This is a genomic window from Acrocarpospora catenulata (assembly GCF_018476525.1).
In the GTDB taxonomy this organism is placed as follows: Bacteria; Actinomycetota; Actinomycetes; order Streptosporangiales; family Streptosporangiaceae; genus Acrocarpospora; species Acrocarpospora catenulata.
Map to the genome: position 1 here is coordinate 173,015 of NZ_JAHCST010000004.1, position 56,204 is coordinate 229,218.

Consider the following 56,204-nt stretch of genomic DNA (forward strand, 5'->3'; position numbering starts at 1 on the left):
AGTACGTCCAGGACGGCCACCACGTGCTGGACGGGCAGACGGCCGAGATCGGCGGGCTCACCTTCGGGTTCGTGGGGGGCGGGCTGCACACGCCGTACCGGACGCCGTACGAGATCGACGAGGAGGAGTTCGCGGCGAAGGTCGAGGCGGTCGGCGCGGTGGACGTGCTCTGCGCGCACATCCCGCCCGCCGTGCCCGAGCTGCTGTACGACACCGTGGCCCGGCGCTTCGAGCGCGGCAGCGAGGCCATCCTGGCGGCCATCCGGCGCACCCAGCCCCGGTACGCGCTCTTCGGCCACGTGCACCAGCCGCTGGTGCCGCGTACCAGGATCGGGCGCACCGAATGCGTGAACGTTGGGCATTTCCGGCGCCGTGGCACACCGTACGTTCTTGAATGGTGAAGTACGGTTAGGCCATGGCTGACCGCACCACGTCGAGCATCACGATCGGCGCCGCCCCCGAGAAGATCATGGCCGTGATCGCCGACTTCGAGGCGTACCCGGAATGGGCCGGTCAGATGAAGTCGGCCCGGATCCTCACCACCGACGCGGCCGGCCGCCCGGAGACCGTGCGCTTCGTCCTGGACGCGGGTGTGATCAGCGACGAGTACACCCTCCGCTACGACTGGGACGGCGAGACCGGGGTCTCCTGGCACATCGCCGACGGCGGGCGCATGGTGTCCGGCCTGACCGGCAGCTACCGGTTGAATCCCCGCAACAGCGACACCGAGGTCGTCTACGAGCTCGCGGTCGACCTGAAAGTGCCGATGATCGGCATGATCAAGCGCAAGGCCGAGAAGGTCATCGTCGACACGGCTCTGAAAGGGCTGAAGAAACGCGTCGAACGCGCATGAGGGTCCTGCTCTTCACGGGGAAGGGCGGCGTCGGCAAGACCACGGCCGCCGCGGCGACCGCCACGCTGGCCGCCAGGCGCGGGCTGAAGACCCTGGTGGTCTCCACCGACACCGCCCACTCGCTGGCCGACGCCCTCGACGCGCCGCCCGCCGTCGAGCCGGTGGAGGCCGCCCCCGGCCTCTACCTCCAGCAGGTCGACACCCAGCGCGCGATGGAACGCCACTGGGGTGACCTCCAGGAGTACGCGCGCACGGCCTTCCACGAGCTCGGCCTGGACGAGATCACCTCCGAGGAGGTGACCGTGCTGCCCGGCGCCGAGGAGATCATCGCCCTGCTTGAGCTGCGCGAGCAGGCCCGCGCCGGCCGCTGGGACGTGATCGTCGTGGACTGCGCGCCCACCGCGGAGACGCTGCGCCTGCTCGCCCTGCCCGAGGTGCTGGACTGGCACGTCAACCGGTTGCTCCCGGTCGGCCGCCGCCTGGTGAAGGCGCTCGGGCCGATCTTCCGCCATGTCGCCAAGGTGAGCGCCCCCGAGGAGAAGGTGATCTCCGCGGGGGAGCGGCTGCACCGCGGCCTGATGGCCGTGCGCGAACTGCTCACCGGCGACAACGCCTCGGTGCGCCTGGTGCTCACCCCCGAGGCGGTGGTGGTCGCCGAGGCCCGCCGCACCCTGACCTCCCTGAGCCTGTACGGCTACCGCGTGGACGCCGTGATCGCCAACCGGGTCTTCCCCGCCGATGGGGCCGACGAGTGGCGCTCCCGCTGGGTGGCGGCCCAGGCCCGGCAGCTGGCCGAGGTGCACGAGTCGTTCGCCCCGCTGCCCGTGCTGCGGGCGCCGTACCTGGCGGCCGAACCCGTCGGCGTGGCCGCGCTGGCCGAGGTCGGCGTCGAGCTGTACGGCACGCACGACCCGTTCGGCCCACCCGTCGCCGAGCCCCCGATGCGGATCACCGCCGACGAGCTGGTGCTCCGGCTGCCGCTGGCCGACCGCTCGGAGGTCGACCTGGCCCGCAAGCGCGACGAGCTGATCGTCACCGCCGGGTCGTACCGCCGCATCATCGCGCTGCCCGCCGCGCTGGCCCGGCGAACGGTGGCTTCGGCGGCGCTCCAGGACGGCTGCCTCCGGGTAACGTTCGAGATATGACGGAAAGCAATGATCGGCCGGATCCGCTCGGGGCGGCGGCCGATGAGGCGAAACGCCTGTTCGACTCACTGCAGCAGCGGGTCGGCCGGGAGATCGGGAAGGGCTTCGTCCGCGGGGCCGGCAGCGGGTTCGGCGGCATGTTCGCCCCGCCACCCCCTACCACGCGTCAAGAAGATGTGTGGGCGGAGGCGGTTTCCGGGCATGATCACGAGGAGTACATCTGCCGGGCCTGCCCGGTCTGCCGGGTGATCGCCGCGCGCAAGGAGAAGGATGCGCGGGGTGACGTCACCGACCACCTGATCGCGGCGGGGGGCGAACTGCTCGCCGCCTTCCGGCAGGCGGTCGACGCCCTGCAGGGCCCGCCCGCACCCCGGCGGCCGGATGACCCGAAAGTAGAGCACATCGACTTGGGCTGATCTCCGGAAGAGGGACCTATGGCGCTGACCATCGGCATTGACATCGGCGGAACGAAGGTCGCGGCCGGGGTGGTGGACGAGGACGGCAAGATCCTGGAGAGCCTGCAACGCCCCACTCCCGCCGACAATCCCGAGCTGGTCGCCGGAACCGTCGCCGAGGTGGTCAAGGACCTGGCCTCCCGGCACGAGGTGGAGGCGGTCGGCGTCGGCGCCGCGGGGTTCGTGGACGAGACCCGGTCCATCGTCAGGTTCGCCCCCAACCTGGCCTGGCGCGAGGAGCCCTTGCAGCGCAAGGTGGCCGAACTGGTCGGGCTGCCGGTGGTGGTGGAGAACGACGCCAACGCCACCGTCTGGGGGGAGTACCGGTTCGGCGCCGGGCGCGGCGAGACGCACGTGGTGTGCGTGACCGTCGGCACCGGCATCGGCGGCGGGGTCGTGCTGGACGGCGCGCTCTACCGGGGCCGGTGGGGCATGGGCGGCGAGCTCGGCCACATGCAGACCGTGCCGGAGGGCAAGCTCTGCGGCTGCGGCAACCTCGGCTGCTGGGAGCAGTACGCCAGCGGCAACGCCCTGGTCGCCGAGGCCCGGCGGCTGGCCACCGCCGACCCCGGCCGGGCGGCCACCCTGCTGGCCATCGCCGGAGGGACCCCCGAGCAGATCGACGGCGCCGAGATCACCGACGCCGCCCGGGACGGGGACCCGGTCGCCCTGGAGGCCTTCGACTGGCTGGCCGGCTGGCTCGCCCAGGGCCTGGCCGACCTGGCCGCCGTGCTCGACCCCGGCTGCTTCATCATGGGCGGAGGCGTGTCCCGCGCCGCCGACCTCTGGCTGGACCGGGTCCGGGAGCGGTACGCGGAAAAGCTCACCGGCCGGGGCCACCGGCCACTGGCCGCGATCCGGACCGCCGAACTGGGCCCGGCCGCGGGGCTGGTCGGGGCCGCCGATCTGGCGCGCATGCCCTGATGGTCGGGGTCTGATGATCAGGGTCGCGTCCTACAACGTGCGCGGCCTGCGAGACGATCGCGCGGCGCTGGCCAGGGTCATCGCCGCCCTCCGGGCTGACGTGCTCTGCCTCCAGGAGGTGCCGCTGCGGCGGGGGCCGCTCGAGGCCGTCACCGGCATGCGGCTGGTGATCGGGCGGAAGGTGGCCGTGCTGGTCGCCGACGGCGTGACAGTGCTGTACGCCGGGTGGCACCGGCTGCGCTGGTTCCCCGGTCTGGAGCGGCGGGCGGTGGCCGTCGCGGTGGTGGAGGCCGCGGGGCTGCGGCTGGCGGTCGGTTCGGTCCATCTCGACCTGCACCAGGGGGCCAGGGTCGCGCACGCCCCCGAGGTGCTCGCCCGGGTCGAGGCGGCGGCCGCGCGGTTCGGGGCGCTGCCGGTGCTGGCGGGGGACGTCAACGAGCAGCCGGGGCAGCCCTGCTGGCGGTATCTGGCCGGGCGGCTGACCGACGCGTACGCGGTGGCGCCGCGCGGCGACGGGTGCACGTTCCCTTCTCGACGACCGGACAAGCGCATCGACGCGATCTTCGTTGGGCCGGGACTGGCGGTACGGGCCTGTGGCACCACCGACCCGGCCCCCACCCCCGATGACCTGCGCAGAGCCACCGACCACCTGCCGGTGGTGGCGGAAATAGACCAACTGCGGGAATAAATCAGACCGAGGCTTCTGATCCGAATTACGGTCTCTCGCCCCCTGGCCGCCCGCCGACCCGTACGATTTGCTCATGCCCCGCTGCCTGACCCGGCGCGTGGTGCCGTTGAGCGCGCTTCTCGTCGGTCTGTCGGCCGGTAACCTCCCCCATGCGATTCCGACCGCGCACGCGCAACCGCACCCCGCCGCCCCCGCGAGCACCGCCGACGAGACCGTACGGCGGGCCGGCGACGCGCGCCTGGGCAGCAGCGGCTCCCTCGCCGACGTCACCGCCGTGTCCGAAACCAACATTTGGGCCGTCGGACAGGAGGGCCTCTGGGACGTCTGGCGGAACCGCGGAGTGGTCACCCACTGGGACGGCCGGTCCTGGACCGAGGTGAGCGCCCGGGGGGACGTGACCGGGGTCGGGGCGCTGCGCTCGATCAGCGCGGTCTCGGCCGGTGAGCTCTGGGTGGTCGGGGACGGGCACGACGGCATGCCGTACGTCGGGAAGGGGGGCCCGGGCGGGTTCGACCGGGTGGCGGTGCCGGCGGTGCGCGGCGGGGACTGGCTGCGGGGCGTCGCCGCGCAGCCGGGCAAGGTGGTCGCGGTCGGCAGCCGGGCCGGGAAGAGCCTGATCGCCACCGGCGCCGGGGCGTGGACCGCCGTGCTCGGGCCGCCGGGCGCGCTGCACGGGGTGGCCCTGAAGGGCAAGGACGGCTGGGCGGTCGGCGACACCGGCACCCGGCCGCTGGTGATGCGGCTGACCGGCTCCGGCTGGAAGCAGGTGTCGGCGCCGAACGTGCCCGGCGGCTACCTGCGGGACGTCTACCTGCAGAGCGGCAGGCGGGCGGTCGCGGTGGGCGCGGTCTTCCAGGGCGACGAGAACGTCGAGCCGCTGATCATGCGCTGGGACGGCAAACGCTGGACCCGCGACAAGCTACCCATCCCCGAGGCCGAGCTGTACGGGGTGAGCGGGGACGGCAAGGGCCGCTACTGGGCCTCCGGCTACGACCCGGCCAATCCGGGGGAGGCGTTCCTGCTCAAGTACACCGGCGGCCGGTGGGAGCCGCTGCGCGGCGAGCCCGCCGAGGAGGGGCGGCTGGTGCGCATGCGGGCGGTGACCCGGACCGGCGAGCTGACCATGGCGGTCGGGCACGCCTTCGGCGCCGACGGCCGCTACGACGACCTGGTGGAATCCTTCGGACCCGCCACCCAGCGGTGACCCGGTCCTAGACGACGGCTCCGTCGTCCCAGCCGGAATCCCCGGGAGGACCGTCCCCCATCCGGACCACCAATGCGACGAACCCGCCGATGAACGCGGCCACCGCAGTGAAGACGATCCACGGGTCCATCGGCCAGCGGAGCAGGGCCGCGAGCAGTAAATAGGCCGGTCCGCCGAACAGCGCCAGCCAGGACACCTTGGTGATGGCGTCCGCCTTGGGCAGCGGCGGCGGCGGGGGCGGCACGTAGTGGTCGCCGTCGTCCGCGACCTCCGGCTGGTCGGTGCTCTCCGGCTCGTCGGGTTCCCCGGGCTCAGGCTCGGCCCCGGCGGCCACGTTCTCCCGGTCCGGCCATGGCTGATCCGCCGAGCTGTCCTCGGGGGTCTCGTTGTAGGAGGCGACGATCTGACGCCAGACCTCGTCCTCATCACTCTGTGGCGTCACATCGATCCCAGGTCACAAGTCCTTCGTCAAGGGTACAGACGCATGGACGCGGATGAAGTCGAGGCTCCCCGAGAAGATCGCGGGGGCATCGTTGTCCAGGGTGGCGACGTGGTAGCTGTCCGCGCATTCCCTGACCTCCAGGTTGTCTCCCATTCTGGCCCGCAGGAACGCCACGCTGGCCGGTTTCACCACATGATCTTCCGGACTGTGAAAGACCAGCACCGGCTGGGTGATCTTCTCGACTTCGGACTGCACGAGCTTCCAGAGCCGGGGCAGCGTGGCCGCGGCGCGGACCGGGGTGCGATCGTAGCCCAGCTCGTGCTCGCCGGGCTTCTTGATATCGCTGGCGATGCCCGGCACCGACGGCAGCACCCACTTGAGCACCGGGGCGAGCAGCAGCAGCGGGTTGTCGTTGACCACCGAGGGGTTCACCACGACGACGCCGCGGATGGCGTCCCCGTGCACCTCGGCCAGGCGCAACGCCATCGCGCCGCCCATCGACAGGCCCATCACGAACACCTCGGCGCAGGTGGCCTTCAGCTCGGCGTAGGCGCGGTCGAGTTCGGCGTACCAGTCCTCCCAGCGGGTGCGGTTCATCTCCTGCCAGGTGGTCCCGTGGCCGGGCAGGCGGGGGAGCGCGACGGTCAGCCCGGCCTCGGCCAGGTGCTCGGCCCACGGGCGGAGCGACTGCGGCGACCCGGTGAAGCCATGGCAGAGCAGCACTCCGATCGGTCCGCCCTCATGGTGGTACGGCTCGGCGCCGGGCAGCAATGGCATGTGTCCTCCAGAATTGGCAAGGATTGCCCGATAGTCGCACGTTAGGCCTCGGTCGTGCGAGGGGGCCAGCCGTGCGAAGATGACTGCACCGTGAAAACCAGGTAAGGGGTGCGCCGAGTGTTCTACTGGGTGGTGAAGGCCATCCTGTGGCCGTTCCTTCACTTCGTGTTCCGTCCGTGGGCGGAGGGTGTGGAGAACGTGCCGAAGGAGGGTCCGGTCATCCTGGCGGGGAACCACCTGTCCTTCGCCGACCACTTCTTCGGGGCGCTCTTCCTGCCGCGCAAGGTCATCTCGCTCGGCAAGTCGGACTACTTCACCGGCAGCGGGATCAAGGGGCTGATCAGCCGGGCCTTCTTCTCCGGGGTCGGGACCGTGCCCATCGACCGTTCGGGTGGCAAGGCCAGCGAGGCGGCGCTCCGCACCGGCCTGCGCGTCCTCGGCGAGGGCAATGTCCTGGGCATCTACCCCGAGGGTACCCGTTCCCCCGACGGCCGCCTCTACAAGGGCAAGACCGGTGTCGCCCGACTGGCCCTTGAGTCCCGGGCGCCCGTCATCCCCTGGGCCATGGTCAACACATTCGAGATGATGCCGCCCGGCCGCGTCATCCCCAAGTTCGGCATCCGCCCCGGCGTCAGGTACGGCAAGCCCCTCGACTTCTCCCGCTACTACGGCATGGAGAACGACTTCCTGGTGCTCCGCGCGGTCACCGACGAGATCATGTACGCGCTGATGGAGCTCTCCGGCCAGGAGTACGTGGACAAGTACGCGGCCAGCGCCAAGATCGAACTGATCCGCGCCGCCCGCGAGAGCCAGGGCTAGGGGCGCCAATCGCCCTGTCGTCCGCCAGGTCGGCCGGAGATGGCGGGAGCAGGGGATCAAGCGAGTCGGGAGATTGCCGAGAGCGGGCTGGGCAGATCACCCGCCGCTCTCGGCGCGCTAATCCCGTCGAGTCACTACTTGGTCATCAGCCTGGGGGGCATTGGCAGGAGCGGGCTGAACGGCCCACAGCCAACACCCGCACCGAGCACGTTCGGGTCGAACGCGGTCGCAGGGACGACGCACGTCGTGGTCTGCACCGCCTGGGTGCCCGTGACAGGGTCCCTGGTCAGGATCGTCACCCGCAGAGTGTCGACACCCAGCACGGGGCCGGTGACGTCGACCGTGGCGCACACCACGTTCGCGGGGATGGCGACCCCGGCGGTGGCCGTCGCATTGTTGGTTTGAGTGAGCTGAATCCATGGTGTGACACGCACCGAGTCGCCGATATGGAGCTGGCCGAGGCGCGGGACATAGGCGGTGATCACCCGGCCGGCCTCGTCGACGGCCGTGTCGAGACACGCGGTCGGGCCGGGCTGTCCCGGGATGCCCGGCTCGCCCTTCTCGCCGGGCCAGCCACGCGGGCCCCGCTTACCGGGGTAGCCCCGCGGGCCGCGAGGACCGGGCGTGGACTGGTAGCTCTTCTTCTTTTTGACCCACGGCAGATCCAGCATCCAGTCCGGCGGGCCGTCAGTGGAGGCCACCTCTGGGGTGGACGGAGTAGTCCGCACTTCGGCCGCCTGAGCCGCCACCTGCCCCGTCAGCGCGACTCCCATGACGGTCGCCACGACGGCGCACCGCAGGAATCGACGATTTATGAGCAGGTTCCCCAGGAGCCTGCTTTCGCGAGGAATCAATTGATGTCCCCTCATATTGGAGTCCGACTCTCATGCATCATCTATTGATGCATGCCAGGGGATACCCCACCCCTTGTCGGTAAATCTCAACTCCACTCGCGGGACAGGCAAACAATCATCACTCGCCCACATTGTCCCGAAATTTCCCACTATGCAGAAATATGCTGGGAAATGTGGGGGGCGATAAATAGACGTCGATAAATGGTCAGGGACCCCGAAACTCGGGGTCCCTGAATAGTGGGAATCAGCGTTTCCAGAAGGGGCGGCGGGTCCGGGAAGGCGGGGCCACCGGGGTTGGAGTGGTGTCCTCGGTCAGCCGGGTCAGGACATCCAGCGTGTGCTGCCAGAGGCGGGGAAGGTCGAAGTCCGGCCGTTCCGCCCACTGGAGCTCGGAGGCCAGGGTCAGCAGGTCGGGGTGGTTGCTCGCCATCTGGGCGAGGACCTTGAGGCGGCTGGCCAGATCGGACAGGTAGCGGCGGCGTTCGGGGTCGGGCCGGGTGCCCGCGGCGCGCAGCCGGGCGAGCTCCTCGACGAGGAGGGCGCGCGCGCCGTTCAGGGGCGGACGCACGGCCTGCTCACGCCCGGGGTGGGGGAGGAGGACGTCGCCGGACCGCTTGCGGGAGCCTGGGCCGGCCGATTCGGCGGCCGGCTGGGCCACCGGCGGGGGCGGCGGAGACATCGGGGCCGGGAACGCCTGGCCCGGGAACGCCTGGGCCGCGAACGGGGCGCCCGGGCGCCCCGCGGGCCGGGGCTTGGGCGCCGCCGCAGGCGCCGGGGGCGGGGCGCTCGGGGGCAGGGCGGCTTCGCCGAACCCCTCGTCGGCGGCGGCGAAGGCGGCACGCATCATCATGGGCGCGGCGGCCGGGGCGGCTCCCGCAGCGACCGGCGACATCGGCTCCCAGCCGGACGGCTGCTCGACCGGCTGGATCACGTGGTGTTCCGGCCTGCCGTCGGCGACCACCCGGGAGTCCACGGCCACGAACGAGGTGAACCGGCAGAGCACGCCGTAGCGGAGCGAGACGCGGACGATCTCCGGCTCCAGTTGCCGGGCGCCGATCGTGTACCGATCCTCCAGCCGCCGGAGCTCACCCCGCGCCCAGACCGCGCGGATCGAGGGCGCCTGGACGGTCCGCCCCGCGATGGTCTGCTCCCACGGCTTGCCCTCCGCCGAGGTCCCCCGTACGGCGATCGCCGGTTCGGCCCCGGTGCCCCGGTACCGGCCCCACACCTGGAGCGGAACCCCGGGGTAGAAGGACCCGACATGGCTGACGGTCTCCTCGGCGAGGTCGAGGTCGAGACCGGCCAGGGTCAGGTCGGTGACCAGCGGGGAGCCGATCCGGCGGTGGATGTGCTCCATCGCCTCGTCCAGCCGGTCCTCCGACTCGACCAGCTCGCACCGCCCGGAACCGAGCAGCGCCAGCCGCCCGAGGAAGCCCGCGTTCACCGCCCGGTCGATGCCCACCGCGTGGACGCGGATGCCGTCGACCCGGGCCCCCACCCGTTCCACGATCTCGTCCTCGTTGCCTACCTGCCCGTCGGTGACCAGGACCATGACCCGGTCCCGTTCCCGGTCGGCGAGCAGGTCCAGCGCCATCTCCATCGGGGCGAGGATCTCGGTACCGCCCCGGTCGTTCAGCCGGGCCAGGTGCTCGACCGCCCGGAAGCGGTTGCGGTCGGTGGCCGCCACCAGCCCCTCGCCGGGGAAGGCGAGCTCCACCACGTGGTCGAAGGAGAGCACCGCGAAACGGTCCCGCGAGGTCAGCGTGTCCACGATCCGCGCGGCGGCCCGGCGGGCGGCGACCATCTTCCAGCCGCCCATGCTCCCGGAGCGGTCCAGCAGCAGTACCACGTCGCGGGGCGCCGGCAGCGCCGTCACGTCGGCGGGCGGCATGACCGTCAGCGCGAAGGTGCCCTCGGTCCCCTCCTCGTCCGGGGCGAGCGCGAGCGAGGTGGAGGCGTCGAACCCGAAGCGCAGGATGAAGTCCCGGTCCAGCCGCTCACCCGGCCGGAGGCTGACGGTGACCGTCTCCCCCTCGGCCGTGTCCACCGTGTGCAGGCTGGACTGGATCTCGCGCAGGGCCAGGCCGGCCGGGTCGATGACGGTGGTCAGCGCGAGCCGTACCGGACTGGGGAAGCCGGGCAGCAGGACCGGCGGGGTGATCCGGGAGGCGTCGGGGACGGCGTCGGTGTCCGGTGCGACGCCGGATCCGGACGGGGCGCCGTCCAGGGGTGCGCCGGGGATGTACCGCGGGGCGACCACCAGCGGGAAGCGGAATTCGGCCGAGCCGTCCTCGTACGGCAGGGGCTGGCTGAGCGCCAGGCGCACGGTCACCCGCTCGCCGGGCACGATGTTGCCGACCCGGATGGCGAACACGTCCGGCCGGTCCTCCTCGGCGATGGCCGCGCGGCGGCCCTCCGCCAGGGCGCGGTCGTAGTCGGCCCTGGCCTCCCCGCGCTCCTTGAGCAGGCCCTCCACCACGTGGCCGTCGGCCTCCATGGTGAACTCGGTGACGGCGGCCCGCGGCGGCAGCGGGAACACGTACGTCGCCTCCAGCGCGACCTCGTAGGGGTTGCGGAACCCCTGCGCGACCAGCACCCCGGCGGTCAGGCCGCTGATCGTCGCGGTCACCTCGACGCTCTCCAGCGGCAGGTTGCCCTTCTCGGTCTCCAGCGCGCCGAGCCCCGCGCCGGTGACCGGCACGCAGGCCTCCGGCCGGAGCGGAGTGATCGGAACGGTCATGACGGTGTCCCTTCGGAAGCGGTGACTGCTGGTGGGGTGATCAGGCCCAGGTCGGCCAGCGCGCGCAGGAGGGGCTGCGCGGCGACCGTCACGGCGGCCAGGTCGGTCTGCGACGGTGCCCGGGTGGCACCGTCCAGGACCAGGGCCACTCCTGGGGCAATCCGCACACCGTGCATCAGGGTGGCTTCTGGCGCCGGTACGGATGGCGCCCGTACGGAGGGGGGCTCCGCGGAGTTCACCTCGGCGCGGGTGGCGGGTGCGCGGGTGGGAGCCGCGGCCCAGAAACGTTCCAGGGAGGGTGGGGAGGCATGTTCGGGTTCAGGCGGGTAGCTGGGGTCGGAGAGATCCGCGTTGGGGAGATTCGCGATCGTCTGGAGGGTTGCGTTGGGTGCTCCGGTCAGTTCGAGCTGGATGTCCGCGATGGACCGGCCGGCCGCCTGGCGGCGTTTGACCGCCACCAGCTGGAGCAGGTGGCGCGGGCCGTACAGGGCGACCCGGCCGCGCCGGGCCAGGGGCGGGTCGAGCAGGCCGATCGTGGCGTACCACCGGATGAGGCGTTCGTTGGGCACATCGCGGACCCGGCCGTTGACGCGCGCCTCGGTGCCCAGCACCTCTGCCGCGCGCTCGGCCAGCTCGCCGATGGTCCAGGTCTCGTCCATACCCTCACAATGACACTGTCACGATGACAGTGTCAACTTCGGAAGAGGTGTCCCAGGTTTCGGGTTGTACCTAACAGTCCATCTCGATGGGAGGAATTCGCTTTATGGCTCCGATAACCAGCCTTCTGACTCCCGAGAACAAGAAGATCACCGGTACCGCCCTGCAGGGCGCGCTGGTCGAACTCATCGATCTGGCGCTGCTCGCCAAGCAGGCCCACTGGAATGTGACCGGACGGTTCTTCCGCTCCATCCACCTGCAGCTGGACGACATCGTCAAACTGGCCCGCAAGTACGCCGACGCGGTCGCCGAACGCGCCGCGGCCATCGGCGTCCATCCGGACGGGCGGGCGGCCACCGTCGCCCACGACAGCCACGTGCCGCACCTGGACGCCGGCGCGATCGAGGACGGCAAGGTCATCGCCGTGATGACCGACATCCTGGAGTCGATCATCCGCCGGATGCGGGAGCGCATCGAGGCCACCGAGCGTCCCGACCCGGTCACCCAGGACCTGCTGATCTCCATCACCGAGAAGCTCGAAGAGCAGCACTGGATGTTCCAGGCCCAGCGCTAAAGCAGGCGTCTGGCCAGTTCGGCGATGGGCGGGTCCGAGGCGAGCAGGGAGCGCAGAGGCTCCCACCGGCTCGCCTCGGCCGGTCCTGGCAGTACCTTCCGCGACGCCTCGCCGAACTCGCCCGTCCCGGCCGCCCGTTCGAGCACGCCGAGCACCGTCCCGCCCTGCGGGCACTCCCTGGCCAGCACCGACAGCAGCTGCGGCCAGCGGACGGCGAGGGCGGCCAGCTTGGCGACCTCGGCGTCGGTGGCCGGGCGGGCGCCGGCCAGTTGCTGGCGGTAGGTCACGAACGAGTAGAAGCGGAAGACGTTCACATAGCGCTTGAGCTCCCGGGGATTGCTGGCCGACAGCGCGGGGAGCGCCGCCTCGATGGCGCGGTAGGCGTTCTCGTCGCTGTAGAGGTCGTCGAAGACCCGGTCGGCGGCGGCCCTGGTCTCCACAGAAAGGCCGCCGAGGGCCTTCTCCCCGGGAGTGGCGCCCAGTCCTTCCTGCGCCGCGCGGGCGATCGCGTCGAGCGTGCCGGCCCGCGGGCGGCGGGCCCGGATCGCCCGTTCGATCCGGGCCACCAGCTCGTGGTCCAGGGCGCCCCCGGTGGCGGCCCGCGGTTCCGGGATCGCCACCTTGGGCGCTTCGTGCACCCCCATCAGCGCCCGTACGTACGAGGGCAGTTCGGTGTCGTCGTCCAGCAACGGCACTGAGAGCGGCAGCTGCACGATCTTCTCGAGGAACCGCCACCCGATCCCCTCCCGCAGGCTCTCCGGCATGGCCTCGGCCAGCTCCCGGTACGCCTGCTCCACGTGCGCCGCCACCACCTCCGGCTCCATGGCCAGCAGGAACACGCAGTCCGGGAACTCCCCGGCGAGAAAGAGGTTGATCGCCTCGATCACCTGGGCCACCGTGCTGGACGAACACCGGTCCAGGTCGTCCACGAACACCACCAGCGGCCGTTCCACCGAGGCCACCAGCCCGAGCACGTGCCGCATGTCGGTCTGCACCAGGTGCAGGAAACCGGCCCGCGCCCGGTAACCGGGCTCGCTCACCAGGTCGGCGGCGAACTCCGGGGCGGGCGCGAACAGGTCGGGCGGCCGGACCAGCGTGGTGAACGCGGTGTCCGCGGACTCGGTCAGGAACCGCGCCAGCCGTACCCAGCCGGTGACCACGGCCCCGAGCGCGCCCCCCGAGGCGATGACGGCCGCGCCGCCCTCCAGCGCGGGCAGCAGCGGGCTGGCCATCAGGGAGGCCCCCGCCAGTAGCAGCGCCCCGGCCAGCCCGAGCAGGGCCGGGGCCAGGCGCAGCACGATCAGCCGGTAGGCGCGGCGGCGCACCGCCTCCCGGTCCACCCGGGCCAGGTTGAGCCGGAGCCAGAACCGCTCCCGCTCTCCCCGGGGCAGCCGCTCGGTGACCTGGGTGATGATCTCGTGGGCCAGCCCGGCCCAGATCTGCTCCCCGTTCTGGTACATCCACGGGTTGAACCACACGGTGGGCCGCCACCCGGTCATCCCGGGCACGCCCTCCGGCAGCGGCTCCGGCGGTCGTTTGGCCCAGGTGCGGACCTCCGCGTTGGTGACCCGGTCCGGCGTCGCCGCCGCCCGGGGCCAGAACCGGGTGACCAGGGCGAGCAGCGGGGACGGCGGCCGCGCGGGCAGCGGCCTGGGCAGCCGGATGGGACCGGGTGACCCGGTGGCCGCCCCCGGGTCCAGATCGTTCTGGATCATCCGCATCAGCGAGGTCTTGCCGGTGCCCCACGGACCCTTGATCCCGATGGTCAGCGGCGGCCGGGTCTCCGGATGGCGGATGAAGGCGGCCACCGCCTCCGCGTACACCCGGTGGCCGAGCTCGTCGTCGATGGTCCACCGGTCGGAGGTGAGCCGGGCCCGCGGCGGCATGCTGCGCCGTCCGGCCCGCCAGCGGCGCAGCACGCCGCCGGCCTCGTCCTGTTCGGCGGGGGTGAGCAGCGCCCGCCCGACCTCGGCCACGCTCGGATGCGCGAACGGGGTGCCCCGGCCGAGCAGCCGCCACCCGGCCAGCTCCTCGCGCGCCGCCGTCTCGCCCACCAGCAGCTGGGCCACCTCGGGGGTGAGCTCCTCGTCCTCGCCCAGCAGCGCCGCCCGCCGGAGCAGGGCCTGGGCGGCGGGGCCGAGCTGCTCGTCGTACACCCGGGTGACCAGCCGGTCCGGCGCGGCGGGTCCGGCGCCGAGCCGCTCCAGCAGCGGGGCCAGCTCGGGCGGGAGGCTTTCCGGCCCGTTGGCGGCGGGGACCGCCACCGGGATGCCCAGGCCCTCGGCCGAGGTGAACAGGTGCGGCTGGAACTCGGCGTCCTCGCCGAACACGGCCAGCGCGTGGGCCAGCAGGTCGCCGACCGTGATCACGCCGTCCCGGTCCAGGTCGGCCTCGCCCGCCAGCAGGCCCCCGGCCACCACGTCGGTCAGCGACGGGCTGCCCGGCCGTACCTCGGCGCCGACGGCCAGGCCGGTGGTGAGGGCGGCGGCGGCCACCCCCGCCGGGGTGAGCAGCGCGCTGACCGCGGGTTCGTCCTCGCTGACGCTGCCGATCCAGCCGAAGTCCACCAGCATCAGCAGCGCGGCCGCCTCGGAGTTCCCCGCGGTGGCCCCGAACCGGCTGATCAGCGCGGTGAAGTCGGCGCCGCGCCACCCGGCGGTGCGCGGCCAGCGCACCAGCAGCAGGTCGCCGGGCCTGCCTGCCGCCAGGAAGTCGTCCAGCCGCCGGTGGTCCAGGCTGTCCCTGCTGGGCTGCGCCTGGACCTCGAAGCCGCAGCCGCGCAGCGCGCTGACCAGACGGCGTTCCGGCGAGGGCCGTCCCGGCTCGTCCGGGTCGAGGAAGACCAGGGCCTTACGCCTGGTGATGGTGGGTGCGGAGAGGGTGCTGATCATCGAGGGATCACGGTAGAAGCCGTTCACCGCCACGCGTCCGACGGTTTGCGCAAAGTTTGAGCGCAAGAACCGTGCGGATTCCCCGGGTGTTCATGCGGGTTCGATCGACTGGCGACTCTCGTGGCGCGTAGCGTGCCGTAGTGGGAGGAGATTATGTTGCGCCGCACGTTCGTCCGTTCGGGGGCTCTCGCCGCGCTCACCGGCTCTCTTTGGCGGTCCGCCTGCTCGGCTCCCGCCCCTGCGTCAGGGCCGCGTCCCACCCCGGCGACCAGCACCACGACCAGCGCCCTCGGCCCGGTGGGTTACGGCGAGCTCCAGACGCCCGACGTCAACTCCATCCGCCTGGCCAAGGGTTTCACCAGCCGGGTGGTCGGCCGTTCTGGGGAGCGCGTCGGCGGCCTGACCTGGCATCCCGCCCCCGACGGCGGGGCCTGCTTCGCCGACGGCGACGGCTGGATCTACGTCTCCAACTCCGAGGTCCCGGTGATCGGCGGCGTCTCCGCGCTCCGGTTCGGCCCGGACGGCACGATCAAGACCGGCTACCGCATCCTGTCCGGCACCGACCGCAACTGCGCCGGCGGCGCCACCCCCTGGAACACCTGGCTCTCCTGCGAGGAGACCGCCCGGGGCCGGGTCTTCGAGTGCGACCCGTACGGCTACCGCGCCGCCGCCCCCCGGCTGGCCATGGGCCGGTTCAAGCACGAGGCCGCCGCCTGCGACCCGGACCGTGAGGTCGTCTACCTGACCGAGGACGAGCCCACCGGCTGCTTCTACCGGTTCCGCCCGCAGGACTGGGGCGACCTGACCACGGGCGTGCTGGAGGTGATGGTCGGCGACGGTCCGGGCCCGGTGCGCTGGCGCCGGGTGCCCAACCCCGCCGCCACCGACGAGCCCACCCGGGACCAGGTGGAGGGCGCGCTGCGCTTCAACGGCGGCGAGGGCTGCTACTACTCGGGCGGCTTCTGCTACTTCACCACCAAGGGCGACAACCGGGTCTGGGCCTACGACGCCGACAACCGCCGGCTGTCGGTCCTGTACGACGCCGACGCCCCGCTGAACGGCGTGGACAACGTGTACGTGAGCCGCTCCGGCGACCTGTTCGTGGCCGAGGACGGCGGCAACATGGAGATCAACATCATCACCGCCGACGGCATCGTGAGCCCGTTCCTCCGGCTGGTCGGCCACGGCAAGTCGGAGATCACCGGGCTGGCCTTCTCCCCGGAGGGCGACCGCCTCTACTTCTCCTCCCAGCGCGGCACCACGGGCTCCAACCGCTCGGGCGTGACCTACGAGGTGACCGGGCCGTTCCGGACCTAGAGCGGCCGTTCCCAGTACTCCTCGTTGAACCCCGCTCCGGGCTCGGCGCCGGTCAGCTTGAACCCCGCCCCGTCGTAGATCCGCCGGGCGGCGGTCAGGTTGTCCCTGGTCCACAGCATGATGTCGCGGTATCCCGCGTCCCTGGCGAAGGCCAGGCACTCCTGGACCAAACGGGCGCCGATGCCCATGCCCCGGGCCGAGGGCTCCACCAGCAGCAGCCGGAGCTGGGCGGTGGTATCCGACTTGCGCACGCAGAAGACGCAGCCGACCCGGCGGCCGTCCACCTCGGCGATCCAGCCGGCCTGGCCGGGGTCGGTGAGATGGTCCAGGTAGTCGGCGCTGATCCGGGCCACCAGCGCCTCGAAGTCGGGGCCCCAGCCGTACTCCCTGGCGTACAGGGCGCCGTGCCGGTGCACCACCCAGCCGAGGTCGCCGGGGCGCGGCGGGCGCAGCACGTACGGCAGGGGGAGGGGGCGCTCGCCGAGGATCTCACGGATGGCGGCCATGGCGCCGACCAGGCGGGCGCGGTCCTCCTCGGCCAGCCCGTCCAGCAGGGTCCGCACCTCGGCGTCGGAGCGCTCGTCCAGCTGGGCGAAGGTCTCCCGGCCCTGCGGGGTGAGCGCGGCCACCTGGCGCCGGGCGTCGGCGACCGAGCGCTCCCGCCGGACCAGGCCGTCGCCCTCCAGCCGGGTCAGCACCCGGCTCAGGTAGCCGCCGTCCAGCCCGAGCTCCCGCTTGATCTCGCCTACCTCGACCTCGCCGTCCTCCCGGCCGGCGTCCCGGTCGGCATCGTGGCGGTTGAGCTCGAACAGCACGCGTGCCTCGGTGAGCGAGTAGGGCGAGTTGTGCATCCCGGACCGGAGCATGCCGATCACCGCCGTGTAGAAGCGGTTGAATGCCCGGACCTCCGCGACCATATCCATTGCTCTCCTCAATGGAATCATTGACTGGGGCAACGATACACCGAAATGTTCCGGCGGTGGGCTATGGTGCGGGCCTGTCGGTCCGATCAAGGAGTGTGGCGTGGCGATTCACATCGGCGGTTATACACCGGAGACCGGGGGTTCGGGATCCGGCATCACCGTGGCTGAGCAGGGCCCGGACGGGGCTCTGACCGTGGTCGGCACCATCCCCGCCGCCGGTCCCTCCTTCCTGGCCGGCCATCCGAAACTTTCACTCCTGTACGCGGTGAGCGAGGTCGAGGCCGGCACCGTCACCCTCTTCGCCGGCGGCCGGTTCACCGTCTCCCGACCCACCGGCGGCGCCTCGCCCTGCCACCTGGCCGTGGACCCCGCCGGGGAGTGGCTCGCGGTCGCCAACTACGCCGACGGCGTGGTCAGCCTGCACCGGCTGGACGACGAAGGCCGCTTCGACGGCCCCTCTCTGGCCTTCGCGGGCGACGGCTCCGGCCCGGACCTCGACCGCCAGCTGGGCCCCCACGCCCACCAGGCCGTCTTCGGCCCCGACGGAGTGCTGCACGTCACCGACCTGGGCGCCGACGAGATCCGGCGCTACCGGGTGCGGGACCGGATCGACGTCCTGCCCCCGGTACGGCTCACGCCGGGCAGCGGCCCCCGCCACCTGGCCTGCTCGGGCACCGCCTGGTACGTGGCAGGCGAGCTGGACGGCCAGGTCAGGGCGTACGACCTGGACTGGCGGGAGACGGGCGCGGCGGCGGCGAGCGCGGTGGCGGGGGTGCGCAACTACCCCTCGCACCTGGAGCTCCACAACGGCCTGCTCTACGTGGCCAACCGCGGCCCCAACACGATCACCGTCCTCGACCCGGCCACGCTGACCTCGCTGGCGGAGGTCCCCACCGGCGGCGACTGGCCCCGGCATTTCGGATTTGTCGGGAAATATCTGTATGTGGCCAATCAGGGGTCGGGGCAGGTCACCGTGTTCGCCCTCCGGGACGGCATTCCCGAGCCGACCGGGGACGAGCTCAAGGTCGGCTCGCCCACCTGCGTGATCGCGGACCCGGACCCTGACCCCTACCCCGGCTCAGACCCACTCGCGTGAGCGTTCGACGGCGCGCCGCCACAGCTCGTAGGCGGCGCCGTCGGCCTGCCCCGGCTCGAACCGCCGGTCCAGCTTCCAGGTGTCCCGCAGTTCCTCCGGCGAGGACCAGACCCCGGTGCCCAGACCGGCCAGGAACGCCGCCCCCAGCGCGGTCGTCTCCTGCACCACCGGCCGCTCCACCGGGATGCCCAGCTGGTCGGCCTGGATCTGCATGAGCAGGTCGTTGGCGCTGCCGCCGCCGTCCGCCTTCATGATCGTGATGTCCATCGCGGCCACGATGTCCCGCACCTCGAAGGCGATCGCCTCCAGGGTGGCCCGCACCAGGTGGGCCCGGGTGCTGCCCCGGGTCAGCCCGAGGATCGTGCCCCGCGCCCTTGGGTCCCAGTGCGGGGCGCCGAGACCGGTCAGCGCGGGCACGAACACCACCCCGCCGGAGTCCGGCACCGAGCGCGCCAGCTCCTCAGACTCGGCCGCCGAGGCGATCACGCCAAGACCGTCCCTGAGCCACTGCACGGCAGCGCCGGTGACGAAGATCGCGCCCTCCAGCGCGTACGTGCGGGCACCCGACGGGTCCTCCCAGGCGACCGTGGTGAGCAGTCCCGCCTCCGAGCGCACCTGCTCTGAACCGGTGTTGACCAGCACGAACGAGCCGGTGCCGTAGGTGCACTTGACGTCGCCGGGGGAGAAGCAGGTCTGCCCGAACAGCGCCGCCTGCTGGTCGCCGGCCAGCCCGCTGATCGGCAGGTCCAGGCCGAGAAAGGCGTCCGGATCGGTCCGTCCGACCTCCCCCCAGTTGGGGACCAGTTCCGGGAGGGCGTGGAATGGAACCTTGAAGAGCTCGCAGAGCTCCTGCGACCAGGTCCCGGTCGTGATGTCGTACAGGAGGGTCCGTGACGCGTTGGACGGATCGGTCACATGCCGCGCGCCGCCCGTGAGCCGCGCGATGAGGTAGGAGTCCACCGTGCCGATCGCCGGGTCGCCGGGCACCGGCTCGTGCTCGGCCAGCCAGGTGAGCTTGGTTCCGGTGAAATAAGGGTCCAGCCGCAATCCCGTGAGTTCCGTCACACGCGGCTCGTGCCCGGCCTCCCGGAGCCGGGTGCAGATGGCCGCGGAACGCCGGTCCTGCCAGACGATCGCCGGTCGCGGCGCGGCCAGCGTGTCCCGGTCCCAGAGCACCGCCGTCTCCCGCTGGTTGGTGAGACCGACGCACCGGGGTACGGTGCTTGCCTGGTCAAGCGCGGTACGGCAGGCTGCGAGCGTCGCCCGCCAGATCTCCTCGGGCCGGTGTTCGACCCACCCGGGAGCCGGAAAGTGCTGAGCGAACTCCGCGTAGCCGCGGGCCTCGACACGCCCGTCCTCGGTCACCACGAGGGCGGTCACCCCGGTCGTACCAGCGTCTATGGCCAAAACACCCACGTAGCCTCACTTTATGGTCTAGACCATTGTTGTCAGCAGGAGGCAGAATGCCTCCGGCAGGGTCCTGACCCAGTCTGGCCGCGTTAACACATATGGAGGAACCCGACATGCGTATTGGAGTGCTCACCGGCGGTGGGGACTGTCCCGGCCTGAACGCGGTGATCCGCGCCGTGGTGCGGAAGGGTGAAGGGGTCTACGGCCACGAGTTCGTCGGATTCCGGGACGGCTGGCGCGGTCCGCTCGAAGGCGAGACCATGACCCTGGACACCAAGGCCGTGCGTGGCATCCTGCCGCGCGGCGGCACGATCCTGGGCTCGTCCCGGACCAACCCGATAAAGATCGAAGGTGGCGTCGAGCGCATCAAGGAGAACCTTGAGTCGCACGAGGTGGACGCGCTGATCGCCATCGGCGGTGAGGACACCCTCGGCGTGGCCAAGCAGCTCTACGACCGCGGCGTGCGGGTCGTGGGCGTGCCCAAGACCATCGACAACGACCTGAACGCCACCGACTACACCTTCGGCTTCGACACCGCCGTCAACATCGCCATGGAGGCGATCGACCGGCTGCACACCACCGCCGAGTCCCACCACCGCGCGCTGATCTGCGAGGTCATGGGCCGCCACGCGGGCTGGATCGCGCTGCACGCCGGCATGGCCGCCGGGGCGAACGTCATCCTCATCCCGGAGAAGCCGTTCGACATCGACAAGGTCTGCGAGTACGTGGAGTCCCGCTTCAAGACCAAGTACTCGCCGATCATCGTGGTCGCCGAGGGCGCCCACCCGATCGAGGGCCAGATGGCCGTCCAGACCGGCGAGCTCGACGCCTTCGGCCACGTGCGGCTCGGCGGCGTCGGCGAGCGGCTGGCCGCCGAGATCGAGCGCCGCACCGGCAAGGAGGCCCGCACCACCGTGCTCGGCCACATCCAGCGCGGCGGCACTCCGACCGCGTACGACCGGGTGCTGGCCACCCGCTTCGGCCTGGGTGCGATCACCGCCGTGCACGACGGCGACTGGGGCAAGATGGTCGCCCTCCAGGGCACCGAGATCGTCCGCGTCGGCCTGGACGCCGCCACGGCCGAGCTCAAGGTCGTCCCGCCGCACCGCTACGAGGAGGCCGAGGTCTTCTTCGGCTAAAGGTTTATTGGGCTGAGAGCCTTCTGCGGCTGATCGGCCCCGTCCGGATACGGCCCGCGCATTGGAGCGCGGGCCGTTTTCAGTTCGTGGGACTTTCACGCTGGGACTCTTAGTCGCGGCGACGTGACCGGCCTTTGTCATACTTCTGGGCAACCGGTAGGGGGAGGCGCGCCGATGGGCATCGAAGGGCCGTTCTGGCGGGCCATCGCGGTCTTCCGGATCGCCTCCGTGGTGTACGCGGCGGTGCTGCTGCTCCGGGCGGGCGGGTACGCGCACCCGGTGACCGGATGGATCGTCATCGGGGTGATGGCGTTCTGGACCGGGATCGCCACCCTGGCCTACGCGCAACCGGGTGTGCGCGGCTGGCCGCTGCTGGTGCTGGACCTGCTCACGGCCGTCGGGTGCCTGCTGGCCACGCCGTACGTGCAGGGGTCGCTGGCCACCCCCGGCACCATGCCGATCACCGCCACCTGGGTGGCCGCGCCGGTGCTGGCCTGGGGCGTGCACAAGGGACGGCGGGCCGGGGCGGTGTCCGCGGCCCTGGTGTCCGCGGCGGACCTGTGGCTGCGCGCGCCTGGCTTCGACCTGGCGACGGTGCCCGTCAACGGCGCCGTGCTGCTCTTCATGGCCGGGGTCGTCATCGGGCACGTGGCCCAGCTGGCCAAGCAGGCCGAGGCGCGCATGCAGCGGGCGGTGGAGATCGAGGCCGCCGGACGGGAGCGGGAGCGGCTGGCCCGGGGCATCCACGACTCGGTGCTCCAGGTGCTGGCGCTGGTGCAGCGGCGCGGCGCGGAGATCGGCGGGGAGGCGGCCGAGCTGGGACGGCTGGCGGGGGAGCAGGAGGCCGTGCTCCGCGAGCTGGTCCGCTCCGGGCCCCGCCCCGAGCGCGCCCCCCGGCGGCGGCTGATACCGGCCCGCCGCCCCGCTTCGGCGGCGCCGCAGGACCTCGCCGACCTGTCCGACGCCCTCCGCCGGTACGGCTCCGCCCGGGTCACCGTGGCCACGCCCGCCGAACCTGTCACCCTGCCCCGCCGTACCGTGGAGGAACTGGTGGCCGCGGTGGGCAACGCGCTGGACAACGTACGGCGGCACTGCGGACCGCGGGCGCGGGCCTGGATCCTGGTGGAGGACGCGGGGGAGCGGGCGATCGTGACCGTGCGGGACGACGGGCCCGGCATCCCCGAGGGCCGGCTGGCCGAGGCGGCGGCGGAGGGACGGCTGGGCGTCTCGCAGTCCATCCAGGGCCGGATCGCCGATCTCGGCGGCACGGTCTCCATCCTGTCCTCCCCGGACGGCACGGAGATCGAGATGTCGGTGCCCTCGGGGCTATCGTGACTGGCATGAGGGTCATGGTGGTGGACGACCACCCGATGTGGCGGGAAGGTGTCGCGCGCGACCTCGCCGAGGCCGGGTACGAGATCGTCGCCACCACCGGGGAGGGCCGCCAGGCGCTGCGCATCGCGGCGGCGGTCCGGCCCGAGCTGGTGGTGCTCGATCTGCAGCTGCCGGATCTGCCCGGGGTGGAGGTGGCCAGGGGGCTGGGAGCCTCCGAGCATCCGCCGCGGGTGCTGGTCCTGTCGGCCAGTGGCGAGCAGGACGACGTCCTGGAGGCGGTCAAGGCTGGCGCGTCCGGATATCTGGTGAAATCGGCGAGCCGGGAGGAGTTCCTGGACGCCGTCAAGCGCACCGCCGACGGAGACGCGGTCTTCACGCCCGGCCTGGCCGGGCTCGTGCTCGGCGAGTACCGGCGCCTGGCCGCGCGGCCCGCCACCACCCCCGAGGACGACGGCCCCCGCCTGACCGACCGGGAGACCGAGGTGCTCCGGCTGGTCGCCAAGGGCCTGTCCTACCGGCAGATCGCCGAGCGCCTGGTGCTCTCCCACCGCACGGTCCAGAACCACGTGCAGAACACGCTCAGCAAACTTCAGCTGCACAACCGGGTGGAACTGGTCAGGTACGCGATCGAGAAGGGTTTGGCCGACCTCGACGGGTGACTAGAGTGGATGGGTTCCCGTGTTGCCGATGGCCGGGAACTCCCTCGGCTCAGCGCAGACGCGAGTTCTGGGGTTCTGAATTCGGGTCGAGGTCCGGGTTTGGTCCCGTCGCGCGCCCCCTGGCCGGGGACCGTCACACCCCTCGGAGGACTGCCGCGATGACCATGACCGCGCTGGGCGAGCCCTGTGTGCTGCTCAAGCTGGGGGAGATCGTCCTGAAAGGGCGGAATCGCGAGGTCTTCGAGCAGCGGTTGCGGGCCAACATCAAGTTCGCGCTCAAGGACCACGAGGTCGATCTCCGGCAGCGGCACGGCGTGATCGCGATCTTCCTGCCCGCGGGCACCGGTGTGGACGTGGCCGAGACGATCGCCACCCGGGTGGCCGAGGTGCCCGGCATCGTGCTGGTGCACCTGGCCTGGCGGGTGGCCAAGGAGCCGTCCGTGGTGGTCAAGGCCGCGCTGGAACTGGTCAGGGAGACCCCCGAGGTCGCCAGGCGGGCCCGCTTCGCGGTCCGCTCCCGCCGCCGCGACAAGCGTTTCCCGCTCCGCTCCAACGAACTCGACCACCTGGTCGGCGGCGAACTCGCCGACGCCTACGGCCTGCCCGTCGACCTGAAGAACCCCGAACTCACCGTCTTCGTCGAGGTGGACAGGGACGAGGTCTTCCTCTTCACCGACGGCCGCCCCGGCCAGGGCGGGCTGCCGGTCGGCTCCAGCGGTCGCGGCGTGGCGCTGATGTCCGGCGGCATCGACTCGCCGGTCGCCGCCTACCGCATGATGCGCCGCGGCGTCCGGGTGGACTTCCTGCACTTCTCCGGCATCCCGTTCACCACCACCGAGTCCATCTACAAGGCGTACGCGCTGGCCCGCCGCCTCGACGCCTTCCAGGGCAGATCCCGGCTCTGGGTCGTCCCCTTCGGCAAGGCCCAGCAGTCCATCCGCGCCTCCGGCCAGGACCGCCTCGCGATGATCGCCCAGCGCCGCCTGATGCTCAAGACCGCCGCCGAGGTGGCCCGCCGCCAGAAGGCCAGCGCCCTCATCACCGGCGACTCCCTCGGCCAGGTCTCCTCCCAAACCATGGCCAACATCGTCGCCCAGAACAGCGCCACCGACCTCCCGATCCTCCGCCCCCTCATCGGCCTCGACAAACGCGAGGTAATCGCCGAAGCCCGCCGAATCGGCACCCTCCAAATCTCCGAACTCCCCGACGAGGACTGCTGCACCCTCCTCGCCGCCCGCAACCCCGAACTCGCCGCCAAAATCGAAGACCTCAAGGCCATCGAACGCCGCCTCGACGCGGAAGAGCTGGCCGTCCAACTCGCCGACTCCATGCAGGCTTACAAGCTGGATTGACACGTTGGGCCCATGGCCTTGGCCGCTCTGTGCGCTCTGGTCGTTGTTCGGCAGTTCGTAGGCGGGCTGCCGGATCGCGAGGGCATGGCGATCCGGCAGATCCAACAGCGAGGTGGTATATGAGGATCCTTATCTGCCAGCGAAGGGGGACGGGTGCATCCCGCGGACACGAAATATGCCGAGTTGGTTAAGGCTGGCCTGCCGTCCCAGTTCTGCCTCACCTGGTGCGAGGAGCACGATCTCGATGAGGTCGCCCGTCGGTTCGGTGCCGACGTCGAGACGGGGCTGTGGGCCGATGAGGACGATATCGAGGAACTGGAGGAGGAGTATCCAGCCGAGTTGCTTCAACTCGTCGCAGTCGGCGACTGGACGGTCGCGCTCGAACCCGGTGGATTCCAGGGGTCTAGAAGCGTCGTCATGGAGGCGCTGTCCGTCGGCACACGGGCCTTCAGCGTCTACTGGAACGTCGAATTGGACAGTGCTGTCAGTTACGCCGTGGACGGTGTGGTGCGGACCACCTTCGATCTTGTCGAGGTTGAGGGGCGGACCGGGGCGGATCCCTCAGCGTTGGACCCGCTTCTCCGGGAGGTCGGCCTGCGTGCGGGACTGACGGTTCCGGAACTCAAGGCCCGCTCTCTGGCATTGGGCGAGAGGCTCAGCGGAGCCCTCCTCATACCCGACTGGCTGCGCCATCCACGGTACGTCTTCAAGATCGTCAACCCGCTCCCCGACGAACTCGTCCCGTTCGCCTACCGCTATCCGCGTGCGCCCTTCTTGGACGAGCCGGAGTTCGCGCGCATCCTCGCCGACCCGTCGCCCAGCATGGCGGCAGCTGTTACCAGGCAGGTCGCGGTCACAGTGATCGCGATCGCGGCGATCGAGGATCCGCTGGCAGAAGAGGTGCTGAGGCTGCTCGACCATGGTGAGCGCTCCACCGGAGAACGCGAAAGGCTGCGCGAACTCCTGATCCAGGATGCCGGGGCGCTGATGGAACAGGCGAAGCTGCTCGGTGACGGACTTGAGGCGGAACGGCTAACCCTCGCAGGCAAGGCCCTGCTCGTCTTGGACCGCACGCTGGAGCCCCTCCCTACGGAGGCTGCGCGGTCGTCCGCACGGATGGCGCGAGGTCTGCACGTACCGGACCGGGCGAGTTACATGCGACTGGTGGTCCTGGGCAACGTGATTGAGCGTATCAGCCAGTATGTGGACTGACCGCACCTCGGGCGCAGAGCATGTCAAATCGCTCTTTACTTCCTTGTGGATCAAATGTGAAGATCGCTTCGATATTCCACAGTGATCAGAAGGAAGGTCGGGGTGGATCCAATTTCCCGAGATCATGGAACGTTACGTCATCGCTACCGTCAGCTCAGGCTCGTGGTCGCGGCAAGCCTGGCCGCATCCCTGATCGTTCCCGTCCCCGCCGTCGCTGAGCCACCTTCTCCATCCACGGCGATGGCCACGGGAAGCCCGAACAACCCGGTGAGCATCGCGGAGCAGGAGGCGAAGCGACAGAACAAGCGAATCGAGATCGAGAGCTATCGATCGGAAACCGCGACCACGTTCGCCAATCCCGACGGAAAGACGCTCCACACCGAGGTGCACTCCGCACCGATTCGGATCAAGAAAGACGGCACCTGGCACGCGATCGACACCACGTTGGTGGAAGAGGGCGGTCTCATCCGGCCCAAGGTGGCCCAGAGCGACCTGATGTTGTCCCCGGGTGGTGACACCCAACTCATCAAAATCAAGGGCGAGCAGGGCTGGGCAGTCATAGCCGCTCCAAACAAGCTGCCGAAGGTAGAGCTGAAGGGCAACACGGCAACTTACCGTAACGCGTACGGGGCCAACGCTGATCTAGTCATCACCGTCACGCCTACGGGGTTCCGGCAGGAGATCGTGATCCGCCAACGCCCCGGAAAGGACCTCAAGCTGAGAGTCCCGGTCGATCTGCCCAATGGACTGAAGTTCGACAAGCGATCCACCCCATCGGTGCTGAGCAACGACGGCAGAAAACTCGTGGACCTGCCCGGCGCGACCATGATCGACGCCAAGGCGATGGCTGACCCCGAGAGCGGCAGGGTAGGAAGCGCTTCCGCGAGCATTGAACAGACGGCCCAGGGCGACACCGTGGTGTTGACCGCGAAGGCCGACTTCCTCGCTGACCCTGCTGTGACCTACCCCGTTACCGTGATGACGGCCTCCGACACCTGGGTTGGTGCTGGCGTCCCCGCTGACACCTTCGTCAGCCACAGCTATCCCAGCGGTTTGAGCAACAGCTCGTTGGACCGGATAATCGCCGGGCGGTCTAACTCCGGGACGGTCACCTGGCGTGGCTATGTCCGCTTCGATTTCCCGGATGAGCTGTTGGGCGGCACCGTCATCAACGGCGACTTACGGCTGTGGAACCACCGATCCCACACGTGCGATGACAACATCAGTCCCGGCATCGTAGCGCGAATGATCACTGGCGACTGGACCGTCTCCAGCCTGACCTTGGCCAATCAACCTTCCGTGACCTCAACGGGACAGGTGGGCATCAAGGGTGCCTACGACGAAATCAGCTGTCCAGAGGGCGAAGGCGAACTGTGGTATTCGATCGAACAGATGGTCCAAAGCTGGATGAACGGTACACCTCACCGCGGCGTTCAGTTCAGCTCGGCCAGCGAAACCGTGAGCCAGAACTGGCGCTGGTACCGTTCGTCCGAATACGGTGGCTATGAAACCTACCCCGCCACTCCCCGCGGCCCCGTTCTGATCATTGACTATGAACCGGACGTAATTGAACAAGATGTCGTAATTCCCACAGAACTCGATAATCTTACCATCGAAGGGCCAATCTCGTACGAGGACGCGATTGCCGGACAGCTGGAAATCGACTCCGGCCCACCAGCAGCTCCTGAGGTGACACCGGAACAGGTCCAGGCTCTCATGGAGCAGGCGACCGACACTTACGAAGTCAACCCTGACGATTTGGTCCCAGAAGAGGAGGATCCAACTCCTGACCAAACGCCGCCGTCCGTCATTGACACGGTTCCGTTGGCTACAGCCACCGAAGTCGGCACTGACACCATCATCCAGGCGACCTTCGACGAGCCGGTGTCGGGGGTGTCGGTCAGTGTCAAGAATGAGGATGGGGCGACGGTGCCCGGGGAATCCGCCATGGCCGGCGAAGAAAAGACGATCGTATTCACACCAAGCCAACCTCTTGCGGCGAACACCGCTTATACGGTGGAAGTGAATGGAGCTCAGGATGCCGAGGGCAATGTCCTTGCCGCTCCATACATCTGGTCTTTCACCACGGCAGGAGCCTCGGCAAGCCCGACGCCCACTCCCACGGAATCACCGACCGAGCAAGAGGTTTCGTTACCGCTCCAAACGGACATGTGGATCGACAGTTGGGGTTCGGTGGAAGCCGACGGATCTACTCTGTGGGCTGGTACATACCGCTACGAATCCAGCCAGATCATCGAGCGAACGTATCTGAAGTTCGATACTTCGTCCTTGGTCGGCAAGACCATCACCGATGCGAAGCTGGAGCTGTGGAACACACAGGCCTACGGCTGTGGTAACAGCGCATCAGGCATCAAGGCGCAGCGGGTAACCGCAGTGTGGAGCGCCGGTACTCTCAACTGGAATAATCAGCCCGCTGCCACGACCGGTGGTGAAGTATCAACCAGAGATCCTGGTGAATGCTCTGGAACGACACCGGCTGATGACTCCGCTGTCTGGAGCTGGCCGTTAACCGAGATCGTACAGAGTTGGGCGTCTGGTCAGAGTAACTACGGCCTGGTGTTACGCGGGGCCGACGAGTCCGCCTCCGCTCCCGAATATGATCGCGGCTGGGAAGCCAGCGAGGCCGAGCCTGCTACACGCCCGCCCCGGCTAACGGTGAAATTCGTCGATGGCACTGCTCCCAGTCCGACCTCGACGTCCACTCCGACCCCGGGTCCCGGAACCGACACAACTCCTCCCACCGTCGTCGAGGTCACTCCAGCCGACGGGGCCGAGAACGTGTCGCCCAATACACAGGTTCGAGTGACCTTCAGCGAATCTGTGACCAATGCGAGCCTCTCGTTGGTGGACGTGTTCACCGAAAGCGAGGTTCCGGGCAGTATGTCGATGAACGCCGCCGGTACGGTGCTCACGTTCACCCCGCATGACCCACTGGACTTCATCTACTACGCTGATGTCAGCGGAGCACGAGATGCGGCGGGCAATGTCATGCAGCCATTCTCCTGGTCATTCGCGGTGTTCTCCTGGATGAGTGCCAAGTCGAATTATCCGGCTACTGCTAAAGCCTCCGAAGTCACACCGAACGTGAGCAAGGCCTGGACCCGATCGGTCGATCAAAAAGGCGCCGAGGTCGTTACGTCCACCACACCCCAACTCATTGCGAGGGTGGCCGATCCGTTACACCGCAATGCCACAGTAGAGTTCCATGTCGAACATGATCCAAAGGAGCGGTCACAAGGCAGAGGCCTTATCTGGTCCGGATCCGCGCCCAACGTCCCTGCTACGGGAACGGGAATCGCCCAGGTCCCTGAAGGAAAACTGAAAGATGGGTGGAAGGTACGCTGGCGCAGCCGCGCGGTAATCGGCAGCACCGCAGGGCCATGGTCTGGCTGGGAAAGCATGGCCGTCCGGGAGGAGAAAACCGTCGCCGGTGTGGACAGGACGCCACCGGCCGGACTCTCCAGCGGAGATACGGTCGCGGCTGCGGCGCCCAAGACCTTCCCTTACTACCGGGTCGACTGGAGCACGTGCTACACCGACCTGCTGGCCCAGGTCAAACGGGAGCGACCCGGGGGGACATGGGCGGTAGGCCACACCACCAACCCCTACAACTGGTGCGCCGCAAAAGGATACGGTTTTCCGGTTTACAAATTGGTGACGAATGCGAGGACGGGCGAAGTAATCAGTGAGGAATTTCGGGGCCAAGTCGAGTTCAACCTCGCTGCCCGCATCTACACTTATGCCGGGGGCAAGGCAGGATCAGCCAACGCCGAGACCGATAGGCCATCGGGGAAGAACAGTCGTGACATCACTTTCACGTGGCGGATCACCGGTGTTCGCTACCGAGGCGACCTGTCATACTTCACCCCGATGACTCTCAGAGCGGGCATCGCCGTGAGCAGCAAATGTCAGGTCAACGATGGCCCCCAGCACAACGGGACTCCTGGCAAGAATGCACTCTTCACCGAGTGGGTAACCAACGCCGAGGCGGAATGGACTATCCGCGCCCCCAAGAGCCTCGGAACGGGAAGGAGTCTGTTAAGCGAATGCACGATCATCCCCACCCTGAGCTTCGCTTCACCCAGAACCATCACTACCCCTGGTGGTGACGTTTCGCGGGACATTTCTATTCAGCACCCGGTCATCAGATGTGACACCGCAGCCCTGATCGAGAAGTACACCGGTGGCTGTGTCCTTACCGATGTCAGCCCGGTGCTGATATTCGACGCAACCAGGATTGCCGGCATAAAGGAATCGGCCAAACACGTTTGGGATGCGTACTATCATACCGAGTGGACCTATCCGATAATGAGCGGAAAAAAGGTCCCCGGTCGCGCACCTCATGGCGTCCTTCATCGCATCGTCGATGGCGCCGTGCCCGGTCTGGAGGATCCAGATGAGGCGCCGAGTGGGACAATCTCGAAAAACAGAGCATATTCGATCAGTAAATGCCGGGAGAAGTGGCCCAGTGTAAAGCCGAAGGAAGAGGGGCTGGACTGCGACGAGTTCCCGTTCGCCAGCACAAAAGAAGGGTCGTTGTCGTCCGGCGGAAACTTCTCAGCCAGGTATATCGGTTACTCTGACAACCGCAAATCAGGCAACCAGTTGGGTCTCTTCTACCAACAAATGCGGAGACTCGGTAATGACCCGTTCTGGGTGTTCACCAACCCGCTTCCCGCAGAACGGGACCAGATGCCTCCTCGCTGGCCGTAACCGTATGACGTGAAACGTGGCCCGCCTGAGTCAGGCGGGCCACGTTCTATTGCCCCGAGCAACTCAGACGAGCGACTGCGGAGGGCGAGCACTCTGACACAGGGTCTGGCTGACCAGGGTTCGGTTCATCAGAGGGGAGAACGTTTGCATTGTTTGGGCGAGGGCGGGGAGGTCCTCGGTTACCAGGGCCTGGGGGCCGTCGCAGAGGGCCTGTTCGGGGTGAGGGTGGACATCGATGATTACGCCGTCGGCGCCTACGGCGAGGGCGGCGCGGGTGAGGGGGAGGACCAGGTCGCGACGGCCGCCCGAGTGGGAGGGGTCGATGATGACCGGGAGGTGGGAGAGGCGCTGGGCGACCGGGACGGCGGAGACGTCCAGGGTGTTGCGGGTGGCGGTTTCGAAGGTGCGGATGCCTCGTTCGCAGAGGACGATGTCGAGGTTGCCGCGCTGGGCGATGTATTCGGCCGACATCAGCCACTCGTCGATGGTGCCGCTCATGCCGCGCTTGAGCATGACCGGCTTGCCGGCCTTGCCGACCGCCTGGAGGAGGGCGAAGTTCTGGGTGTTGCGGGTGCCGACCTGGAGCATGTCGGCGTAGGAGGCGACCAGGGGGACGTCGTGGGCGTCCACGACCTCGGTGACGATCGGGAGGCCGGTCTGCTCGCGTACGTCGGCGAGGATGCGCAGGCCCGCCTCGCCCAGGCCCTGGAAAGCGTACGGGGAGGTGCGCGGCTTGAAGGCGCCCCCGCGCAGGAGGGTGGCGCCGGCCGCCTTGGCCATCTCGGCCGCCGCCAGGGTCTGCTGGGGTGTCTCCACCGCGCACGGGCCGGCTATCAGGGTGACCGTCTCCGGTCCGATCGGCACCCCGCCCACCCGCACGGTCGACCGTTCCGGATGATTCTCCCGGCTCACCAGCTTGTACGGGGTCGACACCCGCATTACCTCGGCGACGCCACGTTGCCCGCCGAGATTGAGCGCCGCGAACCGCTCCACGTCCCCGATCAGCCCGATGATCGTACGGCTGACGCCGCGCGACACGAACGCCTCGCCGCCCGCCGCCCCCACCAGGCCGACGATCGCCTCAATGTCCTCCGGGGTTGCCGTCGGTGTCATCACGATGACCATGTCTGTCTCCTGTTCGTCCCTTGTCCCGAGGGGTGTCTGAAAGTTTCATGAAACGCCGGAAGCCCCGGGTCCTGATGGACCCGGGGCTTCCGTTTCGCCACTGGTTGCTAGCGCAACAAGCGATGGCGACCGGTCCCTACGGGTCCGTCGCCATAGCTAAAGGAGAAGGCGCTAAGCACGCCCAAAATATACCGCACCGTGAGCCCTGGGTACCCAGCGGCGGGCGGTGTGACGACGGATGGCAGGATGAGCGGGTGGCGGAGAATCCAGTGGCGGCGCATCCCGAGGAGGAGAACCGGCTGCCTCCGGGTCAGTACATTCCGCGTGGCAGGCCCGTCATCCACTACGGGAGGGTTCCGGCGTTCCGGCCGTTCACCTGGCGCTTCCAGGTTTTCGGGGCGACCGCGAGCGGTGAGACGCACGCCTTCACGTGGGAGGAGTTCACGGCGCTGCCCCAGACCGACGTGGTGGCCGACTTCCACTGTGTGACCAAGTTCTCAATCATGGGCAACGAGTGGGCGGGCGTCCCCGCCTGCGCCCTCCTGTCGGCCGTGCCGCCTGCCCCCGGTGTCCGCCACGTCATGATCTGGGCCGAGTACGGCTACAGCGCCAACCTCCGCATGACCGACTTCGACCGCGAAACCACCCTCTTCGCCACCGAACTCGACGGCAAGCCCCTCACCCCCGAACGCGGCTACCCCGTCCGCATCGTCGTCCCCCACCTGTACGCCTGGAAAAGCGTCAAATGGGTCCGCGCCATCGAGTACCTAACCGAAGACCGCCGCGGCTTCTGGGAAGACCGCGGCTACCACAACATCGCCGACCCCTGGCGCGAACAGCGCTACTCCTACCAGGAAGACCCCGGCGACGGCCCGTCGTGAACTAGCGGGGTGGGGACGATTCCCGCGCGTGCGGGGACGACGACTTCTGGGACCTGGACCAACTCCGCTGGCCAGGACGATCCCCGCGCGTGCGGGGCCGACGCGAGAACCCGCGGCCCTCGCAGGAACTGGTCAGGACGATCCCCGCGTGTGCGGGGCCGACCTGTGGCAAGAGATCGAACTCATCCTCGACTACTTCCGAGCCGTAGGTCGGCCTGGTTGCTCTTTGTGGCCAGAATGATGTGGATAGTTGGCATATGCCGCGCTGAGCCCAGTGCCGTTCGACGCGTCCGGGCGACCGTTCGTCGTAACCGGCTCCACTCCTGTGATTACTAGTCGTAGTCTTCTCCCTCGTGCGCCTCTGATCCGGTCACACGGGGGATGGCCGGATCAGGGCCGCAGTTTCTTCAGGAGGGCGATGTCCTCGCGGTGTTTGTCTGCTTTGCCGGGTGTTTCGATACAGAGGGGGACGCCGTCCGCCACAGGGTGGCGCATCAACTCGGTGAAGGCCCGCTCCCCGATCTGCCCGGCGCCGATGTTCTCGTGCCGGTCCCGTTTGGACCCGCACGCGTCCTTGCAGTCGTTGGCGTGGAACATCTTCAAGCGCCCAGGCGCGACCTGGTGGAGTTCCTCCAGCATGCGAGCGACCCCGCCCGGAGCGGCCAGATCGTGCCCGGCGGCGAAGGCGTGGCAGGTGTCCAGGCAGACCCCGACCTTGGGGTGGGACTCCAGCGCCTCAAGATAGGGCCCCAGATCCTGCACGGTCGCGCACAACATCTGCCCCTGCCCGGCCATCGGCTCAAGCAGCAGATCGGGCCCGTCCTCCGGGATCTCGTCCAGCAACGGCAGCAGATGGTCGTGCACCTGCCGCAGCGCCGCCTCCCGGGTCTGGCTCACCGCCGACCCGGTGTGCACCACCACTCCGGCCGCCCCGATCTCGGCCCCGCGTCGCAGCCCGTGCCGGACCACCGCGACGGAACCGGTCAGCGTGGCCTCGGTCGGCGACCCGAAGTTGACCAGGTAGTTGACGTGCACGAAGACCGGCATCCCGGCCTCCCTGAGCTTGGCGTCCTCCCGCGGATCGCCCTCGCCGAGAGCCCAGCCGCGCGGATTGGAGACGAACACCTGCACCATCTCGGCGCCGATCTCGGCCGCGTACTTCAACCCGGCGGTGGCAAGACCCCCGGCCACGGGCACGTGCCCGCCAATGGGATTCCCTGTCATAGCGCACCCCAGCGTAGTTGGAGCAAGCTACAAAACCGGCCAGGCGACAGGCACGCAGGATGGGAGTTCCGGTTCCTGGCACCCGCCACCCCCACCGGTGTCTACTTGCTGCCATGCGCGATCTCGGCCGTTCCGACCTGCTCGCCTGCTGCGCGTCCACCCGGTGGGCCGACGCGGTGGCGGCGCATCAGCCGTACCGGACGCTCGCCGAGCTGACCGAGGCGAGCGAGCGGGCGCTCGCCGAAACGGACTGGCCGGACGTGCTGGAGGCGCTGGCCGCGCACCCCCGGATCGGGGATCGTGACGAAGGGGGCGACCGGGAGGCCGCCTGGTCGCGCGCCGAGCAGTCCGGTACGGCGCACGCCGACGCCGCCCTGCTGGAGGCGCTGCGCCAGGGCAACCAGGCCTACGAGCGAAGGTTCGGCCACGTCTACCTGATCTGCGCCACCGGAAGGTCCGCCGGGGAGATGCTCGACCTCCTGCTGGCCCGGCTGGCCAATGACGAGGAAGTGGAGCGCAAGATCGTCCGGGACGAGCTCGCCAAGATCGTCAAACTCCGTCTGGTCAAGCTGTGGGAGGGCCGATGACACTTTCGACGCATGTGCTCGACACCGCGCTCGGGCGCCCGGCCAAGGACGTGTTCGTCCGGCTCTCCTGCCGGGCGGCGCACGGGTTCGTGCCGCTGGCCGAGGGCCGTACCGACGAGGACGGCCGGATCAGGGAGTGGTCGCCGCTGGGCCGGGGCTGGACCGGCGAGCTGGACCCGGCCACCTACCGGCTGGTCTTCGACACGGCCGGCTACCTGGGCGAGGAGGCGTTCTTCCCCGAGGTGAGCATCGTCTTCACGATCGACGACGCCGGCGAGCACCACCACATCCCGCTGCTGCTCAGTCCTTTCGGCTACTCGACCTATCGGGGGAGTTAGGTTGTTCGTTCTGGGCCCCAACCGGTACGGCAAGGCCGAGACCCGGGTGGTCCGCGTCACCAAGCACGGCGACGCCCACCACATCAAGGATCTCAACGTCAGCACCGCGCTGTCCGGCGACATGACCGAGGTGCACCTGTCCGGCGACAACGGCGCCGTGCTGCCCACCGACACGCAGAAGAACACCGTGTACGCCTTCGCCAAGAAGCACGGCGTCGGCGCCGCCGAGGACTTCGCCCTGCTGCTGGCCCGGCACTTCGTGGACTCCCAGCCCGCCGTCCGGCACGCGCGGGTGGCCATCGAGGAGTATGCCTGGGAGCGGCGTGGCGGCCAGTCCTTCGTCCGCTCCGGCCGGGAGACCCGCACCTGCGTGGCCCACTACGACGGGGAACGCTCCTGGGTGGTGTCCGGTCTGACCGACCTGGTGGTGCTCAACACCACCAACTCCGAGTTCTGGGGCTTCGCCAGGGACGAGTACACCACCCTCCAGGAGACCCACGACCGGATCCTGGCCACCGCCGTCACCGCGACCTGGCGCCACTCCGGGCTCTCCGACTGGGACAAGTCCTACGAGAAGGCCCGCCAGGCGCTGCTGGCCGCCTTCGCCGACACCTACAGCCTCTCCCTCCAGCAGACCCTGTACGCGATGGGCTCCCGGGTGCTCACCGACTGCCCCGAGATCTGCGAGGTACGGCTGGCGCTGCCCAACAAGCACCACTTCCTGGTGGACCTGTCCCCGTTCGGCCTGGAAAACGACGGCGAGGTCTTCTACGCCGCCGACCGGCCGTACGGGCTGATCGAGGGCACGGTGGCACGCGAGGACGCGCCCCCCGCCGGACCGGCCTGGGAGTAGCGGCATGGACTTCCTGCGCCCCGTCACCTGGGCCGACGCACTGGCCGCCAAGGCCGAGCACCCGGCGGCCACCCCCATCCAGGGCGGCACCGACGTGATGGTGGAGATCAACCTCGACAAGGGCCGCCCGTCCGCGCTGCTTGACCTCAACCCCGTGGCCGAACTCCAGGACTGGGACGAGTCGGACGGCTGGTTCCGGATCGGGGCCGGGGTCAGCTACACCCGGGTCATCACCGAGCTCGGGGCCTGGCTGCCGGGGCTGGCCCAGGCTTCCCGGACGGTCGGGTCGCCGCAGATCCGCAACCGGGGGACGGTGGCCGGGAACCTCGGGGCGGCCTCCCCGGCCGGGGACAGCCACCCGCCGCTGCTGGCCTCCGGCGCGATGGTGGAGGCCGAGTCGGTGCGCGGCACCCGGCTCATCCCGATCGGCGAGTTCTACACCGGGGTGAAGCGGAACGCGCTCGCCCCCGACGAGCTGATCCGCGCGGTGCGGGTGCCCCGCGCGGACGGCCCGCAGTACTTCTCCAAGATCGGCACCAGGAACGCGATGGTCATCGCGGTCTGCTCGTTCGGCCTCGCGCTGCACCCGGGCAGGCGGGAGGTCGGGACCGGCATCGGCTCGGCCGCGCCGACCCCGCGCCGCGCCCCGGAGGCCGAGCGTTTCCTGGCCGGGGAGCTGGACTGGGAGGGGCGCACCGCGCCGTCGCCGGAGGCCGTGCGGCGGTTCGGCGAGCTGGTCGTCCAGGCCGCCTCGCCCATCGACGACGTGCGCGGCACCCGCGACTACCGGCTGCACGCGCTGGCCGTGATGGCCCGCCGTACCCTCGGCTGGGCCTGGGCGGAGTACAAGGGGGAATGATGCGGGTCAACGTGACCGTCAACGGCGAGAAACTGACCGCCGGCGACGTGTGGCCGGGCGAGAGCCTGCTGTACGTGCTGCGCGAGCGGCTCGGCCTGCCGGGCGCCAAGAACGCCTGCGAGCAGGGCGAGTGCGGCTCCTGCACGGTCTACCTGGACGGCACGCCGGTCTGCGCCTGCCTGGTCGCGGCCGGGCAGGCGGAGGGCCGCGAGGTGGTGACCGTGGAGGGCCTGGCCGACGGAGACCGGCTCGACCCCGTGCAGCGGGCCTTCGTGGAGTGCGGGGCCGTGCAGTGCGGGTTCTGCACCCCGGGGCTGATCGTGCAGGCGCACGCGCTGATCGCGGCCACCCCCGGGGTCCCGGCGGACGCCGAGATCCGGGAGGCGCTGGCCGGGAACCTCTGCCGGTGCACCGGCTACGAGAAGATCCTCGACGCGGTACGGCTGGCCGCCGCCCGGAAGGCCGCCCCGTGATCGTCATCGAGAACGTGTACGTGGCGCCGGTCGCCGGGGCCGAGATCCCCGCCGGGCACATCGCGGTGGACGGGGACCGCATCGTGGCCGTGGGGCCGGGGCCGTACGAGGGGGAAGGGGAGCGGATCGACGGGCGGGGCTGCCTGGCCACGCCCGGCCTGGTCAACACCCACCACCACCTGTACCAGTGGGCCTCGCAGGGGGTGACGCCGGACGGCACGCTCTTCGAGTGGCTGGTCGCCAGCTACCCGATCTGGGCGCGGATGGACGCCGAGGTGGTGCACGGCGCGGCCACCGCGGGGCTGGCCTGGCTGGCGAAGTCGGGGTGTACGACCACCTCCGACCACCACTACATCTTCCCCAAGGGCCGGGGGGACCTGTTCGACGCGGAGATCCAGGCCGCGCGGGAGGTCGGGCTGCGGTTTCATCCCGGGCGCGGGTCGATGGACCGGGGGCGGTCGCAGGGCGGGCTCCCGCCGGACTCGGTGGTCGAGACGTTCGACGAGATCCTGGCCGAGACCGAGGCCGCCGTCCGGAAATATCACGACCCGTCCTTCGGGTCGATGCTTCGCATCGCCGTCGCCCCCTGCTCGCCGTTCTCGGTCAGCGGGCGGCTGATGACCGAGAGCGCCGAACTCGCCCGCAGGCTCGGCGTGCGCCTGCACACCCACGGCGCGGAGACCCTCGACGAGGACGAGCACTGCAGGGAGCAGTTCGGCATGCTGCCCGTCGAGTACCTGGAGTCGCTCGGCTGGCTCGGGCCCGACGTGTGGCTGGCGCACTGCGTGCACCTCACCGACGCCGACCTCCGGCGCTTCGCCGAGACCGGGACCGGCACCGCGCACTGCCCCACCTCCAACGGGCGGCTGGGCGCCGGCATCGCCCGGGTCAGCGAGCTGCTCCGGGCCGGGGCGCCAGTGGGGCTCGGCGTGGACGGGGCCGCCTCCAGCGAGATGACGGCGCTGGCGGGGGAGCTCAGGATGGCCCTGCTGATGCAGCGCGCCCGGTACGGCCCGGAGGCGCTGACCGCGCGGCAGGCGCTGGAGATCGCCACCCTGGGCGGGGCGCGCTGCCTCGGGCGGGAGACGGAGATCGGGACCCTGGAGGCAGGGAAGCTCGCCGACATCGCGCTCTGGCGGGTGGACGGGTTCTACGCGGCGGTGGACGATCCGGTGGTCGCCCTGGCGTACGGGCGGACGCCGCCGCTGGCGCGGTTGCTGGTCGGGGGGCGGACCGTCGTCGAGGACGGGGAGCTGCGCACGGTGGGCGACCTGGCGGCGGCCGAGGCCGGGGCGCGGGCGCACCGGCGGTTGGCCCAGGCCTGATCGTGTGTGGCCGGTCCGTGCGGGGGCGGGATGATGGAGGGTCACTGCCGCCCAGTCTGAGGTTGTCGCCATGAGGGGTCACGTTGTCGTCGCGCCGGACAAGTTCAAGGGGTCGTTGACCGCGCCGGAGGTGGCCGCGCATCTGGTGGCCGGGCTGGGGGAGGCGCCGAGCGTGGTGCTGCCCGTGGCCGACGGGGGTGACGGGACCGTGGACGCGGTGGTCGCCTGCGGGTTCTCGCGGGTTTCCGTGGAGGTGGCGGGGCCGACCGGGGAACGGGTGCTCGCCTCGTACGCGGTGCTGGGGGAGACGGCCGTCGTCGAGATGGCGGAGGCGTCGGGGCTGCGGCGGTTGCCCGGGGGGCCTGCGGCGTTGCGGGCCGACAGCTTCGGGACGGGGGAGCTGATCGCGCACGCGGTTCGGGGCGGGGCTCGGAAGATCGTGCTCGGGCTCGGGGGGAGCGCCTGCACTGACGGAGGGACGGGGCTGGTCCGGGCCCTGGGGGTACGGTTCCTGGACGCCTCGGGGAACGACCTGCCGCCCGGCGGGGGCGCGTTGCGCGACCTCGCCACCATCGACATTTCCGGATTTATGGCGGGGATTCGCGAAATTTCGCGAAATGAGGGGCATGCGCATGCGGTGGACGCGGTGGCCGGGCTGGAGTTCGTCGTGGCCAGTGACGTGGACAATCCGCTGCTCGGCCCGTACGGCGCCGCCGCCGTCTACGGTCCGCAGAAGGGCGCGTCCGCCGAGGAGGTGAAGGCGCTGGAGGCCGGGCTGGCCCGGCTGGCCGCCGTCGCGGTGCACACCCACGGCCTGGCCGGGTCGGTGGAGCACGACGGCGTCGTCCGCAGCATGGGCGTGGCCGGCCAGCCGGGTGCGGGGGCCGCCGGGGGGACCGGCTTCGCGGCCCTGGCCTTCCTGCACGCCGAGATCCGGCCCGGCATCGCCTACCTGCTCGACCTGCTCGGCTTCGACGACCACGTCAGGGACGCCCGCCTGGTGATCACGGGGGAGGGCTCGCTGGACGAGCAGTCCCTGCGCGGCAAGGCCCCCATCGGCGTCGCCACCGCCGCCGCGCGGTACGGGGTGCCGGTGGTGGCCGTGTGCGGACGCCGTACCCTCCCCGACGAGGAACTCCGCAAAGCGGGCATCGAGGCCGCGTACGCGCTGACCGACCTCGAACCCGACGTCGCCGTCTGCATGAGCAACCCCGGCCCGCTACTGGAAAGGCTGGCCGCGACCATCGCCGCCGCGCATCTGGAGGATTCGGGTGAGTGACTACGAGCTTGTCCTGCGGTCGCGGCGGGTGGTGACGCCGGAGGGGGAGCGTGCGCTGGCGGTGGCTGTACGGGACGGGCGGATCGCGGCGCTCGGCGCCTACGACGAGCCGATGCCCGCCCGTACGGAGGTCGATCTCGGGGCGGTGGCCTTGCTGCCGGGGCTGGTGGACACGCACGTGCACGTCAACGAGCCCGGGCGTACGCACTGGGAGGGGTTCGCCTCGGCGACCAGGGCGGCGGCGGCCGGTGGGGTGACCACCATCGTGGACATGCCGCTCAACTCGCTGCCGCCGACCACCACCGTGGCGGCGCTGGAGGTCAAGAAGAAGGCGGCCGAGGGCCAGTGCCTGGTCGACGTCGGGTTCTGGGGTGGCGCGATTCCCGGCAATCTCGACGATCTGGTCCCGCTCTTCGAGGCCGGGGTGTTCGGGGTCAAGTGTTTCCTTTCCCCCTCGGGGGTGGACGAGTTCCCCGCCCTCGACTCCCCCCAGCTCCTGGAGGTCATGACCCGGCTGGCCGCCGTCGACGGGCTGCTGATCGTGCACGCCGAGGACCCGGCGACGCTCACCGACCCCCTCGGCCCGACATATCCGGAATTCCTGTCATCGCGGACCCCGGACGCCGAGCGGAAGGCCGTCGAACGGGTCATCGACGCCGCCCGCCGGACCGGCGCCCGCGCCCACATCGTGCACGTCTCCGCGGGTTCCTGCGTCGAACCCCTCCGGCAGGCCCAGGACTCCGGCGTCCGCATCACCGCCGAGACCTGCCCCCACTACCTGACCCTCACCGCCGAAGAGGCCACCACCCCCGCCTTCAAGTGCTGCCCGCCGATCCGGGAGGCCGCCAACCGCGACACCCTCTGGCAGGCCCTCGCCGACGGCACCCTGATCGGCGTCGTCTCCGACCATTCCCCTTGCCCCGCCGATCTCAAGTCCCTCGCCGCCCCCGACTTCGCCACCGCCTGGGGCGGCATCGCCTCCCTCCAGCTCGGCCTGCCCGTCATCTGGACCGAGGCCAGTTCCCGTGGGTACGGCCTGCGCGACGTCGTCCGATGGATGGCCGAGGGCCCGGCCGCGCTCGTCGGCCTGGACACCCGGAAGGGGAGGATCCAGCTCGGCCACGACGCCGACCTGGTCGCCTTCGACGACACGGCGACGTTCACCGTGGACGCGGATTCGCTCCACCACAAGAACCCCGTGACCCCCTACCACGGGCGCACGCTCACGGGGATTGTCCGGACCACGTGGTTGCGGGGCCGGGAGGTGCTCGGCGGGAGATCGAAGGCGGGTTTGCGTGGGGACTCGGAAGCGGACTTCGGCGGGGGTTCGAAGGCGGGCGTTGACACCGCTCACCTCCCGATCGCCGATACCCCCCACGGGGTATTTCTCAACGCACGCGACTGATGCGAGGTAAGTGGTGACGGATTTCCTGAAATTTCCGGATTTGGCACTGCGGACTTACGGCGGGGCCGTGATCGCGGCCAACGACGAGTCGTTCGCCGAGCGGGAAGCCCTGATCCGGCCGGGACCGTCCGTCTTCAACCCCCACACCTTCGGCGCCAAGGGCCAGATCTACGACGGCTGGGAGACCCGCCGCCGCCGCACCCCCGGCTCCGACTGGGCCATCGTCCGCCTCGGTATGCCCGGAGTGATCAAAGGCCTCGTCATCGACACCGCCTGGTTCAAGGGCAACTACCCGCCGTACGCGTCCGTCGACGCCTGCGCCGCGCCCGGCCCGCTGGCTCCTGACGAGCTCACCGACTGGGTGGAAATCCTCCCCAGACACCCCCTGAAAGGCGACGCCGCCCACGAGTTCGAGGTGCGGAACCCCCGCCGTTTCACCCACGTCCGCCTCAACATCTACCCGGACGGCGGCGTGGCCCGCCTCCGCGTCCACGGCGAGGTCGTCCCCGACCCCCGCTTCCTCACCGGCCTCACCATCGACCTGGCCGCCCTCGAGAACGGCGCCCTGGTCACCGCCTGCTCCAACGAGTTCTACTCCGCCCCCAACAACGTGATCGCCCCCGGCCGCCCCCGCAACCAGTCAGAAGGCTGGGAAACCGCCCGCCGCCGCGACGACGGCAACGACTGGCTCATCGTCCGCCTGGCCGCCCCCGGCCGCGTCGCCGTCGCCGAACTCGACACCACCAACCTCCTCCACAACGCCCCCGGCTGGGCCACCCTCTCCGCCACCACGGCCGCGACCCCCGACTCCGCCACCTGGTTCCCCCTCCTCCCCAAAACCCCCCTCCAGCCCGACACCCTCCACCGCTTCCGCCTCGACCACCCCACCCCCATCACCCACGCCCGCCTCGACATCCACCCAGACGGCGGCCTCTCCCGCCTCCGCCTCCTCGGCACCCTCCCCCCAGAATCCGAACAGGCCCTCACCGCCCGCTTCGACGCCCTGACCACCTGACATTCAGGAAACGAACACCGCCAAGTGGGGGAGCACTTCCTCAGCCGCCTTCACCACCGCGGCCGCTTTAGGGAGATCGTCGCGGATGCCGTCCTCGTCGATCCAGGTGGTCTCGGTCGGGTATTCGATCTCATGGCGGGTCGCCCGGATCCGGTCAACCGGCCGCAGAATCGCACCCATCGAGGCCCCGAACTGAGCCCGCGTCGCGTGCTGAACGGCCAGATGCCCGCCAGTGGTTGTCGCGCGGAGGCCCTGGACTTGCAGGAGTGCCGCAAGTGACTTGCGTACCGCGTCATGCAGCGCGGCATAGGCGAGATGGGGATCGGTACTCGCGAGAGCCTCAGCGCTGATCAGGTGCTGCCGTGCCGTGACGAGAAGGCGCTCGGCCAACTGGACATCCGCGACTACCCGGGTGAGTTCCCGCCGTTGGAGCATCGTGAGGATCTCTTCGCGTCCCCGTGGCCAACTCATGGCAGACCCTTCAGGGGGATCTCGATCCTGGGCCGGTCATGGAGTTCGCGGACGAAACCGTCCTCGTTGGCGGTCCACCGTGCGGGGGTGATGACAACGGTGTTGACCTCGCGGCCGAGCCGGGATCGTGCCCGGGCCGAGGCGTCGTGCAGATCATCGCGATCCGGCCGCCCAACGACGAGCAGGTCGATGTCGACGGGCGCCGGTCCGGGCTCTCCCTGCACCCGCGCCGCCCAGGAACCGAATATCGCCGCCTTCTCGACTCCGTCAAGCTCCGCCAGTTCTTCGGCGAGGACCTGCAACGGACCCAGCGTGACGGTGACGAGATCGCGCAGTGGCCGGTAGAACGGGGCATCCTGATTCGGCCTGACCAGCTTGGTACGCCCGACGTGTCTGCTGACCAGGATCCCGGCCGCTTCCAGCCGCGCCACTTCCCGCGCCATCGTGCCGGTGTCGGTGTCCGCGGCGGCAGCGAGATCGCTGACGGAATGCTCCTGATCGCTCACGTAGGTGCAGGTCAGAACCGCACAGGTGATCCGCGAACGGAAGATTGGGAAGACGGGAGGCGGTGGCTGTCGCATGCCTGGATCCTCCAGCAGAGGCATGCGTGACGGATCAATCACGCTCAGCATTTTACTGTCATAAGCCCAGGATATTCTGCGCTAATGACAGGATACCTGGGCCACCAGCTTCTGGGGGAGCTGATCGCGAAGCATGACTAGATCGGTCATTCCGTCCAATTCTTGGGTGAAAGCCTAACTTGGGTGACAATTAGGTCGCTTTCGGTGACGGTAAGTAACTGTTCAGAGTCACGTCGCGATCGAGTCTCACGGGAGAGACCATGACCTTCACCATGCAGCCCATGGGCATGCAGATGCCGCACCAGTACGGCCAGCAGCCGGGGCTTCAGCAGCAGGCCCCGTACGGTCACCAATATGGCCAGCAGCCCTACGGTCAGCAGGGGATGTCTCCCATGGGGATGGGGGGTGGTTTCCTCGGCGGCATGTTCTCTCCGTTCCAGACCCAGCAGATCCCGCCCATGATGGGCGGCTCCTTCGGCGGCCCGCAGATGTCGATGCTGGGGCAGCAACAGGGCCAGCAGGGCATGATGCCGATGGGCGGCGGCCTCATGGGCCTGGTCGGTCGCGAGGTGGAGAGGGCCATGGGTGGCTCCGGGACCATGGGCGAGCGGATCGGCTCGACCCTGGAGAGTGTCATCGGCATGTTCAACTACCCGGGCCAGCAGGGCATGGGGATGCAGCCGCAGCAGTCGATGTTCCCCTTCCAGGCCGGGCAGATCTCCCCGATGGAGCATGTGACCAACCCACCGAGCTTCTGGAACAAGGTGGCCCAGTGCGGGATGCAGTGCGGCCTATCCGCCGTCCGTCAGATCCTGGCCAGCATCCCGGACCCGCAGTCCATGCAGCAGATGCAGATGCCCCAGATGCCACAGATGCCCCAGATGATGCAGATGCCGCAAATGATGCAGATGCCGCAGATGCAGCCGGGCCAGATGTCCGCCGGGATCAGGTAGGGGTCGGCGACATGGGACCGATGGCCGGCCTGGGTCAGTGGCCGCAGATGATGAGGAACGGGTCGTACGCCGCCGGACCGGGGATGGGTCCGGCCCCGGCGGGACCGGCTCTGATGCAGTGCGCCGTGGCGCTCCAGCAGCTGTACGGATGGTTGCAGGCGGCCATCCCGCAGGCCCCGCAGTACGCGGGCGCCGTACCGCTCGCCGTGGAGGCGGTCCGTCTCTACCGGAACGGGCAACCGGAGGCCTGCCTGGCCCAGATCCAGGCGGTGTTCGACTTCATCGGCAGAGGCGGCCAGCCCTACCTGCCGCCCCGGTGACCGGCTCGTCCAACGATCCCGGGCCGGCCGCCAGCCGGTCCGGGCGTGAGCCGTACATCATCGGCGGCCAGGACCCCGGGCTGCTCGCGGAACTGGCCGAGCGGTTCCGCGAAGACCCCGAGGTGACGATCCGCCGGATCCTCGGCGCCCCGGACCGGCCGACCCTGCTCGCGGTGGACCTGCCCCCGGCCCGCGCCGAGGCACTCCGGGCACAGTACGGCAATCGCCTGACGATCGAACCGGACATCCCAGTCGAGATGTTCTGAACTGCCAGAACCTCGCCTTCGAAACACCCGCCAGCAAAGCCCGCGAGAAACGCCACCAGAACGCCGCCCAACATGATCTTCAGGAGAGTCAGCACGCCATGATCGGCAACGGTAATTCCAAGGACAAACAGCCACGCCCCCGCCCGGGCGGCCGTCCGAAGGCGAAACAGGAGCCGGTGCGCCCCAGAGCCCGCCGCTACATGGCCACGGTCCTTCCCCAGCCCTACCTGCAGGCCCAGGGTCTGGGAGCTCCGGCCATCGACTCCGACACCCTGCACGACCTGCTGGACCGCGACCCCCAGGTCGAGGTGCGCAGAAGACTGGAAGTCCCGGACCGGGTGGGCATGATGGCGACCGGCGGCGTCGCGGTGGGCAGCGTGGTGATCGCCGACATGACCGCGCAGCACGCGGCGGCACTCCGCCAGCAGCTTCCCCAGGTGCACATCGAACGTGACCGCCTGCTCACCTACACCGCCGTCGTCTCTCCCGCCCCCCGCAGGGAGACCCGCCGCCAGCTGGTCCTGCCCGTCGGCGTCGACGCCACCTTCACCTTCCTGGTGACCGACGCCGACGGAACGCCGATCCCCGACGCCACCATCCTGGTCAACGGCTACCTCTGGCCCGCCCAGGCCGTCACCGGCCAGGACGGCCGCGCCACGGTCACCATGACCGGCGAAACCCCCGAGTCCATCGCCAGCGTCCAGGTCAAACCCCTCAGCGGCCACTGGAGCCAGCTCATCGACCGCCCGGCCCTGAACCAGGCCGGCGACAACCTGATCGTCCTGAAGCGGCTGTCGGACACGCTGCCCGGCTTCCCGGACAAGCAGGTCTTCGGCTGGGGCCAGCAGGCCATGCAGCTGCACCGGCTGCCGCCGAACTTCCGCGGCGCGGGCGCCAGGATCGCCATCATCGACTCGGGCGCCTCCGTCGAGCACCCCGACCTGGTCTCCCGGATCGCCGACGGGATCGACCTGGTCAACCGCCAGGAGGCCGGGTGGCAGGTGGACACCGTGCACCACGGCTCCCACTGCGCCGGGGTCATCACCGGCGCCGACAACCAGCAGGGCATCGTCGGCTTCGCCGTGGAGGCGGAGGTACACGTCTGCAAGATCTTCCCGGGCGGCCGGCTCAGCGACCTCATCGAGGCGCTGGACTACTGCATCACCAAAGAGATCGACGTCATCAACCTCAGCCTGGGCACCAAGGAGTTCTCCCCGCTGGTCGCGGTCAAGATCGAGGAGGCCCGCAACGCCGGGGTAGCCTGCGTCGTCGCCGCGGGCAACGACGGCGGGCCCGTGAATTTCCCCGGCAACATGCCCACCGTGCTCGCGGTGTCGGCGATCGGCCGTGCCGGGACCTTCCCCGCCGACAGCGCGCACGCCGACGTGGTCCGCCAGCCGCAGACCACCGAAGGCTTCTTCTCGCCCGCGTTCACCTGTTTCGGCCCCGAGATCGACGTGTGCGCCCCCGGCGTCGCCGTCCTGTCGGCGATCCCGCCGGACCAGTACGCGGCCTGGGACGGCACCTCCATGGCCGCCCCCCACGTCACCGGCCTGGCCGCCCTCATCGTGGCCCACCACGGCGAGTTCCAGAGCCTGTTCAGGAACCGGGACGCCCGCCGCGTCGAGCGCCTCTTCCAGATCATCAAAGCCAGCTGCACGCCGCTGAACCTGGGCGATCCATCCCGCATCGGGGCGGGCCTGCCCGACGCGATGCGCGCGCTGGCCTCCGCGATGAACGGCGCCGGGGTGCACCCGGAACAGCCCATGGACCAGCTCACCCAGGAGATGGTCGCGGCGGGCCTGCTCGTTATGCCCGCCGCCTTCCCTGCGGTGCAGGATCCCATGGCGGCGCTGGCCGTACTCCATCGGGAGATGGTCGCGGCGGGCCTGCCCGTCCCGTGACCGGGACGGGCAGGCGCGTCAGTGCCAGATGGTGATGCGGGACCCCATGGGCACCTGGCCCAGGGGGTTCTGCCCGATCACCCGCCGGGACCCGACCACCTTCTTGACCTTGACGCTGAAACCGGCCGCCTTGAGCTCGCGCTCAGCGTCCTTGACGTCCTTGAAGCGCACGTCGGGCACGACCACGAAGTCCGGGGTGGCGATGGAGTCGTCGGTCTCCCACGGCCACTTCCAGCCCTGCTCGGGGCCGCGGGACACGGTCAGGCAGATCCGGCCGGCGGGCTCGACCTCGCTGCCGCCCGCCGGATCCTGGGCGATCACCGTACCGACGGGGTTGTCGTCGATGACCTCGTTGACGCAGCCGCCCGTGAAGCCCTTGCCGGTCAGGAACTGCTCGGCCTGGTCCCGCATCATGCCGGTGACGTCGGGGGCGAGCAGCCCCGCGCTGATCACCAGGATGATCGAGGAGCCCTTGCGCACCCGCTTGCCCACCTCGGGCTCGGTGCGCACCGCGCTGCCCCGGGCGATCTTGTCGTTGGCGCTCTTGCGCACCCGGGACACGCTCAGCCCGGCCTCGGAGATCTTCAGACGGGCGTCGGCCTCGCTGAGGTTCTCCACCTTGGGCACGACCACCGTCTCCGGCCCGTCCGAGGCGAACAGCGTGAGCACCGAGCCCTTCTCGACCTCGGCCCCCTGGCCCGGCTGGGTCTCCAGCACCATGCCCTTGGGCACCTTGGCGTCGAACCGCGCCTCGCCGATCCGGACGTCGAAGCCCTGGCGGCGGGCCGACTGCTCGGCCTGCTTGACGTCCTGGTTGAGCAGGTCAGGCACGATGGTGTAGCGGTCCTGGGCGAAGTACCACCCGCTGAACGCGATCCCGGCCAGCATGACCACCGCCAGCCCGACCACGAACCAGACGGGCCGGAAGCCCTTCCGTACCCGGGCCGCGGGCGGCTCGGCGGCCGGCAGGTCCAGCGACGGCTGGACCATCGTGTGCGCGGGCGCCGCGGGCGGGCGGGTCGCGTACGCGCCCGTCTGGTAGGGCTGCGCCGCGTGCGGACCGGTCTTCTCCCGGGGCAGCCCCCGGTGCGCCTCGACCGCCGCCACCAGCATCGCGGCCGCGTCGGCAGGCCGCCGGTCCGGCTCCTTGGCCGTGGCCGACAGCACCAGCGCGTCCAGGGCCGGCGGGGTCTCCGGGGCCAGCGTCGAGGGCGCGGGCACGCTGTCGTGCACGTGCCGGTAGGCGATCGACATGGGCGACTCGCCCTCGTACGGCTGATGCCCGGTGAGCAGCTCGAACAGCACGATGCCCGCCGCGTACACGTCGGCCCGGACGTCGGCCGTCCCCGAGGTCACCTGCTCGGGCGACATGTAGCCGATCGTCCCGATCATCATGCCCGACTTGGTCTGGTTGCTCGCCTCGATGGCCCGCGCCAGCCCGAAGTCGACCACCTTGACCCGGCCGTCCTCGGTGAGCAGCACGTTCTCCGGCTTCACGTCCCGGTGGACCATGCCCGCCTGGTGGGCGGCGCCGAGCGCGGCCAGCACCGGGATCATGATCTCCAGCGCCTCGCGGGCCGGCAGGCGCCCGCGCTCCCGCAGGACGTCGCGGAGCGTGCGCCCCGGGAAGTACTCCATCGACAGGTAGACGTGGTCGCCGTCGGTCCCCTGATCGAAGACCTGCACCACGTTGGGGTGCGACAGCGAGGCGACCGACTTCGCCTCGCCGATGAAACGGCGGACGAACTGCGGGTCCTCGGCCAGCGAGCGGTGCATCACCTTTACGGCGACCAGACGGTCGAGCCGGACGTCCAGAGCCAGGTAGACGGAGGCCATGCCGCCCCGGGCGATCCGGGACTCGACACGATAACGCCCGTCGAGCGTATGCCCTACGAGCGGGTCGGTTAGCGTCGTGTCCACGGGCCAGAGTTTACGGGTGATTTGCCACCGACCGGGCTGGCGAATCCCAAACCGATACCCTTTACCACCTTTACCGCGGCTCACCCGTCACTTGGACCGCTCCCGTCCCGTGCGGGCGATGGAGCCTCCCGTGCGGGCGAGGACGCCTCAGCGTACCGCCGTTTCGGAATGCGCCCCGCCAGCCGCGCCGCGCGCCCCGCGCCCACCGCGTCCCGCATCGCGGCGGCCATCAGCTCCGGCCGCCTGGCCCGGGTCACCGCGGTCGCCAGCAGCACCGCGTCGCAGCCCAGCTCCATGGCGAGCGCGGCGTCGCTGGCGGTGCCGATCCCGGCGTCCAGGATCACCGGCACCCCCGCCGATTCCACGATCAGCTCGATGTTGTGCGGGTTCCTGATCCCGAGACCGGAGCCGATCGGCGCGCCGAGCGGCATCACCGCGGCACATCCGGCCTGCTCCAGACGGCGCGCCAGGATCGGGTCGTCCCCGATGTACGGCAGCACGGTGAACCCGTCCGCGACCAGCCTCTCCGCGGCGTCGAAGGTCTCGATCGGGTCCGGCAGCAGGGTGCGCTCGTCGGCGATGACCTCCAGTTTGACCCAGGAGGTGCCGAGCGCCTCCCGGGCCAGCCGGGCGGTCAGCACCGCCTCGCCCGCGGTGTAGCACCCGGCCGTGTTCGGCAGCACCCGGATGTCCCTGGCCCGCAGCACGTCCAGCACCGAGCCCCTGGCGGCTGGGTCGAGCCGCCGCATGGCCACGGTGGTCAGCTCGGTCCCCGAGGCGGCCAGCGCCCGGTCCAGGACCTCCAGGGACGGCGCTCCGCCGGTGCCCATGATCAGCCGGGAGGCGAACTTCTCCCCGCCGATCACCAGCGCGTCCTCGCCCATGGTCACCCTCCCTGCACCGCGGTCAGCACTTCGATCCGGTCTCCCTCGGCCAGCTGCGTGGTGTCCCAGGCGCCCCGGCTGACCACCTCGTCGTTGACCGCGACCGCCACTCCGGCGGCCTGCCCGGTCAGGGTACGTACGGCGGCCCCCACCGTGGCTCCGTCCGGCAGCTCGTGGCCGCTGCCGTTGATCATCACTTTCATCGTGGCCCCTTAGCCGTGGGAGAGTCGAGGGAGAGGAAGCGGTTCGGGTCGCAGGCGTCGAGCAGGGCGGGCGGGGTCTCGCCGGTCAGCAGGCCGGCCATGGCCTCGGCGGTGACCGGGGAGAGCAGCACGCCGGCCCGGTGGTGGCCGGTCGCGACGTACCGGCCGGGAGACAGGGCTCCGATGAGGGGCAGGTTGTCGGGGGTGCCGGGGCGGAATCCGACGGCGGTCTCGGCCAGTTCCAGTTCCGCCACCCCGGGGACCAGCTCGTGGGCGTCCCTGAGCAGTTCGTACACGCCTCCGGCGGTGACCCGGGCGTCGAAGCCGAGCTCCTCCATGGTGGCCCCCACGGTGATCTCGCCGTCCTCGCGGGGCACCAGGTACACCGGCGAGCCGTGCACCCGGCCGCGCACGCAGGCCGACAGGAACCCGCCGGGCCCGCGCAGCCGCAGGATCTGGCCCTTGACCGGCCGGACGGGCAGGCCGGGCAGCAGTTCGGGGGAGCGCGCCCCGCAGGCCACCACCACCCTCTCCGCCCGCAGCACGCCTTCTGCCAGCCGTACGCCTTCGGGGAGCAGCTCTAACGCCCTGGCGGCGACGAACGACGCGCCCGCCCGGGTGAGCGCGGCGCACAGCGCGGTGACCAGCCTGCGCGGGTTGACCCAGGCGTCGTCCCTGGCCAGCAGCCCGCCCCGCACGGCGGGGGACAACATCGGCTCCCACTTGCGGCACTCCCGCCCGGTCAGCCGCTCCACCCGCAGACCGAGCGTCTCCTCGAAGGCGGCCAGGTCGTCCAGCTGGGCCATGTCGTCGGACCCGTAGCCGATGTCCAGGGTGCCGTCGGTGCGGTAGTCCACCCGCAGGCCGGAGTCACGTTCCAACTCGGCGGCGAAGCCCGGCCACCGCTCCAGGGACGCCAGGCCCAGCCGGAGCAACGGCTCCTCGGTGTAGGTCACCTCGCTGACGGGGGCGAGCATCCCGGCGGAGGCGTGGGTAGCCCCGCCGCCGGGGTCCGGATCGACGATTACGACCCGCAACCCGCGCCGGGCCGTACGCCAGGCGATGGACAGACCCACCACCCCGGCCCCGATAACGGCCAGGTCGAAATCAGTCGAAAACTCGAAATATGCGGATTTGTGCACACCGCGCTCCCTTCGCCGGCATTACCCGGATCAGGTGTGATAGCGGTCGAGAACCTGGAGAGTTCTCCTCTCAGCCCGGTCAGCCGGACTCCCGCGCGTCTTACGCCCCCCAGCTTAGTGGTGAACCACCCCGTCACGCACAACACGGTATTTACGATCTGTGCGACCTACTTACCCAATTTGTTACCCAATCTCCATTGGCGGGTGCCCCTATCGGCAATCTAGGGTCAGGGCGTGGATCACGTCGTGGTGGTGGGGGCCGGCCTGGCCGGCGTACGGAGCATCGAGGCATTGAGGGCCCACGGGTTCGCGGGCCGCATCACGCTCGTCGGGGAGGAGATCCATCGGCCCTATGACCGGCCGCCGCTTTCCAAGGCGGTGCTGCTGGGGGACGCCGATTCCACCGTGGTGGACTCCGACCTGGACGCGCTGGACGTCACACTCCGCCTGGGCACGGCCGCCAAGGGCCTGCGCGAGGGCGTGCTGGAGACCACGGATGGGGAGCTCCAGTTCGACGGCCTGGTGGTGGCCACCGGCGCCACCCCGATCCGGCTCAGGGGGGAGGGCAGGCAGCACGTCCTGCGGACCATCGACGACGCGCTGGCGCTCCGCGCCGAACTGGTCCCCGGGGCCAGGGTGGCGATCGTCGGCGCCGGCTGGATCGGCGCCGAGGTGGCGACCGCCGCCGCCAGGGCCGGCTGCCGGGTCACCGTCGTGGAGGCCGGCCCCGCGCCGCTCTCCGGCGCCATCCCGGTCGGCGCCCACACCGTCCCCTGGTACGCCGAGGTGGGCGTGGAACTGCTGCTCGACACCAAGGTGGGCACCGTCGACCCCGACGGCCTGACCCTGCTCTCCGGCGACCGCGTCCCGGCCGACGTGGTGGTCACCGGCATCGGCGTGCGCCCGGCGGTGAACTGGCTGGAGGGCTCCGACGTGGAGCTGGACAACGGCGTGCTGGTCGACGAGCACCTGCGCACCTTCGACCCCAGCGTGGTCGCGGTCGGCGACTGCGCCAACTGGTGGTCGCGCAGGTTCCGCCGCCGCATGCGGGTCGAGCACTGGGACAACGCGCTCGGCGCCCCCGACGTGGCCGCCGCCACCCTACTGGGGGAGAACGCCGTCTACGACCCGGTGCCGTACTTCTGGTCCGAGCAGTTCGGCCGCATGGTCCAGTACGCCGGGCACCACGAGGGCGGGCGGCTGGTGCTGCGCGGTGACCCCGAGGCCGACCCCAAGTGGGCGGCCTGCTGGGTCACCGACGACCACCGGCTCACCGCCATCCTCACCGTCGACCGCCCGCGCGACCTGGTACAGGGCCGCCGCCTGGTGGAGGGGCGGCAGCGGGTGGACGTGGCCAGGCTGGCCGACCCAAGCCTGACCTTGCGTGACTGCACCGTGGCGTAATCGAGGTGTTTCGTGGCGGGCACCATGTGGTAATGGTGGTTTCGTGACACTTACTGTTGCGCAGATCGACCGAGAGACCGACCAGCTGGTGGGGGAGTGGCTCACGCTTTCGGTGGTCGCGAAGAAGCTGGGCCTGAGCATCGGCCGGGCCAAGCAGCTCCTGAAGGACAAGAAGCTCGTCGGCGTCCGCAGAGGCGGAGGCGAGCCGCAGATCCCGGCGGTCTTCCTGGCCGGTGACGACGTGATCAAGGGTCTACCGGGCACCCTGACCGTGCTCTCGGACGCCGGCTTCGACGAGGTCGAGTCCATCCGCTGGCTCTTCACCGCGGATGAGTCCCTGCCCGGCGCGCCCATCGACGCGATCGTCGCGGGCCGCCACACCGAGGTCAAGCGGAGGGCACAGGCCCTGGGCTTCTGAACCACCGGGGCGTGGCATTGTTGGTCGGGTGAGCGAACACCCCCGGCGGCGGCTCGAACGCGCCCACCTCTACCTGTGCACCGACGGCCGGCGGGAGCGCGGCGACCTGGACGAGTTCCTCGACGCCGCCCTCTCCGGCGGGGTGGACATCCTCCAGCTCAGGGAGAAGGGGCTGGAGGCACGGGAGGAGTTGGCGCTGCTCGAACGCTTCCGTGCGGCCTGCGACCGCCACGGCGCGCTGCTCGCGGTCAACGACCGGGCCGACGTCGCCTACGCGGCGGCGGCCGCCGGTTTCGGCCCCGACGTGCTCCACCTCGGCCAGGACGACCTGCCGGTGTCGGCTGCCCGGGACATCCTCGGTCCGGACGTCCTGATCGGCCGGTCCACGCACGCGACCACCGAGGCCGACGCTGCGGACACCGAACCCGGCGTGGACTACTTCTGCTGCGGCCCGGTTTGGCCCACCCCTACCAAACCGGGCCGCCCAGCCCCGGGCCTCGCGCTGCTCCGGCACGCCGCCGGCCTGTCCCGCCCGTGGTTCGCGATCGGCGGCATCGACCTCGGCAACCTGGCGGAGGTGCTCGCCACCGGCGCCCGCCGGGTGGTCGTGGTGCGCGCCATCACCGAGGCAGAGGATCCCGCGGCCGCCGCCGCCGAGTTCCAGCGGCGGCTGGCTCCTCAGTCGATCTCGAAGTAGCCGTCGTCGGCCGACTCCAGGCTGAGCGGCGGGTACTCGCGCCGCCAGAAGGCAAGCCAGGCGTGCGCCAGTTCCTCGCCCTGCCGGGTCAGCTCGGGCGGGAGAGCCCGCGCGCGCTCCTGGCCGGGATCGCGGAGCCACCGCTCGTCCAGCCGGAGCTCCGGCGGGGTCCAGCGGGTGCCGTCCGGCAGGCCCTCCGCGTAGCAGGAGATCAGGGTCACGGCCTTGGCGAGCGCACCGGCGGCGCCGGCCAGGTGCCGTTTCCAGCAGGTGTTCCAGTCCCGTTCGAGGCCGGTGACGACGGCGATCGGGCCGCCGATGGCCGTGCGGGCCTCGCGGCGGCGTTCCACCAACCGGCGATGCCGGGTCTCCAGCGGGGAGCCGGACTCCCGGAGCTCCAGCCCTGGGCCCAGGGCGGCGAGCTCGTTCGCCAGGGTCCGGTAGTCGCGCAACGCCTCCGCCAGGAACGGGACGGCCTTCTCGTAGGCCAGCCGGATCTCGGTGAGTTCCCTGGTCAGGCTGCCGAGCAGGTCCCGCTGCACGGCGTCGAGGGAGTCCTGGAGCCGCCTGGCGAACTCCGGGTCGGCGGGGAACGGCCGGGCGTTCCCCTCCGACGCCCCCATGGCACGCGCCGCCGCGCAGGTCAGCGAATCAATCGTCCAGTCCTGCCGCGCCGGACACGCGGTGCTTCCTTTCCCCATCGGCCCTACGCCCTCCCTCGTACGCCGCTGTGCGGCTCAGCATGAGGGAGTCCGGCGCGGCGAATCCCATCAGAAAAGGGAATGCCGCGATTTGGTGCTCGGCTAGGTCCTGCGCGCGGTGGCCGCCACGGCCAGGGCGGCCAGGGCCTCCCTGGCGTCGGTGGCGAGGTCGGTGGACTCCAGGGCCTCCAGCGCGTCCGTCAGGTAGCGGGCGATCATGTCCTCGCAGTACGCCAGCGCTCCGGTCTCCTCGATCACCGTGCGGAGCCGGGCCACCCCGTCGGCGTCCAGCTTGGGGTCGCCGAGCAGGAACCGCACCTCGTAGGCCTGGCCGGGGGAGGCGGCGGCCAGGGTGCGGGCGATGAGCATGGTGCGCTTGCCCTCGCGGAGGTCGTCCCCGGCGGGTTTGCCGGTTTCGGTGGGGTCGCCGAACACGCCGAGGACGTCGTCGCGCAGTTGGAAGGCGATGCCGACCTTCTGGCCGTACTCCGCGCAGAACCGGTCGATCCACGGCTCGCGGGCGCGGGCGGCCAGCACCATGCCCAGGCGCAGCGGATGCTCCACCGAGTACTTGCCGCTCTTGTACAGGGCGACCCGGAGCGCGCTGTCGAAGGTGTTCTTGCCGTGGGCCTGTTCCAGCAGGTCCAGGTACTGGCCGCTCATCAGCTCGGTCAGCATGTGGTCGAAGACCGGCTGGGCGGCGGCCATCGACTCGCCCGGCAGGCGGCTGGTCCGCCACATCTCGCCGGACCAGATCAGCAGCAGGTTACCGAGCAGGATGGCGGCGCCCTCGCCGAACTGGAGGGCCGAGCCGCTCCACTCCGCGTCCAGGTGCAGCTTCTCGAACCGGCGGTGCGCGGACGGCATGCCCCGGCGCAGGTCGCTGGAGTCCATCACGTCGTCGTGCACCAGCGCGCTGGCCTGGAGCAGTTCCAGGGCGGCCGCGGCCTGGTGGATGCCCGGTTCGTCCCCGCCGCCCGCGGCGCGCCAGCCCCAGTAGCAGAAGGCCGGCCGCAGGCGTTTGCCGCCGGCCAGGAAGTCCTCGGCCGCCGACAGCACCGCGATCAGATCGGGATCGTCGAACACGGGTCGCTGACGGTCCAGAAAACGCTGGAGGGCACGGTCCACCTCGGGGCGGATGCGTTCCAGCGGTGCGGTGACATTTGTCATGTAAAGAGAGTATCTGTCGTTGATCCTTACGCTGGGCCTGCGGGGCCTGTGGGGCAGATGATCATGAATTTGATCATGAGACGAGATCTTGCCCGCGAGGATGCCCCCTGTAGCCTGGGGGCTATGGCTCTAGGACTTCCGTCACGATTCCCCGACCGTGCGCCGACGGTCCGGGAACTACTCGCCGCTGGCGAGCGGTCCTTCTCGTTCGAGTTCCTCCCGCCGAAGACCGACGAGGGGGAACGGCAGCTGTGGCGGGCCATCCGGGAACTGGAGGCCCTGCAGCCCACCTTCGTCTCCGTCACCTACGGCGCGGGCGGCAGCAACCGGGACCGCACCGTGTCCATCGTGGAGCGCCTGGCCCACACCACCACGCTCACCCCGGTGGCGCACTTCACCGCCGTCAACCACTCGATCCGGGAGCTGCGGCACCTGGTGGGGCGGTTCGCCGACGCGGGCGTGCGGAACATCCTGGCGGTCAGGGGCGACCCGCCCGGCGACCCGATGGGCGAATGGGTCAAGCATCCCGAAGGGGTGGCGTACGCGGAAGATCTGGTCCGGCTGATCCGGCAGTCCGGTGACTTCTGCGTGGGGGTCGCGGCCTTCCCTTACAAGCATCCGCGGTCACCGACGATCGAGTCGGACACCGAATTCTTTGTACAAAAATGCCGTGCCGGTGCGGATTATGCGATCACCCAGATGTTCTTCCGGGCCGAGGACTACCTCCGGCTCAGGGACCGGGTGGCCGCGCAGGGCTGTGACACGCCGATCATTCCCGGCATCATGCCGGTCACCCAGATGAGCACGATCGCCCGCTCCGAGCAGCTGTCGGGAGCGCCGTTCCCGCCGGAGGTGGCGGTCCGGTTCGAGGCCGTGGCCGAGGATCCGGAGGCGGTCCGCCGGCTGGGCATCGAGCACGCGGCCGAACTCTGCCAGACGCTGCTGGACGAAGGCGCCCCCGGGATCCACTTCATCACCTTCAACCGGTCGAGCGCGACCAGGGAGGTCTACCAGGCGCTGACGCCGGCCGTCGTCTAACGCTTCAGGGGATCCAGGGGCAGGCGGGTGCCGGCGATGGCGTAGGTCTCGTAGCCGCCTGGGAAGACGAACTCCGACATCAGGTCCAGGAAGCCGATGCTGCGGTAGAGGTGGCGGGCCGCCGTGGGCGCGTCGTGCGTCGACAGGACGGCGGTCCGCTCCCGGCGGCCCTCGCAGATCGTGTGGATCATCTGGCGGCCGATGCGGTTGCCCTGGTAGTCCGGGTGGACGTGGATCTCGGCGAGCTCCAGGGCGTTGCCGAACCAGTCGTCGGCGATCACCGGCCCGGCCCGTTCCAGCAGCGCCCGGCGTACCACGTCATGCCACCACTGGCCGGGGGCGCCGCGGAAGCCGTACGCGAAGCCCACGATGGCCGGAGCCTCGGCGAACACGCACACGAAATCCGGATATGTCGCGTGATTGCGCATGATCGCCATGCGACCGGAGAGCTGGTCGGGCGGGGGTCGCATGGCCGCTGTGTAGATGTCGATCACGGCATCCAGCGCCGCGACGAATGCATCCGGCCCACACCGCCGCAATTCGATCACAATTCGCACCCTAGCAGTGC

The 56,204-nt window shown here is 70.1% G+C and carries 54 protein-coding genes and 1 riboswitch (1 of these 55 cut by a window edge); of the genes, 35 read left to right on the forward strand and 19 right to left on the reverse strand.

The annotated features are described in order from the left end of the window. The 7 genes from KIP79_RS05990 to KIP79_RS06020 all read left to right on the forward strand — a co-directional run. Nucleotides 1–401: the 3' portion of a metallophosphoesterase family protein gene (locus KIP79_RS05990; RefSeq protein WP_214103642.1), read on the forward strand. Its footprint begins 367 nt before the window's first position; only the last 401 of its 768 coding nucleotides appear in the window; its start codon lies off the left edge, out of view; its stop codon occupies nt 399–401. A gap of 14 nt (nt 402–415) precedes the next feature. Further along, complete coding sequence (locus KIP79_RS05995; protein WP_214103643.1) at nt 416–853, forward strand: SRPBCC family protein; 438 nt, start codon at nt 416–418, stop codon at nt 851–853. Continuing rightward, complete coding sequence (locus KIP79_RS06000) at nt 850–1,998, forward strand: ArsA family ATPase (RefSeq protein ID WP_214103644.1); 1,149 nt, start codon at nt 850–852, stop codon at nt 1,996–1,998. The genes KIP79_RS05995 and KIP79_RS06000 overlap by 4 nt, the downstream gene beginning before the upstream one ends. Then, on the forward strand, nt 1,995–2,414 hold the full coding sequence (locus tag KIP79_RS06005) for a hypothetical protein (protein ID WP_214103645.1): 420 nt from the start codon (nt 1,995–1,997) through the stop codon (nt 2,412–2,414). Before KIP79_RS06000 ends, KIP79_RS06005 begins: the two co-directional genes overlap by 4 nt. 18 nt (nt 2,415–2,432) lie before the next feature. Continuing rightward, nucleotides 2,433–3,377 carry an ROK family glucokinase gene (locus KIP79_RS06010; protein WP_214103646.1) on the forward strand — a complete coding sequence of 315 codons (945 nt, stop codon included), beginning with the start codon at nt 2,433–2,435 and terminating at the stop codon, nt 3,375–3,377. Nucleotides 3,378–3,390: 13 nt separating this feature from the next. Further along, the gene (locus KIP79_RS06015; protein ID WP_214103647.1) at nt 3,391–4,065 is read left to right on the forward strand and encodes an endonuclease/exonuclease/phosphatase family protein; all 675 of its coding nucleotides are present in this window, start codon (nt 3,391–3,393) and stop codon (nt 4,063–4,065) included. 73 nt (nt 4,066–4,138) lie between these two features. Further along, entirely contained in the window at nt 4,139–5,269 is a 1,131-nt protein-coding gene (locus KIP79_RS06020; RefSeq protein ID WP_250212728.1) for a hypothetical protein, read from the forward strand. Between the two features lie 7 nt (nt 5,270–5,276). On the opposite strand, the gene KIP79_RS06025 is transcribed toward KIP79_RS06020, so the two are convergent. Beyond that, complete coding sequence (locus KIP79_RS06025) at nt 5,277–5,711, reverse strand: hypothetical protein (RefSeq protein ID WP_214103648.1); 435 nt, start codon at nt 5,709–5,711, stop codon at nt 5,277–5,279. A gap of 12 nt (nt 5,712–5,723) precedes the next feature. Further along, entirely contained in the window at nt 5,724–6,488 is a 765-nt protein-coding gene (locus KIP79_RS06030) for an alpha/beta hydrolase (protein ID WP_214103649.1), read from the reverse strand. Nucleotides 6,489–6,605: 117 nt separating this feature from the next. Here KIP79_RS06030 and KIP79_RS06035 point away from each other — a divergent pair, with 117 nt between their 5' ends. Further along, nucleotides 6,606–7,307: a lysophospholipid acyltransferase family protein gene (locus tag KIP79_RS06035; protein WP_214103650.1), complete on the forward strand. Its 702-nt coding sequence runs from the start codon at nt 6,606–6,608 to the stop codon at nt 7,305–7,307. A gap of 134 nt (nt 7,308–7,441) precedes the next feature. Here KIP79_RS06035 and KIP79_RS06040 read toward each other — a convergent pair whose 3' ends face one another. From KIP79_RS06040 to KIP79_RS06050, 3 genes are all read right to left on the reverse strand, one after another. Further along, nucleotides 7,442–8,092: a collagen-like triple helix repeat-containing protein gene (locus KIP79_RS06040; protein WP_214103651.1), complete on the reverse strand. Its 651-nt coding sequence runs from the start codon at nt 8,090–8,092 to the stop codon at nt 7,442–7,444. A 313-nt stretch (nt 8,093–8,405) separates the two neighbouring features. Next, complete coding sequence (locus KIP79_RS06045; RefSeq protein ID WP_214103652.1) at nt 8,406–10,901, reverse strand: VIT domain-containing protein; 2,496 nt, start codon at nt 10,899–10,901, stop codon at nt 8,406–8,408. Further along, the gene (locus KIP79_RS06050; protein ID WP_214103653.1) at nt 10,898–11,560 is read right to left on the reverse strand and encodes a MerR family transcriptional regulator; all 663 of its coding nucleotides are present in this window, start codon (nt 11,558–11,560) and stop codon (nt 10,898–10,900) included. Before KIP79_RS06050 ends, KIP79_RS06045 begins: the two co-directional genes overlap by 4 nt. A gap of 104 nt (nt 11,561–11,664) precedes the next feature. Here KIP79_RS06050 and KIP79_RS06055 point away from each other — a divergent pair, with 104 nt between their 5' ends. Beyond that, complete coding sequence (locus tag KIP79_RS06055; protein WP_214103654.1) at nt 11,665–12,132, forward strand: Dps family protein; 468 nt, start codon at nt 11,665–11,667, stop codon at nt 12,130–12,132. Here the strand turns inward: KIP79_RS06055 and KIP79_RS49220 are convergent. Next, nucleotides 12,129–15,056 carry a P-loop NTPase fold protein gene (locus KIP79_RS49220; RefSeq protein ID WP_214103655.1) on the reverse strand — a complete coding sequence of 976 codons (2,928 nt, stop codon included), beginning with the start codon at nt 15,054–15,056 and terminating at the stop codon, nt 12,129–12,131. The genes KIP79_RS06055 and KIP79_RS49220 overlap by 4 nt on opposite strands. A 120-nt stretch (nt 15,057–15,176) precedes the next feature. Between KIP79_RS49220 and KIP79_RS06065 the strand changes: the two genes are divergently transcribed. Continuing rightward, nucleotides 15,177–16,340: an alkaline phosphatase PhoX gene (locus KIP79_RS06065; RefSeq protein WP_214103656.1), complete on the forward strand. Its 1,164-nt coding sequence runs from the start codon at nt 15,177–15,179 to the stop codon at nt 16,338–16,340. Here KIP79_RS06065 and KIP79_RS06070 read toward each other — a convergent pair. Beyond that, nucleotides 16,337–17,263: a bifunctional helix-turn-helix transcriptional regulator/GNAT family N-acetyltransferase gene (locus KIP79_RS06070; RefSeq protein ID WP_214103657.1), complete on the reverse strand. Its 927-nt coding sequence runs from the start codon at nt 17,261–17,263 to the stop codon at nt 16,337–16,339. The genes KIP79_RS06065 and KIP79_RS06070 overlap by 4 nt on opposite strands. 100 nt (nt 17,264–17,363) lie before the next feature. On the opposite strand from KIP79_RS06070, the gene KIP79_RS06075 reads away from it, so the two are divergent. Next, nucleotides 17,364–18,359: a lactonase family protein gene (locus KIP79_RS06075; protein ID WP_214103658.1), complete on the forward strand. Its 996-nt coding sequence runs from the start codon at nt 17,364–17,366 to the stop codon at nt 18,357–18,359. Here KIP79_RS06075 and KIP79_RS06080 read toward each other — a convergent pair. Then, on the reverse strand, nt 18,342–19,775 hold the full coding sequence (locus KIP79_RS06080; protein WP_214103659.1) for an FGGY family carbohydrate kinase: 1,434 nt from the start codon (nt 19,773–19,775) through the stop codon (nt 18,342–18,344). The genes KIP79_RS06075 and KIP79_RS06080 overlap by 18 nt on opposite strands. Before the next feature lie 107 nt (nt 19,776–19,882). Between KIP79_RS06080 and KIP79_RS06085 the strand changes: the two genes are divergently transcribed. The 6 genes from KIP79_RS06085 to KIP79_RS06110 all read left to right on the forward strand — a co-directional run bounded on the left by KIP79_RS06085 (nt 19,883) and on the right by KIP79_RS06110 (nt 30,200). After that, on the forward strand, nt 19,883–20,908 hold the full coding sequence (locus KIP79_RS06085) for a 6-phosphofructokinase (protein WP_214103660.1): 1,026 nt from the start codon (nt 19,883–19,885) through the stop codon (nt 20,906–20,908). Between the two features lie 174 nt (nt 20,909–21,082). After that, the gene (gene macS / locus KIP79_RS06090) at nt 21,083–22,243 is read left to right on the forward strand and encodes a MacS family sensor histidine kinase (RefSeq protein WP_214103661.1); all 1,161 of its coding nucleotides are present in this window, start codon (nt 21,083–21,085) and stop codon (nt 22,241–22,243) included. Between the two features lie 5 nt (nt 22,244–22,248). Continuing rightward, a complete protein-coding gene (locus KIP79_RS06095) occupies nt 22,249–22,902 on the forward strand; it encodes a response regulator (protein ID WP_214103662.1) in 654 nt (217 codons plus the stop codon). A gap of 158 nt (nt 22,903–23,060) precedes the next feature. Next, nucleotides 23,061–24,254: a tRNA uracil 4-sulfurtransferase ThiI gene (gene thiI / locus KIP79_RS06100; protein ID WP_214103663.1), complete on the forward strand. Its 1,194-nt coding sequence runs from the start codon at nt 23,061–23,063 to the stop codon at nt 24,252–24,254. Nucleotides 24,255–24,407: 153 nt separating this feature from the next. Then, nucleotides 24,408–25,466 (forward strand): DUF6461 domain-containing protein, encoded by a 1,059-nt coding sequence (locus KIP79_RS06105; RefSeq protein WP_214103664.1) that lies wholly within the window; start codon nt 24,408–24,410, stop codon nt 25,464–25,466. 102 nt (nt 25,467–25,568) lie between these two features. Next, nucleotides 25,569–30,200 (forward strand): DNRLRE domain-containing protein, encoded by a 4,632-nt coding sequence (locus KIP79_RS06110; RefSeq protein WP_214103665.1) that lies wholly within the window; start codon nt 25,569–25,571, stop codon nt 30,198–30,200. A gap of 63 nt (nt 30,201–30,263) precedes the next feature. Here the strand turns inward: KIP79_RS06110 and aroF are convergent, their stop codons facing one another. After that, on the reverse strand, nt 30,264–31,325 hold the full coding sequence (gene aroF / locus KIP79_RS06115; RefSeq protein WP_214103666.1) for a 3-deoxy-7-phosphoheptulonate synthase: 1,062 nt from the start codon (nt 31,323–31,325) through the stop codon (nt 30,264–30,266). Between the two features lie 254 nt (nt 31,326–31,579). Here aroF and KIP79_RS06120 point away from each other — a divergent pair, with 254 nt between their 5' ends. After that, nucleotides 31,580–32,206, forward strand: coding sequence for a sulfite oxidase-like oxidoreductase (locus KIP79_RS06120; protein ID WP_308169587.1), 627 nt, complete (start codon nt 31,580–31,582; stop codon nt 32,204–32,206). 390 nt (nt 32,207–32,596) lie between these two features. On the opposite strand, the gene KIP79_RS06125 is transcribed toward KIP79_RS06120, so the two are convergent. Then, complete coding sequence (locus KIP79_RS06125) at nt 32,597–33,430, reverse strand: deoxyribonuclease IV (RefSeq protein ID WP_214103668.1); 834 nt, start codon at nt 33,428–33,430, stop codon at nt 32,597–32,599. Between the two features lie 113 nt (nt 33,431–33,543). Here KIP79_RS06125 and uraD point away from each other — a divergent pair, with 113 nt between their 5' ends. From uraD to alc, 9 genes are all read left to right on the forward strand, one after another. Next, nucleotides 33,544–34,017, forward strand: a complete 474-nt coding sequence (gene uraD / locus KIP79_RS06130) for a 2-oxo-4-hydroxy-4-carboxy-5-ureidoimidazoline decarboxylase (protein WP_250212730.1) — start codon at nt 33,544–33,546, stop codon at nt 34,015–34,017. Further along, nucleotides 34,014–34,355 (forward strand): hydroxyisourate hydrolase, encoded by a 342-nt coding sequence (gene uraH, locus KIP79_RS06135; RefSeq protein WP_214103670.1) that lies wholly within the window; start codon nt 34,014–34,016, stop codon nt 34,353–34,355. The genes uraD and uraH overlap by 4 nt, the downstream gene beginning before the upstream one ends. Nucleotide 34,356: 1 nt before the next feature. Beyond that, complete coding sequence (gene pucL / locus KIP79_RS06140; protein ID WP_250212731.1) at nt 34,357–35,208, forward strand: factor-independent urate hydroxylase; 852 nt, start codon at nt 34,357–34,359, stop codon at nt 35,206–35,208. A gap of 4 nt (nt 35,209–35,212) precedes the next feature. Next, entirely contained in the window at nt 35,213–36,067 is an 855-nt protein-coding gene (locus KIP79_RS06145) for an FAD binding domain-containing protein (protein ID WP_214103671.1), read from the forward strand. Further along, nucleotides 36,067–36,540 carry a (2Fe-2S)-binding protein gene (locus KIP79_RS06150; protein ID WP_214103766.1) on the forward strand — a complete coding sequence of 158 codons (474 nt, stop codon included), beginning with the start codon at nt 36,067–36,069 and terminating at the stop codon, nt 36,538–36,540. The genes KIP79_RS06145 and KIP79_RS06150 overlap by 1 nt, the downstream gene beginning before the upstream one ends. Beyond that, nucleotides 36,537–37,865, forward strand: coding sequence for an 8-oxoguanine deaminase (locus KIP79_RS06155; protein WP_308169588.1), 1,329 nt, complete (start codon nt 36,537–36,539; stop codon nt 37,863–37,865). Before KIP79_RS06150 ends, KIP79_RS06155 begins: the two co-directional genes overlap by 4 nt. 70 nt (nt 37,866–37,935) lie before the next feature. Beyond that, the gene (locus tag KIP79_RS06160) at nt 37,936–39,144 is read left to right on the forward strand and encodes a glycerate kinase (RefSeq protein ID WP_214103672.1); all 1,209 of its coding nucleotides are present in this window, start codon (nt 37,936–37,938) and stop codon (nt 39,142–39,144) included. Beyond that, nucleotides 39,137–40,549, forward strand: coding sequence for an allantoinase AllB (gene allB / locus KIP79_RS06165; protein ID WP_372453529.1), 1,413 nt, complete (start codon nt 39,137–39,139; stop codon nt 40,547–40,549). The genes KIP79_RS06160 and allB overlap by 8 nt, the downstream gene beginning before the upstream one ends. A 40-nt stretch (nt 40,550–40,589) precedes the next feature. Beyond that, nucleotides 40,590–41,564, forward strand: coding sequence for an allantoicase (gene alc / locus KIP79_RS06170; protein ID WP_250212732.1), 975 nt, complete (start codon nt 40,590–40,592; stop codon nt 41,562–41,564). Nucleotides 41,565–41,567: 3 nt separating this feature from the next. Here alc and KIP79_RS06175 read toward each other — a convergent pair whose 3' ends face one another. Both KIP79_RS06175 and KIP79_RS06180 read right to left on the reverse strand, forming a co-directional pair. Beyond that, nucleotides 41,568–42,035, reverse strand: a complete 468-nt coding sequence (locus tag KIP79_RS06175) for a hypothetical protein (protein ID WP_214103674.1) — start codon at nt 42,033–42,035, stop codon at nt 41,568–41,570. Beyond that, a complete protein-coding gene (locus KIP79_RS06180; RefSeq protein WP_214103675.1) occupies nt 42,032–42,667 on the reverse strand; it encodes a nucleotidyltransferase domain-containing protein in 636 nt (211 codons plus the stop codon). Before KIP79_RS06180 ends, KIP79_RS06175 begins: the two co-directional genes overlap by 4 nt. 209 nt (nt 42,668–42,876) lie before the next feature. Between KIP79_RS06180 and KIP79_RS06185 the strand changes: the two genes are divergently transcribed. The 4 genes from KIP79_RS06185 to KIP79_RS49225 all read left to right on the forward strand — a co-directional run bounded on the left by KIP79_RS06185 (nt 42,877) and on the right by KIP79_RS49225 (nt 46,059). After that, nucleotides 42,877–43,569 carry a hypothetical protein gene (locus KIP79_RS06185; RefSeq protein ID WP_214103676.1) on the forward strand — a complete coding sequence of 231 codons (693 nt, stop codon included), beginning with the start codon at nt 42,877–42,879 and terminating at the stop codon, nt 43,567–43,569. A gap of 11 nt (nt 43,570–43,580) precedes the next feature. Then, nucleotides 43,581–43,889, forward strand: coding sequence for a hypothetical protein (locus tag KIP79_RS06190; protein ID WP_214103677.1), 309 nt, complete (start codon nt 43,581–43,583; stop codon nt 43,887–43,889). Beyond that, on the forward strand, nt 43,886–44,155 hold the full coding sequence (locus KIP79_RS06195; protein WP_214103678.1) for a hypothetical protein: 270 nt from the start codon (nt 43,886–43,888) through the stop codon (nt 44,153–44,155). The genes KIP79_RS06190 and KIP79_RS06195 overlap by 4 nt, the downstream gene beginning before the upstream one ends. A gap of 176 nt (nt 44,156–44,331) precedes the next feature. Continuing rightward, nucleotides 44,332–46,059 carry a S8 family serine peptidase gene (locus tag KIP79_RS49225; RefSeq protein ID WP_214103679.1) on the forward strand — a complete coding sequence of 576 codons (1,728 nt, stop codon included), beginning with the start codon at nt 44,332–44,334 and terminating at the stop codon, nt 46,057–46,059. 18 nt (nt 46,060–46,077) lie between these two features. On the opposite strand, the gene pknB is transcribed toward KIP79_RS49225, so the two are convergent. The 4 genes from pknB to thiO all read right to left on the reverse strand — a co-directional run bounded on the left by pknB (nt 46,078) and on the right by thiO (nt 50,208). Then, the gene (pknB, locus tag KIP79_RS06205) at nt 46,078–47,979 is read right to left on the reverse strand and encodes a Stk1 family PASTA domain-containing Ser/Thr kinase (RefSeq protein ID WP_214103680.1); all 1,902 of its coding nucleotides are present in this window, start codon (nt 47,977–47,979) and stop codon (nt 46,078–46,080) included. 80 nt (nt 47,980–48,059) lie between these two features. Continuing rightward, the gene (locus KIP79_RS06210) at nt 48,060–48,863 is read right to left on the reverse strand and encodes a thiazole synthase (RefSeq protein ID WP_214103681.1); all 804 of its coding nucleotides are present in this window, start codon (nt 48,861–48,863) and stop codon (nt 48,060–48,062) included. Nucleotides 48,864–48,865: 2 nt separating this feature from the next. Beyond that, nucleotides 48,866–49,066, reverse strand: coding sequence for a sulfur carrier protein ThiS (gene thiS, locus KIP79_RS06215; protein WP_214103682.1), 201 nt, complete (start codon nt 49,064–49,066; stop codon nt 48,866–48,868). Beyond that, complete coding sequence (gene thiO / locus KIP79_RS06220; protein ID WP_214103683.1) at nt 49,063–50,208, reverse strand: glycine oxidase ThiO; 1,146 nt, start codon at nt 50,206–50,208, stop codon at nt 49,063–49,065. The genes thiS and thiO overlap by 4 nt, the downstream gene beginning before the upstream one ends. Next, nucleotides 50,199–50,313: riboswitch (TPP riboswitch) on the reverse strand. (Overlaps the previous gene by 10 nt.) Nucleotides 50,314–50,442: 129 nt before the next feature. Between thiO and KIP79_RS06225 the strand changes: the two genes are divergently transcribed. The 3 genes from KIP79_RS06225 to thiE are packed head-to-tail and all read left to right on the forward strand — an operon-like array spanning nt 50,443 to nt 52,727. Beyond that, nucleotides 50,443–51,612, forward strand: coding sequence for an NAD(P)/FAD-dependent oxidoreductase (locus KIP79_RS06225; RefSeq protein ID WP_214103684.1), 1,170 nt, complete (start codon nt 50,443–50,445; stop codon nt 51,610–51,612). 43 nt (nt 51,613–51,655) lie between these two features. Beyond that, nucleotides 51,656–52,030, forward strand: coding sequence for an Rv2175c family DNA-binding protein (locus tag KIP79_RS06230; RefSeq protein WP_214103685.1), 375 nt, complete (start codon nt 51,656–51,658; stop codon nt 52,028–52,030). 28 nt (nt 52,031–52,058) lie between these two features. After that, nucleotides 52,059–52,727 (forward strand): thiamine phosphate synthase, encoded by a 669-nt coding sequence (thiE, locus tag KIP79_RS06235; RefSeq protein ID WP_308169589.1) that lies wholly within the window; start codon nt 52,059–52,061, stop codon nt 52,725–52,727. Here the strand turns inward: thiE and KIP79_RS06240 are convergent. Together KIP79_RS06240 and KIP79_RS06245 are read right to left on the reverse strand one after the other, a co-directional pair. Next, a complete protein-coding gene (locus KIP79_RS06240) occupies nt 52,709–53,428 on the reverse strand; it encodes a hypothetical protein (RefSeq protein ID WP_214103687.1) in 720 nt (239 codons plus the stop codon). The genes thiE and KIP79_RS06240 overlap by 19 nt on opposite strands. Before the next feature lie 102 nt (nt 53,429–53,530). Further along, nucleotides 53,531–54,598 (reverse strand): polyprenyl synthetase family protein, encoded by a 1,068-nt coding sequence (locus KIP79_RS06245; protein WP_214103688.1) that lies wholly within the window; start codon nt 54,596–54,598, stop codon nt 53,531–53,533. 123 nt (nt 54,599–54,721) lie between these two features. On the opposite strand from KIP79_RS06245, the gene metF reads away from it, so the two are divergent. Continuing rightward, complete coding sequence (gene metF, locus KIP79_RS06250; RefSeq protein ID WP_214103689.1) at nt 54,722–55,636, forward strand: methylenetetrahydrofolate reductase [NAD(P)H]; 915 nt, start codon at nt 54,722–54,724, stop codon at nt 55,634–55,636. Here metF and KIP79_RS06255 read toward each other — a convergent pair. Then, nucleotides 55,633–56,184, reverse strand: a complete 552-nt coding sequence (locus tag KIP79_RS06255; RefSeq protein ID WP_308169590.1) for a GNAT family N-acetyltransferase — start codon at nt 56,182–56,184, stop codon at nt 55,633–55,635. The two genes, metF and KIP79_RS06255, sit on opposite strands and share 4 nt — an antisense overlap. Between the last annotated feature and the right edge of the window lie 20 nt (nt 56,185–56,204).

Bases quoted from the DNA above. Each gene is read 5' to 3' on its own strand.
- KIP79_RS06125 (WP_214103668.1), bottom strand. From the start codon at position 33,430: ATGACAGGGAATCCCATTGGCGGGCACGTGCCCGTGGCCGGGGGTCTT.
- KIP79_RS06150 (WP_214103766.1), top strand. From the start codon at position 36,067: ATGCGGGTCAACGTGACCGTCAACGGCGAGAAACTGACCGCCGGCGAC.
- KIP79_RS06065 (WP_214103656.1), top strand. From the start codon at position 15,177: ATGTTGCGCCGCACGTTCGTCCGTTCGGGGGCTCTCGCCGCGCTCACC.
- KIP79_RS06185 (WP_214103676.1), top strand. From the start codon at position 42,877: ATGACCTTCACCATGCAGCCCATGGGCATGCAGATGCCGCACCAGTAC.
- metF (WP_214103689.1), top strand. From the start codon at position 54,722: ATGGCTCTAGGACTTCCGTCACGATTCCCCGACCGTGCGCCGACGGTC.
- macS (WP_214103661.1), top strand. From the start codon at position 21,083: ATGGGCATCGAAGGGCCGTTCTGGCGGGCCATCGCGGTCTTCCGGATC.
- KIP79_RS06050 (WP_214103653.1), bottom strand. From the start codon at position 11,560: ATGGACGAGACCTGGACCATCGGCGAGCTGGCCGAGCGCGCGGCAGAG.
- KIP79_RS05995 (WP_214103643.1), top strand. From the start codon at position 416: ATGGCTGACCGCACCACGTCGAGCATCACGATCGGCGCCGCCCCCGAG.
- KIP79_RS06245 (WP_214103688.1), bottom strand. From the start codon at position 54,598: ATGACAAATGTCACCGCACCGCTGGAACGCATCCGCCCCGAGGTGGAC.
- thiS (WP_214103682.1), bottom strand. From the start codon at position 49,066: ATGAAAGTGATGATCAACGGCAGCGGCCACGAGCTGCCGGACGGAGCC.
- KIP79_RS06005 (WP_214103645.1), top strand. From the start codon at position 1,995: ATGACGGAAAGCAATGATCGGCCGGATCCGCTCGGGGCGGCGGCCGAT.
- KIP79_RS06070 (WP_214103657.1), bottom strand. From the start codon at position 17,263: ATGGATATGGTCGCGGAGGTCCGGGCATTCAACCGCTTCTACACGGCG.
- KIP79_RS06030 (WP_214103649.1), bottom strand. From the start codon at position 6,488: ATGCCATTGCTGCCCGGCGCCGAGCCGTACCACCATGAGGGCGGACCG.
- KIP79_RS06000 (WP_214103644.1), top strand. From the start codon at position 850: ATGAGGGTCCTGCTCTTCACGGGGAAGGGCGGCGTCGGCAAGACCACG.
- KIP79_RS06020 (WP_250212728.1), top strand. From the start codon at position 4,139: ATGCCCCGCTGCCTGACCCGGCGCGTGGTGCCGTTGAGCGCGCTTCTC.
- KIP79_RS06180 (WP_214103675.1), bottom strand. From the start codon at position 42,667: ATGCTGAGCGTGATTGATCCGTCACGCATGCCTCTGCTGGAGGATCCA.
- KIP79_RS06175 (WP_214103674.1), bottom strand. From the start codon at position 42,035: ATGAGTTGGCCACGGGGACGCGAAGAGATCCTCACGATGCTCCAACGG.
- aroF (WP_214103666.1), bottom strand. From the start codon at position 31,325: ATGGTCATCGTGATGACACCGACGGCAACCCCGGAGGACATTGAGGCG.
- uraD (WP_250212730.1), top strand. From the start codon at position 33,544: ATGCGCGATCTCGGCCGTTCCGACCTGCTCGCCTGCTGCGCGTCCACC.
- KIP79_RS06055 (WP_214103654.1), top strand. From the start codon at position 11,665: ATGGCTCCGATAACCAGCCTTCTGACTCCCGAGAACAAGAAGATCACC.
- KIP79_RS06160 (WP_214103672.1), top strand. From the start codon at position 37,936: ATGAGGGGTCACGTTGTCGTCGCGCCGGACAAGTTCAAGGGGTCGTTG.
- KIP79_RS06015 (WP_214103647.1), top strand. From the start codon at position 3,391: ATGATCAGGGTCGCGTCCTACAACGTGCGCGGCCTGCGAGACGATCGC.
- KIP79_RS06210 (WP_214103681.1), bottom strand. From the start codon at position 48,863: ATGGGCGAGGACGCGCTGGTGATCGGCGGGGAGAAGTTCGCCTCCCGG.
- KIP79_RS06145 (WP_214103671.1), top strand. From the start codon at position 35,213: ATGGACTTCCTGCGCCCCGTCACCTGGGCCGACGCACTGGCCGCCAAG.
- KIP79_RS06095 (WP_214103662.1), top strand. From the start codon at position 22,249: ATGAGGGTCATGGTGGTGGACGACCACCCGATGTGGCGGGAAGGTGTC.
- KIP79_RS06010 (WP_214103646.1), top strand. From the start codon at position 2,433: ATGGCGCTGACCATCGGCATTGACATCGGCGGAACGAAGGTCGCGGCC.
- KIP79_RS06045 (WP_214103652.1), bottom strand. From the start codon at position 10,901: ATGACCGTTCCGATCACTCCGCTCCGGCCGGAGGCCTGCGTGCCGGTC.
- thiI (WP_214103663.1), top strand. From the start codon at position 23,061: ATGACCATGACCGCGCTGGGCGAGCCCTGTGTGCTGCTCAAGCTGGGG.
- KIP79_RS06190 (WP_214103677.1), top strand. From the start codon at position 43,581: ATGGGACCGATGGCCGGCCTGGGTCAGTGGCCGCAGATGATGAGGAAC.
- KIP79_RS06240 (WP_214103687.1), bottom strand. From the start codon at position 53,428: ATGGGGAAAGGAAGCACCGCGTGTCCGGCGCGGCAGGACTGGACGATT.
- KIP79_RS06085 (WP_214103660.1), top strand. From the start codon at position 19,883: ATGCGTATTGGAGTGCTCACCGGCGGTGGGGACTGTCCCGGCCTGAAC.
- uraH (WP_214103670.1), top strand. From the start codon at position 34,014: ATGACACTTTCGACGCATGTGCTCGACACCGCGCTCGGGCGCCCGGCC.